The sequence below is a fragment of the Streptomyces sp. NBC_01260 genome (assembly GCF_036226405.1).
Lineage (GTDB): Bacteria > Actinomycetota > Actinomycetes > Streptomycetales > Streptomycetaceae > Streptomyces > Streptomyces laculatispora.
The window spans coordinates 8815457-8873127 of record NZ_CP108464.1; the positions used below are offsets into that span (position 1 = coordinate 8815457).

Annotated in this window: 33 protein-coding genes and 6 pseudogenes (2 of these 39 running past the window's edge); 22 read left to right on the forward strand and 17 right to left on the reverse strand. The window is 70.1% G+C overall.

Annotation, left to right across the window (positions count from 1 at the left end; all coding sequences use genetic code 11):
- Positions 1 to 3034 carry the 3' portion of a CARDB domain-containing protein gene (locus OG322_RS39275; protein ID WP_123465740.1) on the forward strand. 365 nt of this gene lie to the left of the window's left edge, so 3034 of the gene's 3399 nt are visible here — the last part of the coding sequence; its start codon lies beyond the left edge, outside the window; the stop codon is at positions 3032 to 3034.
- A gap of 129 nt (positions 3035 to 3163) precedes the next feature.
- On the opposite strand, the gene OG322_RS39280 is transcribed toward OG322_RS39275, so the two are convergent.
- From OG322_RS39280 to OG322_RS39295, 4 genes and pseudogenes are all read right to left on the reverse strand, one after another.
- Positions 3164 to 3859, reverse strand: coding sequence for a VWA domain-containing protein (locus OG322_RS39280; protein WP_443066582.1), 696 nt, complete (start codon positions 3857 to 3859; stop codon positions 3164 to 3166).
- A 137-nt stretch (positions 3860 to 3996) separates the two neighbouring features.
- The gene (locus tag OG322_RS39285) at positions 3997 to 4833 is read right to left on the reverse strand and encodes an alpha/beta fold hydrolase (protein WP_329307652.1); all 837 of its coding nucleotides are present in this window, start codon (positions 4831 to 4833) and stop codon (positions 3997 to 3999) included.
- Positions 4830 to 5423, reverse strand: a complete 594-nt coding sequence (locus OG322_RS39290; RefSeq protein ID WP_123465744.1) for a TetR/AcrR family transcriptional regulator — start codon at positions 5421 to 5423, stop codon at positions 4830 to 4832. The genes OG322_RS39285 and OG322_RS39290 overlap by 4 nt, the downstream gene beginning before the upstream one ends.
- Before the next feature lie 186 nt (positions 5424 to 5609).
- Positions 5610 to 6106, reverse strand: a pseudogene (locus tag OG322_RS39295) (LysE family translocator).
- Positions 6107 to 6767: 661 nt separating this feature from the next.
- On the opposite strand from OG322_RS39295, the gene OG322_RS39300 reads away from it, so the two are divergent.
- From OG322_RS39300 to OG322_RS39325, 6 genes are all read left to right on the forward strand, one after another.
- The gene (locus tag OG322_RS39300) at positions 6768 to 7661 is read left to right on the forward strand and encodes a sterol desaturase family protein (protein ID WP_260147245.1); all 894 of its coding nucleotides are present in this window, start codon (positions 6768 to 6770) and stop codon (positions 7659 to 7661) included.
- Positions 7662 to 7741: 80 nt separating this feature from the next.
- Positions 7742 to 17173: a non-ribosomal peptide synthetase/type I polyketide synthase gene (locus tag OG322_RS39305; RefSeq protein WP_329307653.1), complete on the forward strand. Its 9432-nt coding sequence runs from the start codon at positions 7742 to 7744 to the stop codon at positions 17171 to 17173.
- Positions 17163 to 18839, forward strand: a complete 1677-nt coding sequence (locus OG322_RS39310; RefSeq protein WP_124286009.1) for a phytoene desaturase family protein — start codon at positions 17163 to 17165, stop codon at positions 18837 to 18839. The genes OG322_RS39305 and OG322_RS39310 overlap by 11 nt, the downstream gene beginning before the upstream one ends.
- A gap of 50 nt (positions 18840 to 18889) precedes the next feature.
- The gene (locus OG322_RS39315) at positions 18890 to 20587 is read left to right on the forward strand and encodes a phytoene desaturase family protein (protein WP_329307654.1); all 1698 of its coding nucleotides are present in this window, start codon (positions 18890 to 18892) and stop codon (positions 20585 to 20587) included.
- Positions 20584 to 21639 carry an MDR family NADP-dependent oxidoreductase gene (locus OG322_RS39320; RefSeq protein ID WP_123465752.1) on the forward strand — a complete coding sequence of 352 codons (1056 nt, stop codon included), beginning with the start codon at positions 20584 to 20586 and terminating at the stop codon, positions 21637 to 21639. Before OG322_RS39315 ends, OG322_RS39320 begins: the two co-directional genes overlap by 4 nt.
- Before the next feature lie 211 nt (positions 21640 to 21850).
- Complete coding sequence (locus tag OG322_RS39325) at positions 21851 to 23083, forward strand: cytochrome P450 (RefSeq protein ID WP_123465754.1); 1233 nt, start codon at positions 21851 to 21853, stop codon at positions 23081 to 23083.
- Here the strand turns inward: OG322_RS39325 and OG322_RS39330 are convergent.
- Positions 23058 to 23975, reverse strand: a complete 918-nt coding sequence (locus tag OG322_RS39330) for a hypothetical protein (RefSeq protein WP_329307655.1) — start codon at positions 23973 to 23975, stop codon at positions 23058 to 23060. The genes OG322_RS39325 and OG322_RS39330 overlap by 26 nt on opposite strands.
- Before the next feature lie 277 nt (positions 23976 to 24252).
- Here OG322_RS39330 and OG322_RS39335 point away from each other — a divergent pair, with 277 nt between their 5' ends.
- Entirely contained in the window at positions 24253 to 32538 is an 8286-nt protein-coding gene (locus tag OG322_RS39335; RefSeq protein WP_329307656.1) for a type I polyketide synthase, read from the forward strand.
- Between the two features lie 57 nt (positions 32539 to 32595).
- Here the strand turns inward: OG322_RS39335 and OG322_RS39340 are convergent, their stop codons facing one another.
- Both OG322_RS39340 and OG322_RS39345 read right to left on the reverse strand, forming a co-directional pair.
- Entirely contained in the window at positions 32596 to 33210 is a 615-nt protein-coding gene (locus OG322_RS39340; protein ID WP_123465756.1) for an IS3 family transposase, read from the reverse strand.
- Entirely contained in the window at positions 33207 to 33518 is a 312-nt protein-coding gene (locus OG322_RS39345; protein ID WP_123465758.1) for a transposase, read from the reverse strand. The genes OG322_RS39340 and OG322_RS39345 overlap by 4 nt, the downstream gene beginning before the upstream one ends.
- A gap of 292 nt (positions 33519 to 33810) precedes the next feature.
- Between OG322_RS39345 and OG322_RS39350 the strand changes: the two genes are divergently transcribed.
- The 10 genes from OG322_RS39350 (at position 33811) to OG322_RS39395 (ending at position 44211) form a co-directional block, all read left to right on the forward strand.
- Entirely contained in the window at positions 33811 to 34362 is a 552-nt protein-coding gene (locus OG322_RS39350) for a methylated-DNA--[protein]-cysteine S-methyltransferase (RefSeq protein WP_123465760.1), read from the forward strand.
- A gap of 39 nt (positions 34363 to 34401) precedes the next feature.
- The gene (locus OG322_RS39355) at positions 34402 to 35211 is read left to right on the forward strand and encodes a 2OG-Fe(II) oxygenase (RefSeq protein WP_311316983.1); all 810 of its coding nucleotides are present in this window, start codon (positions 34402 to 34404) and stop codon (positions 35209 to 35211) included.
- 354 nt (positions 35212 to 35565) lie between these two features.
- The gene (locus OG322_RS39360) at positions 35566 to 36648 is read left to right on the forward strand and encodes a 50S ribosomal protein L11 methyltransferase (protein ID WP_123466526.1); all 1083 of its coding nucleotides are present in this window, start codon (positions 35566 to 35568) and stop codon (positions 36646 to 36648) included.
- Between the two features lie 61 nt (positions 36649 to 36709).
- Positions 36710 to 38125: an iron-containing redox enzyme family protein gene (locus OG322_RS39365; protein ID WP_123465762.1), complete on the forward strand. Its 1416-nt coding sequence runs from the start codon at positions 36710 to 36712 to the stop codon at positions 38123 to 38125.
- The gene (locus OG322_RS39370) at positions 38116 to 38478 is read left to right on the forward strand and encodes a Rieske 2Fe-2S domain-containing protein (protein ID WP_123465764.1); all 363 of its coding nucleotides are present in this window, start codon (positions 38116 to 38118) and stop codon (positions 38476 to 38478) included. Before OG322_RS39365 ends, OG322_RS39370 begins: the two co-directional genes overlap by 10 nt.
- A 157-nt stretch (positions 38479 to 38635) precedes the next feature.
- Entirely contained in the window at positions 38636 to 39886 is a 1251-nt protein-coding gene (locus OG322_RS39375) for an ATP-grasp domain-containing protein (protein ID WP_329307657.1), read from the forward strand.
- Complete coding sequence (locus OG322_RS39380) at positions 39883 to 41211, forward strand: MDR family MFS transporter (RefSeq protein WP_123465768.1); 1329 nt, start codon at positions 39883 to 39885, stop codon at positions 41209 to 41211. The genes OG322_RS39375 and OG322_RS39380 overlap by 4 nt, the downstream gene beginning before the upstream one ends.
- Positions 41212 to 41292: 81 nt before the next feature.
- Positions 41293 to 42249, forward strand: coding sequence for an alpha/beta hydrolase (locus tag OG322_RS39385; RefSeq protein ID WP_123465770.1), 957 nt, complete (start codon positions 41293 to 41295; stop codon positions 42247 to 42249).
- Complete coding sequence (locus tag OG322_RS39390; RefSeq protein ID WP_123465772.1) at positions 42236 to 43510, forward strand: ATP-grasp domain-containing protein; 1275 nt, start codon at positions 42236 to 42238, stop codon at positions 43508 to 43510. The genes OG322_RS39385 and OG322_RS39390 overlap by 14 nt, the downstream gene beginning before the upstream one ends.
- A gap of 44 nt (positions 43511 to 43554) precedes the next feature.
- Positions 43555 to 44211 (forward strand): LysE family translocator, encoded by a 657-nt coding sequence (locus OG322_RS39395; protein ID WP_123465774.1) that lies wholly within the window; start codon positions 43555 to 43557, stop codon positions 44209 to 44211.
- An 80-nt stretch (positions 44212 to 44291) separates the two neighbouring features.
- On the opposite strand, the gene OG322_RS39400 is transcribed toward OG322_RS39395, so the two are convergent.
- Positions 44292 to 46472 (reverse strand): BTAD domain-containing putative transcriptional regulator, encoded by a 2181-nt coding sequence (locus OG322_RS39400; protein ID WP_329307658.1) that lies wholly within the window; start codon positions 46470 to 46472, stop codon positions 44292 to 44294.
- Between the two features lie 731 nt (positions 46473 to 47203).
- On the opposite strand from OG322_RS39400, the gene OG322_RS39405 reads away from it, so the two are divergent.
- Together OG322_RS39405 and OG322_RS39410 are read left to right on the forward strand one after the other, a co-directional pair.
- A complete protein-coding gene (locus OG322_RS39405; RefSeq protein ID WP_329307659.1) occupies positions 47204 to 47845 on the forward strand; it encodes an RNA polymerase sigma factor in 642 nt (213 codons plus the stop codon).
- The gene (locus OG322_RS39410; protein ID WP_329307660.1) at positions 47842 to 48618 is read left to right on the forward strand and encodes an Ada metal-binding domain-containing protein; all 777 of its coding nucleotides are present in this window, start codon (positions 47842 to 47844) and stop codon (positions 48616 to 48618) included. Before OG322_RS39405 ends, OG322_RS39410 begins: the two co-directional genes overlap by 4 nt.
- Positions 48619 to 48988: 370 nt before the next feature.
- On the opposite strand, the pseudogene OG322_RS39415 reads toward OG322_RS39410, so the two are convergent.
- The 4 genes and pseudogenes from OG322_RS39415 to OG322_RS41830 form a co-directional block, all read right to left on the reverse strand.
- Positions 48989 to 49282: pseudogene (locus OG322_RS39415) on the reverse strand (NF041680 family putative transposase); the annotation flags it as partial.
- 358 nt (positions 49283 to 49640) lie between these two features.
- Positions 49641 to 50240 (reverse strand): hypothetical protein, encoded by a 600-nt coding sequence (locus OG322_RS39420; RefSeq protein ID WP_329307661.1) that lies wholly within the window; start codon positions 50238 to 50240, stop codon positions 49641 to 49643.
- A 237-nt stretch (positions 50241 to 50477) separates the two neighbouring features.
- A pseudogene (locus OG322_RS41825) lies at positions 50478 to 51431 on the reverse strand (ISAzo13-like element transposase-related protein); the annotation flags it as partial.
- 260 nt (positions 51432 to 51691) lie between these two features.
- A pseudogene (locus OG322_RS41830) lies at positions 51692 to 51841 on the reverse strand (TnsA-like heteromeric transposase endonuclease subunit); the annotation flags it as partial.
- A gap of 128 nt (positions 51842 to 51969) precedes the next feature.
- Here OG322_RS41830 and OG322_RS39435 point away from each other — a divergent pair.
- Complete coding sequence (locus OG322_RS39435; RefSeq protein WP_329307662.1) at positions 51970 to 53463, forward strand: hypothetical protein; 1494 nt, start codon at positions 51970 to 51972, stop codon at positions 53461 to 53463.
- Here the strand turns inward: OG322_RS39435 and OG322_RS39440 are convergent.
- The 4 genes and pseudogenes from OG322_RS39440 to OG322_RS39455 all read right to left on the reverse strand — a co-directional run bounded on the left by OG322_RS39440 (position 53460) and on the right by OG322_RS39455 (position 56813).
- Positions 53460 to 54918, reverse strand: a pseudogene (locus tag OG322_RS39440) (IS701 family transposase). The gene OG322_RS39435 and the pseudogene OG322_RS39440 sit on opposite strands and share 4 nt — an antisense overlap.
- Positions 54919 to 54997: 79 nt before the next feature.
- Positions 54998 to 55633 (reverse strand): annotated as a pseudogene (locus OG322_RS39445) (IS5 family transposase); the annotation flags it as partial.
- A complete protein-coding gene (locus OG322_RS39450) occupies positions 55632 to 56156 on the reverse strand; it encodes a cupin domain-containing protein (RefSeq protein ID WP_123465784.1) in 525 nt (174 codons plus the stop codon). The pseudogene OG322_RS39445 and the gene OG322_RS39450, both read right to left, overlap by 2 nt.
- 219 nt (positions 56157 to 56375) lie before the next feature.
- A complete protein-coding gene (locus tag OG322_RS39455) occupies positions 56376 to 56813 on the reverse strand; it encodes a RidA family protein (protein WP_206432443.1) in 438 nt (145 codons plus the stop codon).
- Between the two features lie 93 nt (positions 56814 to 56906).
- Between OG322_RS39455 and OG322_RS39460 the strand changes: the two genes are divergently transcribed.
- Positions 56907 to 57584 (forward strand): FadR/GntR family transcriptional regulator, encoded by a 678-nt coding sequence (locus tag OG322_RS39460; protein ID WP_329307663.1) that lies wholly within the window; start codon positions 56907 to 56909, stop codon positions 57582 to 57584.
- A gap of 18 nt (positions 57585 to 57602) precedes the next feature.
- Here the strand turns inward: OG322_RS39460 and OG322_RS41835 are convergent, their stop codons facing one another.
- On the reverse strand, positions 57603 to 57671 hold the 3' end of the coding sequence (locus tag OG322_RS41835) for an integrase core domain-containing protein (protein WP_443066583.1). Its footprint extends 87 nt past the window's final position; 69 of the gene's 156 nt are visible here — the last part of the coding sequence; its start codon lies off the right edge, out of view; it ends in the stop codon at positions 57603 to 57605.

A 57671-nucleotide genomic window follows, 5' to 3' on the forward strand; every position in this document is an offset into this window, starting at 1 on the left:
AGCCGCACGGGTGTTCACACCGTCGGCGGGCAACACCGTCACCGTCGGCCTCACCGCGAAGCAGACGCGGTACATCCGGGTGCAGGTGACGGCCAACACCGGCTGGAACGCCGCACAGCTCTCCCAGGTGGAGGTGTACGGACAGAACGGCGGGGACGATCCAGGCCCGCCGGCGGCCGTCGGCTCGAACCTCGCACTGAACAAGCCGATCGAGGCTTCCTCGTACACGCAGAACTTCGTGGCGGCCAACGCCAATGACGACAAGCCCGGCACGTACTGGGAGTCGAACGGCTACCCCTCGACACTTACGGTGAAGCTCGGCGCCGACGCCGACATCGAGGCCGTCGTCGTCAAACTCTCCCCGGACCAGGTTTGGGCGGCCCGGACCCAGGGTCTCCAGGTCCTCGGCCGTCCTCAGTCCGCCACCGGATTCACCTCGCTGAAGGACCGGGCCGACTACGCGTTCAGCCCCACCGGAAACCAGAACACGGTGACCATCCCGGTGACAGGGCGGTACGCGGACATCCAGCTCAAGTTCTTCTCCAACACCGGTGCTCCCGGTGCCCAGGTCGCCGAGATCCAGGTCGTCGGGACCGCCGCTCCCAACCCGGACCTGACGGTCTCCGAACTGACGTGGTCGCCCGCGTCGCCGTCCGAGCAGGACGATGTCACCGTGAGTGCCACCGTACGCAACACGGGTACGGCGCCGGCCGCCGCGACGACGGTCGATGTAAGCCTGGAAGGCGTGGTCGCCGGCAGCGCGCCGGTGAGCGGCCTTGCCGCCGGCGCCTCGGCCACCGTGCGGGTCGACGTCGGCAAGCGGCCGATGGGCACGTACAGCGTCTCGGCGGTGGTCGACCCGACCGACACGGTCATCGAGCAGGACAACAGCAACAACAGCCGCACCGCGTCATCGAAGCTCGTGGTCGCTCAGAGCCCCGGCCCCGACCTGGAGGTGCTCGGCATCACCTCCAGCCCGACGAATCCCGCAGTGGGATCCGCCGTCTCCTTCACCGTGTCCGTGCACAACCGCGGTACCACTGAGGTGAGTTCACAGACGGTCACCCGTCTCCTCGTGGAGAGCACCACGCTGAACGGAACGACCGGCGCGATTCCCGCCGGAGGCACGGTCAGCGTACCCATCAGTGGGAGCTGGACCGCGAAGAGCGGTGGTGCCAACCTGACGGCCACCGCGGACGCGACCGGTGTCGTCGCCGAGACGAACGAGAACAACAACGTCTTCTCCCGCGCCATCGTCGTCGGCCGCGGGGCCGCGGTCCCGTACACCGAGTACGAGGCGGAAAAGGGTCACTACCAGGGCACGTTGCTGACGTCCGACAAGAAGCGCACCTTCGGACACACCAACTTCGCCACCGAGTCCTCGGGCCGCCAGTCCGTGCGGCTGGAATCCACCGGCCAGTACGTCGAAATCACCTCGACCGTTCCGTCCAACTCGATCGTGGTCCGCAACTCCATCCCCGACGCCCCGGCCGGCGGTGGGGCGGAGGCCACGATCAGCCTGTACGTCAACGACACCTTCGCCCGCAAGCTGACCCTCTCCTCCAAGCACAGCTGGTTGTACGGCGACACGGACAGTCCCGAGGGCCTGACCAACAGGCCGGGGGGTGACGCCCGCAGGCTGTTCGACGAGTCCAACGCACTGCTGGGCCAGACCTATCCCGCCGGTACGAAGTTCCGCCTCCAGCGCGACGCTGGCGACTCGGCCTCCTTCTACATCATCGACCTCGTCGATCTGGAGCAGGTGGCACCGGCGGCCGCCCAGCCGGCCGGATGCACCTCGATCACCAGCTACGGAGCGGTCCCGAACGACGGGATCGACGACACGGACGCCATCCAGCGGGCTGTGACGGCGAATCAGAACGGTGACATCGGCTGTGTGTGGATTCCGCCGGGGCAGTGGCGTCAGGAGCAGAAGATCCTGACCGACGACCCGCTGAACCGGGGCCAGTACAACCAGGTCGGCATCAGGGACGTCACGATCCGCGGCGCCGGCATGTGGCACTCCCAGCTGTACACCCTCACCCCGCCGCAGGACGCCGGTGGCATCAACCATCCGCACGAGGGAAACTTCGGCTTCGACATCGACGACAACACCAAGATCTCGGACCTGGCCGTCTTCGGCTCGGGCACCATCCGCGGCGGGGACGGAAACGCCGAGGGCGGAGTGGGCCTGAACGGGCGCTTCGGCAAGGACACCAAGATCACCAATGTCTGGCTGGAGCACGCGAACGTCGGCGTGTGGGTCGGCCGCGACTACGACAACATTCCGGACCTCTGGGGACCGGGTGACGGAGTCGAGTTCACCGGCATGAGGATTCGCAACACCTACGCGGACGGCATCAACTTCGCCAACGGCACGCGCAGTTCAACGGTGTTCAACTCCTCGTTCAGGAACACCGGTGACGACTCGCTGGCCGTGTGGTCGAGCAAGTACGTGAAGAATCCGTCGGTGGACGTCGGCCATGACAACCACTTCCGCAACAACACGATTCAGATGCCCTGGCGGGCCAACGGCATCGCGATCTACGGCGGGTACGGAAACACGGTCGAGAACAACATCATCTCCGACACCATGAACTACCCCGGCATCATGCTGGCGACGGACCACGATCCGCTGCCGTTCTCCGGGCAGACACTGATCGCCAACAACGAGCTCTACCGCACGGGCGGGGCGTTCTGGGGCGAGGCCCAGGAGTTCGGTGCCATCACGCTGTTCGCGGCCGGGCAGAACATCCCCGGCGTCACGATCCGGGACACCGATATCCATGACTCGACCTACGACGGGATCCAGTTCAAATCGGGCGGTGGATCCGTTCCCGGAGCGCAGATCTCGAACGTCCGCATCGAGAATTCCGTCAACGGGTCGGGAATCCTGGCCCATGGAGGTGCACGGGGCAGCGCGACCCTGACCGATGTGACCATCACCGGTTCCGCCGACGGCGATGTCGTGGTCGAACCCGGATCGCAGTTCGTCATCAACGGCAGCGCCGGTAAAGCGTCCGCCGAGAAGTAGCTCCGGTCCTCGCACCGGACACGACCCGGCCCCCGGCCGGCACGCCATCGGAGCGCGCCGGCTGGGGGGAGCGGTGTCGCCGCCGAGCGAATCGTGCGCGACGGCCCGCCGCCGCGACCCGGAAGTCGTTCACCGCACGACGCGGGCGGTGCGGGCGGCGGTCAGCCACTCGGGAAACTCCTGCAGAAGCCGGTCGAAGAGCTGGTGGTCGGTGGTGGCACGCGGGTTGCGGCCGGCATGGAAGAATCCGGCGTTGTCCACGATGCGGCGGGCCGGGACGGCGAGAGGGTCCAGTTTGCGCAGGAACGCGAACTCGTTGTCGTCCGGGTCGCCGAAGCCGACGAACTGCCAGAACAACGGCAGCCGGGCTGCTTTGCACAGGAATCGCTCGGCGGCGAGTCTGCTGGTGGGACCCCCGTCGGTCTGGAAGACCACCAGGGCGGGAGCGCTGCTGCCGGAGCTCAAGTAGTGGTCGATGACCTCGTCCATGGCCCAGTGGTAGTTCGTGCGCCCCATATGGCCGAGGTTCTCGTGCAACTTGTCTATCCGGGTGCGATGCCGGCCGAGCGTCAGATCGGTGGATCCGTCGACGTCCGTGGAGAAGAACACCACCGGCACGATGCCGTCGTCATCGAGATGAGCCGACAGCGACAGCACCTGTTCCGCCAGGTGCTGCATGGTGCCGTCCCGGTAGTAGGACCGCATCGACCCGGAGCGGTCCAGCACCAGGTACACCGCGGCCCTCACCCCCTCCAGCCCCTGCCTGCGGAGGCTGTCGCCCGCCGCTTCGTACAGGGGCACCAGATCAGGTGCGTGTTCTTGCACCTTGGAAAGGCTGATGGCTGAGGCACGTCCAGTGCTGCTGTTCGTCGCGATCACGCCTTCATGGTGAGGCCTTTCTCCTGGCCGGGTGCGACACTTCACCACACCGGCCTGCCCGGCCACAGCCCGCCCCCACCGTCTCAGGCGCGGAGAACCTTGCGGAGGAATTCCCCGAACTCGGTGGGATGCGTGGTCAGGCCGGTGTGCCCGCCGGGGAAGTGCTGGAGTTCCGTTCCGAGGTGCTCGGCCAGGAATGCGGCCGGCCGGTAGGGCAGCTCACCGCGTGAGTCCTGGCCGCAGGCGAGCACGAGCCGGTCCGACAGCGCTTCGAGCCGGTGGATGTCCGGGGCGTAGGACATGAAGCCGGGCACGATGCGACCGACGAAATACGGCAGATTGGCCATCGTCTGCTCGGCCCGCGCCGCTGCCTGCGGCGGAAGCCTGATCTCGGCCTGCGGCTCGGTGGCGTCCCCGTCCTTCTTCAGCCCGGTGGCGAACACCGTCATCGCCGGGACGAGCCCCTCCCTGTGGAACGTGTCGGTCACCCGTGCGATGAGCGCGCGATGCCCGGGGGCGTCCGGAAGGACCTCCACCATCGGCGGCTCGTGCGCCACGACGCGTTCGACGCGTCCCGGATGGGCGGTGAGCAGGTGCACGGCGACGATCGCGCCCGAACTGGCGCCGAAGACGCGGGCGGGCTCACCGGGCGAGAGCAGTTCCAGTATTTGGAGGGCGTCATCGGCATGCTCGGCCACTCGTTGCTCGGCCTCGGGGTCGTCAAGCGTGCTGCGGGACATGCCGCGCGGGTCATAGGTCGCGACGGTGTATTCGGCGGCCAGGTCGTCGGCGACCGGGTCGTAGGACGCCGCACCGCCCGTCCCTCCGGGGATCAGCAGCAGAAGCGGACCGTGACCGCGCACCTCGTAGTGCAGGGTCGCACCGTGCACGGGAAGACTGCCGGTGGTCGGTTCCGTCATGCGGAGTCCCCTTCCCGGGACGGCGGCCAGTGTTCCAACAGGGTGTGCAGGGCGTCGAGGGCCCGAACCCAGGAGCGCTGAGGCGAACGTGCATGCGCGAACCCGCCCGCGGCCTCCAGGGCGACGAACCCGTGGAACGTGCTGCGCAGCAACCGGACCGCGTCGGTGAGGTCGGGCTCGGTCAGTCCGTAGCCGCGCAGCATGCCGTAGGTCAACTCGACCGCGCGCCGCGGTCCGGGAGCCTGCGCGGCCAGTTCAGGATCGATCTTCATGGGGGTCTGCGTCGCCGTGTAGCGGCCCGGATGCTCGTGGGCATACTCCCGCCAGGCATCCGCGAACGCGACCAGCGCGTCCCTGCCCGCCCGCCCGGCGGTCGCCTCGGCGATACGCATGGTCTTCTCGTCCGCCGCGAGCAGCGCGATCCGCCCGCGCAGATCCTCCAGGCCGCGGACGTGCGTGTAGAGGCTCGCGTCCTTGACCCCGAGCCGCCGTGCCACCTGAGACATGGTCACCCGGTCGAGCCCGACCTCATCCGCCAGTTCGGCGCCCGCGATCGTCACCCGTTCGACTGTCAGGCCAGCCCGCACCATGCATCCTCCCCAAGATCCTAGGAGGTCTAGATATAACCTAGGAGTCCTAGGAATGGCAACCGGGAGAGGGGCCTTCGCCCTTGGTGGGGCACGCCGAGTGCGCGACCGTTTGAACGATTGCCCCAGGGCCCCAGCCCTCAACGCCCCCATGCCGGATGGGTCCCCCACAGTCCTGTGCGGCGGGCTTCAGTCCTTGCGGCCTGTCGCGGCGAGGTGACGCCGAGGCCGATCATGGCGAGTCCGCCGGCGCCGCCGACCAGGGCGAGGCGCTGCGGGGAGCGGGCGAACCGGCTTCGCGTAGTGGCCGCGATCAGTCCCCACACGCTGTCGGAAGCCACCGCGATGACATTGAAGACCAGGCCGAGCCACAGCATCTGCACCGCTACGTGCCCCAGCCCCTGGTCGACGAACTGCGGCAGTACTGCGGCGAAGAACACGATGGTCTTGGGGTTGGCCACGCCGACCGCGAACCCCTCCCACAACGTACGCAGGCCGCCGTGGGCGGGGCCGTCACGGGTGAAGCACTAGGCTCCGAGTGTGTTCCCCACGACGGTGGTCAGTGCGGCACGACGCCCCTGCGCCAGCGCCGCCCGCCCGATCACGAACAGCACGCTGGGCCCGGGAATCACGATCAGCAGGAACGGCATGGGCGCGAATGCCGGCAGTCGGTCGGTGGACACCATGGAACTCATGTAAGCCTGTCGGCCGTTGACGCCCGCAGCCCTTTTCCAGTGCGGGCTGCGAAGAGCGCGCTGCAAGCCCTGCTCCGCCGCCATCGCGCGAACCTCGGACCGTATGCGGGAGGCCGCAGACGCGTGCGCAAGCCCGCCTTGGCCGGTGCTCCGCTCTTTCCGCATATGTCAGCGACTGTGCTGGAAACCTCTGGTGCCGCGGGCGCGGTGTCGGTCCACCGGGAAGAGAGAAAGAAACGAAAAGAATACTAAGTAACCCACATCGGCGACAGCGGGGCCTCTCCCTATTTCTTCCGGCCCGAACGTCGGGTTCAATGACTACGAGGTCAGTCACGACGTTCGGGGGAATCTCATCAAGTCGCAGGTCGAGGATTGAAGCCGCTGAAAGCGGAAAAGAATGTATCGGGCCCGTACGGAACACCTCGTGCGAGTGCACCGAATCGAATCAGCTCCACTCCTCGCGTACTCGCATTCACCCTCAAGGGTGCGTGAGTACTTGGCATCCATTTTCCGTACGCCTCCAGGGCTTTCGGCTTCCGTGTGAAGTCGACGGGCCCTGTTTCCCCTTCCAGCGACACAGGCGGCGCGGCCGGTCAGCATTTCCACGGAGGTGTTTCGGGTGTACGAATACGAACGACGCGCCGACGGCCGCATTCGCCCCGAGCGGCGATTATTGGCGAGGTGCCATTACCAGAGAATTCTCTGTAACCTCGCATATCCTCTGCTCCTCGCATCCACCTTCGTGGTGGCTGCCGGTTCGCTGATTCTGCACTGGGATCCCGGTCGGGTCAGCCCGCTCTTCCTGGTGGGCACTCTGCTTTACCTGACCGCCCTCGAGAGGCTGATCCCGCACCGGCGCGACTGGCACCCCAGCAGGACGGAGTGGCGCTGGTACGGCGTCTACTTCCTCCTCACCATGGCCGGCAGCGCCTTGGCGCAGCTCGGGGTGACGACCGCGGTCGGGAGGATCTCGCCGGCGGATCCGGTGCTCCCACTATGGGCCGAGATCCCGGCCGCCCTGCTGAGCGGTTCGCTGGCCAGCTACCTGGTACACCGGCTGGGCCACACCAACCCGCTGCTGTGGCGGCTGCACGGTGTGCACCACGTACCGCAGAAGGTCAACGTCGCGAACAACGGCGTCAACCATGTCCTGGACATCGCCCTCGCCCAGGGCGCCGTCCAACTCACCCTGGCTCTCGCCGGATTCTCGCGTGAGTCCGTGCTCGCCACGGGGCTGTTCGTGGCCGCGCAGGGCTACTTCGTCCACGCCAACATCGACGTACGCATCGGCCGGCTCAACCACGTCCTGGCGAGCCCCGAGCAGCACCGCCTGCACCACAGCACGGATCTGTCCGAGGCAGGCCACTACGGCTCCGACCTTTCGTGCTGGGACCACCTCTTCGGAAGTTTCACCTGGCGGTCGGGCCGTGAGCCGGCCGCGGTCGGTCTCGGCGATCCCACTTCCTTTCCCGGAACCGGCGAGATCCTCGGGAGCCTTCTCCACCCGTGGCGCCGTGCGAAGAGGCCCGGAGGCGAAAGCGTCTGACCCCGGGCCCCTGGCCCTGCACCACTGACTTCGGCGCTGCCCTCCCGGCAGCGCGACCACCTGATGAGGAGTGTGCGAACTTGGCTGACGCGATCAATGACGCTTCTACGGGCAAAGTCGCGATCATCGGTATCGGCTGCCGCTTTCCCGGCGAAGCATCGGACCACCGGGCCTTCTGGCAGAACCTGCTGGACGGCAAGGACTGCGTCACCCCCACGCCCGCGGACCGCTACGACGTCACCACCCTCAAGAGCCGCTACCGGGACAAGCCCGGTCGCCTGGCTGGCGGCAGGGGCGGCTACATCGACGGTTTCGACGAGTTCGAACCGGCCTTCTTCGGCATCAGCCCCCGCGAGGCCGACCACATGGACCCCCAGCAGCGCAAGCTCCTGGAAGTGGCCTGGGAGGCGCTGGAGGACGGCGGTCAACGGCCCGCCGAGCTGGCAGGCAGCGACACCGCCGTCTACGTCGGTGCGTTCACGCTCGACTACAAGATCCTGCAGTTCGCCGATCTCGGCTTCGGGACGCTCGCCGCTCACACCGCGACCGGCACGATGATGACGATGGTGTCGAACCGGATCTCGCACTCCTTCGACTTCCGCGGCCCCAGCCTCTCGGTCGACACCGCGTGCAGTTCGTCCCTGGTGGCTGTCCATCTGGCGTGCCAGAGCCTGAACAGGGGAGAGAGCGGTCTCGCACTCGCGGGCGGGGTGCTGCTGCACATGGCACCGCAGTACACCATCGCGGAGACGAAGGGCGGATTCCTGTCGCCCGAGGGGCGTTCCCGCACATTCGACGCCTCGGCCGACGGCTACGTGCGTGCCGAGGGGGTCGGCCTGGTCGTGCTCAAGCGGCTGGAGGACGCACTGCGGGACGGGGATCCGATCCATGCGGTGATCGTCGGCAGCGGGGTCAACCAGGACGGCCGGACCAACGGCATAACCGTCCCCAACGGGGAGGCCCAGGTCTCACTCGTGCGACGGGTCTGCGCCGAGGCCGGCATCACCCCCGGTGATCTGCAGTACATGGAGGCCCACGGCACCTCGACGCCCGTGGGTGACCCGATCGAGGCCAACGCCCTGTCCCGTGCACTCGCCATCGGGCGCGCCCCCGGCGCCGCCTGCTACGTCGGCTCGGTGAAGGCGAACATCGGGCACACGGAATCGGCTGCCGGGATCGCCGGGCTGATCAAGACCGCCCTGGCCCTGAAGCACCGCCGGATCCCGCCCCACATCAACCTCGAAAGGATCAACCCCGCCATCGACCGCGGTACCTCGCCGTACGACATCCCCACCCGGGTGACGGACTGGCCCGAGCACGAGGGGCCGGCGCGCGCCGGGGTGAACGCCTTCGGCTTCGGCGGCACCAACGCCCATGCAGTCCTGGAGGAGGCACCCGCGCGCACGGCGCACACGGCGTCCTCCCCGCACCCCCAGCACTTCCGGCCGCAGGAGCGGAGCTGGAGCATTCTTCCCCTGACCACGCGTCACCCGGACGCCCTCCCGCAGATGGCGGAAGGCATCAGGCGCGAGCTCGCCGCAGGGCACGGACCCGCGGTCGCCCTGGACGACCTCGGTCACACGCTCGCCCACCGGCGTCAGCACCTCGAATCGCGTCTCTCCGTCGTCTACTCCTCCAAGGAGTCCCTGGACGAGGCGCTGGACACGTATCTGCGGGGCGAACCGCATCCCCGGGTGGTGCAGGGGCGACAGCTGGACGCCCCGGACCGGCGACTGGTCTGGGTGTTCACCGGCATGGGCCCGCAATGGTGGGCCATGGGGCGCGGGCTGCTGGCGAGCGAACCCGTCTTCCGGGACGCGGTCACCGCGTGCGACCGGGAGATCCGGAAGATCGTGGGATGGTCGCTCATGGACGAGATGGCGGCCGACGAGAGCCGGTCGCGGATGGCGGAGACCTGGCTCGCGCAGCCGGCCAACTTCGCTGTGCAGATCGGTCTGGCGGCGCTGTGGCGTTCGTACGGCATCCGCCCCGACGCAGTGGTGGGGCACAGCACCGGAGAGATCGCCGCCTTCTACGAGGCAGGCGTCTACTCGCTGGAGGACGCCGTCAGGATCGCCGTCCACCGCAGCCGCCTCCAGCACACCCTGTCCGGAACGGGCACCATGCTCGCCGTCGGCCTGCCCGAGGACGAGGCCGATCGCCGGGTCCGCCCCTACGGGGACCGGATCTCGGTGGCGGCCGTCAACAGCCCCACCTCGGTCACCCTGGCCGGGGACGGAACGGCGCTGGCCGCGCTGGCCGACGAGTTACGTAGCGAACAGGTCTTCGCCAAGTTCCTTGCGGTGGAGGTCCCTTACCACAGCGCGGCGATGGATCACATCAAGGACGAGCTGCTCACCGCGCTGGCAGACATCGATCCCCGTCCGGCGACGGTTCCGGTCCACCTCACGGGCCAGGAGGGCGTCGCCGAGCACGTCGAGCTGGACGCCGGTTACTGGTGGAAGAACGTCCGCGACCGGGTGCGCTTCCAGGCGGCCGTGGACCGGCTCGCCGACGACGGCCACCGGCTGTTCCTCGAGATCGGCCCCCACCCGGTCCTCGGACACGCCATCCGCGAATGCCTGGAGGCCAAGGGGCGCACGGGCGTCTCCGTGCCGTCGGTGCGTCGCGAGGAGGACGAACCCGAGCGCTTCGCCGTGTCCCTGGCGACACTGAACACCCTCGGGCTCGGCGTCGCATGGGACGTACTCCAACCCGTCGGTGAGACGGTCCCGCTGCCCCGCTACCCCTGGCGTCGCGACCGCCACTGGACGGAGCCGGGGGCCGTCGCACAGATCCGTCTCGGTCTGCTCGACCACCCCCTGCTGGGCCGCCGCACGGACCACACCGAACCGACCTGGCAGGCCCGGCTCGACACCGAGAGGCTGCCCTACCTCGCCGATCACCGCATTCAGGAATCCGTCGTGTTTCCCGCGGCCGGCTACCTGGAGATGGCCGCACAGGCCGTGCGGGAGCTGACCGGGGGCACGGACGTCGTGCTGGCCGACATCGATCTGCGCAAGGCGCTCTTCCTGGCCGAGGACGACGTCCGCACCGTCCACCTCTCCGTGTCGCTGGAGGACGGCGGCTTCGTCGTCGCGTCCGCGGCGGCCGGGCCCGAGGCGGAGCGGGTCGTGCACGCGAGCGGGGTGGTCCGTACCGCGCAGCGCCGCTCCGCCGGGCCGGCGCTGAACGCCGGCCCGATCAGGGAACGGAGTCGGCGCCGGCTGGACAACCAGGAGTGCTACGCCGTACTGGCCGCCCTGGGCTACCAGTACGGCCCGGCCTTCCAGGCCATCGAGGAGGTCTGGATCGGCACCGACGAGGTCCTGGCGCGGATCAGCCCGCCCGCGGTGATCGGGGACGGGGCGGCAGGCCACCACCTCCACCCGGTGCTGCTGGACGCCTGCTTCCAGGCTCTGCTGACGCCGCAGATCCTGGCCGGGGAGACGTCGTCACCGGGCACCGGCATCCGGTTGCCGCTGTCGCTGGAGGAGATGAGCGTTTCCCCCGTCGGCAACCAGCCCTTGTGGGTGCACGGCACGGTACGCCGCCACGACGGGGACGAACTGGTCGGCGACCTCGCACTGTACGCCGAGGACGGGGCGGCGCTGGGCCACATGCGCGGTTTCCGGGCGGCGGACGTGGAGAAGGCCTCGGGGGCCGTCTCCCGGAGCACCGTTGACTCCTGGCTCGCGGAACCCGTCTGGATCGACCGCCCGTGGGCGGCGGCCGCAGAGGGAGGGGCGCAGGGTCCCGGCGCGAAAGAGCCGCAGGAGTGGCTGGTCCTGGCGGACAACGGGGGAGTCGGGGACGCGTTCGCCGAGCTGGTGACCGCGCGCGGTGATCGCTGCCGCACCGTAAGAGTGGACGACCACGACGACCCCGAGGATTCCGGTGACCGGGCGGCTGGGGCCGGGAAGTTATCCGGCGCACCGGACTGCGCCGCCCGGCTGGAACAGCTCTTCGCCGAGCTGGACCGGGACGGCGCGGCCTTCTGCGGGACCGTCGTGCATCTGTGGAACCTCGACCTGCCCGACATCGCCGGCTGCGAGCGGAAGGACCTGGCGCGGGCCGCGGACAGCGGCTCCTATTCTCTCGTCGCCCTCTCCAGGATCCTCCTCGCCCGGCAGACCGGCGGCCGCCTGCACGTGGTCACCCGCGGCGCCCAGCCCGTGTCACCGGGGGAAGGGGCCGAACCGCTCGGGGCGCCCGCCTGGGGTGTGACGCGGGTTCTCCGGCACCAGGAACTGGCCGGTCACCGCGGCAAACTGGTCGACCTCGACCCCGCACAGGAGCCAGGCGCAGCCGGAATCCGCGCGGATGCCCAGGCACTGCTGCGCGAGTTCCTGAGCGACGACGAGGAGGAGATCGGGCTGCGCGGGGGCCGCCGTGCGACCAGCCGCCTCCAGCCGGCCGAGGGGCTGACGAGGCCGCTGCCGCTGCGCCTGCGGGCGGACGGAAGCTATCTCGTCACCGGGGCGTTCGGGGCACTGGGCCGGCTGCTGTGCCGGACCCTGGTGAAGCGCGGGGCCCGTCGGCTCATCCTGATGAGCCGGACCCCCGTACCGGGGCGCGACACATGGCGGGCAACCGATCCGGCGACGGCGCAGGGCCGGGCCGTCGCCCTCCTCAGGGAGCTGGAGGCCGCCGGCGCACAGACGGTCCTGGCGCCGGTCGACGTAACGGACGAGCACGCGCTGACCGCCTGGCTCGACGAGTACCGGCGGGCCGGAGCGCCGCCCGTGCGCGGGGTGTTCCACCTGGCCGGCCAGGTGCGGGACAGGCTGGTCGCCGACATGGACCGCCCCACGTTCGACGCGGTGCTCGACCCGAAGGCTGTGGGGGCGTACCTGCTGGACAGGCACCTGCGGGACGAGCCACTCGAACACTTCGTGCTCTTCGCCTCGATCGCCTCGCTGCTGACGACCGCGGGCCAGACCAACTACGCCGCGGGCAACGCCTTTCTGGACGCGCTGGCCCACCGGCGGCGCGCGCAGGGCCTGCCGGCGCTGAGTCTTGACTGGGGCCCCTGGGCGACGGGAATGATCGAGGAACTGGGCCTGGTCGACCACTACCTCCACAGCCGGGGAATGAGCTCGCTGTCCCCGGAAGCCGGGATGACCGTCCTGGAACGCGTCATCGGACAGGACCGGGCGCAGCTGCTGGTCGCCACGGTCGTCGACTGGCAGACCTTCCTTGCCTGGTACGACTCCCCGCCGCCGCTGGTCACCGAATTGGCCGCGGCCGCTCAGGAACACACCGTGGAGGAGGGCGGCGGATTCCTTGACGCCTTCCGCGATGCCGGGGAGACGGAACGCCGTCGCCTGGTGACCGACCGGTTCACGGCGCTCACCGCCACGGTTCTCCGTACCGCGGCGCACGAGATCGACCCCGCGGCCGGGCTCACCGGGCTGGGGCTCGACTCGCTGCTCGCGATGGAGCTGCGCGCCAGGACGCAGGCCGATCTCGGAATCGCCCTGCCCGTGGTCGCCCTGCTGAGCGGCACCTCCGTCGGCGAACTGGCCGGCCGGCTGTACGACGGTCTGGCCGAACGGGTGGCAGCAGGCAGCGCGGGGGAGAGCGACTCGACGGCCGTCGAGGTGTTCACCGACGAGCTGAACCACCCCCTGACGCAGAACCAGAAGGCGCTCTGGTTCCTCAAACAGCTCAATCCCGACGGCTACGCGTACAACATCGGCGGCGCCGTGGAGGTGCGCGCCGAACTCGAACCCGACCTCATGTTCGAGGCGGTGCGCAGACTCATCGCGCGCCATCCAGCGCTGCGTGCCAACTTCCATCTGGAGGACGGCCTGCCGGTGCAGCGCACGACCTCCGGGACGGAGCCCGATCTCGGCCTGTTCGACGTCCAGGGACAGGGCTGGCAGGACATCCAGCGAACGATCATCCGCGAGTACCGCAAGCCGTACGACCTCGAACACGACCGGCTGGTGCGGTTCCGGCTGTTCAAACGCGGGCAGAGCCGCTGGATCATCATGAAGGCCGTCCACCACATCGTCTCGGACGCGATCTCGACGTTCACCTTCATCGAGGAACTGCTCGCCGTGTACGAGGCACTGAAGCAGGGCCGGGAACCCTCGCTGCCGCCGGTGGGCGCCAGGTACCTGGACTTCCTCAACCAGCAGAACCGGTTCCTGGCAGGCCGCGAGGCCGGCGGAATGCTCGAGTACTGGCGCTCCCACCTGCCCGCCGAGGTCCCGCTCCTGGACCTGCCGACCGACCGGCCGCGTCCAGCCGTGCAGACGCACAACGGCGCCTCGGAGTTCTTCGTCCTCGATGCCGAGCTCAGCGCCCGGGTCCACACGCTGGCGCAGGAACACGGCGTGACGCCGTTCATGGTGCTGCTGAGCGCCTACTACGTCCTGCTGCACCGCTACTCCGGCCAGGACCACGTCATCGTCGGCAGCCCGGTGACCGGCCGTACCCACCAGGAGTTCGCCCCGGTCTACGGCTACTTCGTCAATCCGCTGCCGCTGCACGCCGACCTGTCCACGGGCCCCACGGTCGCGGAGTTGTTGGAGCAGGTCCGCAGGACAGTCCTGAACGGCCTGGACAACCAGGAGTACCCGTTCGTCCTGCTGGTCGAGGAGCTGGGCCTCCAGCACGATCCCAGCCGCTCGGCCGTGTTCCAGGCGATGTTCATCCTGCTCACCCACAAGGTGGCCACCGAACAGTACGGATACCGGCTGGAGTACATCGAACTCCCCGAAGAGGAAGGGCAGTTCGACATCACACTGTCGGTCTACGAGGACGAGGCGGAGGGGCGCTTTCACTGCGTCCTCAAGTACAACACCGACCTCTTCCTGCCCCGGACCGTCCGCCGCATGGCCACGCACTACGTCCACCTGCTCGACAGCATGACGAGGGCGCCCGCGGAACTGCCCACCCCGAGGCTGGAGATGCTCGGTACCCAGGAGCGCGAGCAGCTGGTCACCGAGTGGAGTGGAGCCTCCCGGTTGCCGGCCGTAGCCGGGCGGCAACCGGGCCGGGACCGGCCGGTCCACCACCTGATCGGAGACATCGCCGCCGCATACCCCCAGGCCGTCGCCGTCTCCGTGCCGGCCCTGTGGGGCGCCACGGCACACCTGACGTACGGAGAGCTCGACCGCAGGGCGAACGCCAGGGCCAGGCGGCTGCGCGAGCTGGGGGTGATGCCGGGTTCCGTCGTGGGGGTGTGCCTCGACAAGTCGCCGGAACTGGTCGTCACCCTCCTCGCGGTGCTCAGGGCGGGAGGCGCCTACCTGCCGGTGCACCCCGATCAGCCCGCCGACCGCGTCGCCCACGTACTGGGCATCGCTGAGGCCGCCCTCGTCGTCGTCGACGACACACGTGCCGCGTGGGCCGAGGGCCTGCCGGCCACGGTGGTGACCCCGGCCGGGCTGCGCCCGGCGGAGACTGCGGGGCCGGCCCCGCAGGGTACGACCGACCTCGACTCACCCGCCTACGTCATCAACACCTCGGGATCCACCGGCCGCCCCAAGGCCGTACGGATCAGCCACCGCAGCCTCGCCTCCGCGTACCGGGCCTGGTTCGAGGAGTACCGCCTGGCGGACCGGGCACGTGTCCACCTCCAGATGGCGGAGCCCTCGTTCGACGTGTTCACCGGCGACCTGGTGCGCGCCCTGTGCTCGGGCGGCCGCCTGGTGCTGGCCGACCGGGACCTGATCTTCGACACAGCCCGGCTGTACCGCACGATGCGGACGGAACGGGTCGACTGCGCGGAGTTCGTACCCGCTGTCGTACGCGGTCTGATGGACCACTGCGAGCGTGAGGGCGAACGGCTCGACTTCATGAGCCTGCTGGTGGTCGGTTCCGATGCCTGGAAGGTGGCGGAGTACGAGCGGCTGCGCGGCCTGTGCGGTGCGGGCACCCGGGTGATCAACTCCTACGGCGTCACCGAGGCCACCATCGACAGCGCCTTCTTCGAGGGGCCGGCGGACGGCCTGGAACCCGGCATGATGGTGCCGATCGGCCGGCCGCTGGGGAACAGCACGCTCCATATCCTCGACGAGCACGGCGAACCGGTCCCGCCCGGCGTGCCGGGCGACCTGTGGATCGGCGGCGAGGGCGTCGCGATCGGGTACGCCGGGGACCCGGAGCAGACGGCGCAACGCTTCGTGACGTGGAACCTGAGCCGCGATCCGGGCGCCGCTCCGGTAAGGCTGTACCGGAGCGGTGACGTGGCGCGCTGGGACACGCACGGCCGGATGCACCTCCTCGGACGCAGCGACCACCAGGTCAAGCTGCGCGGTCACCGGATCGAGATCGCGGAGATCGAGTCGCATCTGACGGGCTGGCCGGGCCTCGCCCGCGCGGTGGTGGCCGTCCGCCCCGACGCCGCCGGGGACGCGACCCTCTGCGCCTACTGCGTGACGGAGCCGGGGGAGACGCTGGACCGGCGAGCCCTGCGCCGCCATCTCGCGGGAGCGGTGCCGGCCTTCATGGTGCCCTCCCATGTCGTCGAGCTGCCCGGGCTGCCGCTCACCCCGCACGGAAAGGTCGATGTCGCTGCGCTCCCGGTGCCGGCCGGCGCGGACCGGCAGCAGTCGTACGAAGCACCGGTGACCCTCTACGAACTCAGCATGGCCCGGTACTGGGAAGCGCTGCTCGGGATGGACAGGGTGGGACTCGGGGACGACTTCTTCGAATCCGGCGGAAGCTCGATCAAGCTGATCGAACTCCTCCACCACCTGCGGACGGAGTTCGGCATCGGCGTCCCCGTCAGCCGTCTGTACCAGGCCACGACCCTGCACGGCATGGCCGCGGCCGTGGAGGACCTCGTCAACAGCACGACGTCCGAGGAACTTCCCTACCTGACCTTCAACCCCGGGCCGGGGCAGCCCGTCTTCTGCTTCCCCCCGGCGGGTGGCCACGCGCTCGTCTACCGCGGTTTCGCGGCGCAGCTCAGCCAGTACCGGATCGTCGCGTTCAACTATGTGCCGGGTGATGACAAGGTGGCCCGCTACGCGGACCTGGTGGAGTCCGCCTGGTCCGAGGGCCCGTGCCGGCTGCTCGGATACTCGCTGGGTGGCAACCTCGCGTTCGAGGTGGCCAAGGAACTCGAATCACGTGGGCGCGAGGTATCTCACGTCGTGGTGCTGGACTCCCGCCGCATCCTGGAGACGTACGAGCCGGGCGAGGAGGGCGTCAGGACCTTCGAGGCGGAGCTGGGCCGTCATCTGTACCAGCACACCGGTTCCGAGATCGTCGCCAAGACGGTACTCGAACACGCGGCCGAGTATCTGGGATTCTGCGGCAGAACCCCCAACACCGGGACGGTGGCGGCCTCGGTCGGCGTCGTGACCGACGAGGAGAAAGCAGGTCTCTACGCCGTCGGCGCCCCGGGCGCCTGGCACGGCAGCTCCACCGGCGGCACCCACGTTTTGCGGGGCTCCGGCACCCACGCCGACATGCTCGACCCCAAACACCTCCCGCGCAACGCCGCCCTGGTACGCGCCCTTCTCACGGGGGAGGCGGACCATGCCGGATGAGGACGTCTGGGACAGCCGGCACCGGGCGCCCGGCAGCACGCCCCGCGTCATCGTCATCGGCGCGGGCATCGCCGGCCTGTCCACCGGCTGCTACGCGCAGATGAGCGGGATGCGGACCCGCATCTTCGAGAAGCACGTACTGCCCGGCGGATGCTGTACCGCCTGGTCCCGCGACGGCTATCTCTTCGACTACTGCATCGAGTGGCTGATCGGCACCGCCGCGGGCAACGACGCCAACCAGGTCTGGCGTGAACTGGGCGCGCTCGACGGCAAGACGGTCAGGAACTTCGACCTGTTCAACAAGGTCGTCGACGAGGGCGGCCGCTCGGTGACCTTCTGGAACGATCCGGCACGCCTGGAGGAACACCTGCTGCGCGTCTCGCCCGCCGACGCACGGCTGATCCGTTCCTTCTGCCGTGACCTGAGGCGGTTCACGGAGATCGAGCTCTATCCGTTCCTGACCGCGCCCGCCCTGCGGACCCTACGGGAGAGGGCGGCCACGCTGCGCACCGTACTGCCGGCGTTCCGCCTGTTCTGGCGCACCGCGGCCACACCGATGCACCGGTTCGCGGACCGGTTCGAGGACCCGCTGCTGCGCAGAGCCTTCCGGAACATCTTCTTCCAGGATCCCGAAGGCTTCCCCCTGCTCCCGTACCTGTTCAACATGGCCAGCGCCTACCACGGCAACGCGGGCTTCCCGCAGGGCGGTTCGCTCGGCCTGGCCCGGTCGGTCGAGGAGCGGTACACCGGACTCGGCGGGACGGTGACCTACCGCGCCCGCACCGAGAAGGTACTGGTGGACAACGGCCGGGCCATCGGCATCGAGCTCCGCAACGGCAGGAGGTACTACGCCGAGCACATCGTGTCGGCCTGCGACGGGCACACCACGATCTACGAGCTGCTGGGAGGCAGATACACCGGCGCGAGGGTCGACAAGCTCTACACCGACCTGCTGGAACGTCCCGGAACGCTGTTTCCCGCCGTGGTCTCCGCCTTCGTCGGCGTCCAGGGCGGTCTTCCCGCCGAGGACGCCCACAGCACCACGTATCTGCTCCCGCCGGCCGCGGCCGCCGAACTGCCCGGTGCGCTCCAGAGCAGCCTGGTGGTCCAGCTGCGCTCGCGCTACTCGGACGGCTTCGCCCCGCCCGGAAAGTCGGTGGTCCACTGCACCTACTTCAGCGACTACACCTACTGGAAGGCGCTGCGCCACAGCGACCGCAAGGCCTACTGGGCACGGAAGCGCGAGGTGGCCGCCTTCGTACGGCGGTTCCTGGAGCGGCTCTGGCCGGGCACGGCCGAGCGGATCGACCTGGTGGACGTGGCCTCGCCGGCGACGACCCGGCGCTACACCGGGAACCACAACGGCTCGATCCTGGCGTGGAAGGCGTTCTCCGACGCCGACGACGTGTCCGCCGACCTGGTCGGCAAGGACCGGATGCGGCTGCCCGGACTCAGCGGGTTCTCCATGGCCGGCCAATGGGTCGGCATGGGCGGTCTGATCCGCGCCGCGTCCACCGGCCGCTTCGCCACCCAGTACCTGTGCGAAGAGCTGGGCCTCCCGTTCAGGGCATGGGAGAGCGGCGGCACCACTCCCTGGCACCCGGGCAGACTGGGGCAGCTGCCTCAGCTCGACCGATGGTCCTCCAGGGAGGGAACCGGCACGTGACGACAGAGAGGAGCAGCCCCGTGGCGCGGGCGCCGCGCGACAGGCAAACCATGATCATTATCGGCGCCGGGCTCGGCGGTCTCTCCACCGGCTGCTACGCGCAGATGAACGGCTACCGGTCCCAGGTGCTCGAGATGCACGAGATCCCGGGAGGCTGCTGCACCGCATGGGAACGCGGCGACTTCACCCTGGACGCCTGTGTCAGCTGGATGCTCGGCAGCGGCCCCGGCAACGAGATGCACCAGATCTGGCTGGAGCTCGGCGCGTTGCAGGGCAAGGAGGTACGCCACTTCGACGTGTTCAACATCGTGCGGGGACAGGACGGCAGAGCGGTCTACTTCTACTCCGACCCGGACCGGCTGCAGGACCATCTCACCGAGCTCTCACCCGCGGACGCGAAACAGATCAGGGAGTTCTGCCGCCAACTGCGCTCCTTCCGCAAGGCGCTGGCGGTCTACCCCTTCCTCAAACCCGTGGGGCTGATGGGGCGTGTGGAGCGATGGCGCATGCTGGCGTCGTTCATCCCGTACTTCAACGCGGTGCGCAAGTCGATCTCGGTGCTGATGTCGGACTACTCGGCCCGGTTCAAGGACCCGCTGCTGCGTGAGGCGTTCAACTTCGTCCTCTACGAGAAACACCCGGCGTTCCCCGTACTGCCGACCCACTTCCAGCTCGCCTCGCACGCCAACCTGTCGGCGGGTGTCCCCGAAGGCGGGTCGCTCGGTCTCGCCGAGTCGATCGAGCAGCGCTACCGGCGGCTCGGTGGCCAGGTCACGTACAACACCAAGGTCGAGGAGGTCCTCATCGAGGACGACCGGGCGGTCGGCGTCCGCCTCAGCGACGGCCGGGAACTGCGCGCGGACATCATCGTGTCCGCCTGCGACGGTCCCACCACGATGATGAAGCTGCTGGGAGGCCGCTATCTCAACGACGCCTACCGGCGGCTGTACACCGAGACCATCAACGAACCGGGCATGGTGTTCCCCGGCTACTTCACTCTCTTCCTGGGACTCAAGCGGCCCTTCCCCGAGGGCGCCCCGTGCACGACGCATCTGCTGAGCGAGGCTCAGGCGGCCGAACTGACCGGCATCCGCCATCGGAGCATCAACGTCCAGTTCCGCAGCCGCCACTATCCGGAGCTCTCGCCCAGCGGGACGACCATCGTCTACGCCACCTATTTCTGCGACATCGCCCCCTGGCGCGCCCTGGACGAAGGCCCGGAGCGGATCACCCGGAGCCGCGGTGGCCAGGAGCTCCACACGCTTCCCGTGCGGCACGGCCGCGGCTACTACGCGGCCAAACGGCGGGCGCGCACGGCGCTCGTGGAGTTCCTGGAGGAGCGATATCCGGGCCTTGAGGACGCCATCGCGGTACGCGACGTGTCGAGCCCGCTCACCCAGGTCCGGTACACGGGCAACCACGACGGGACGGTCCTGGGGTGGCAGCCGTTCGTGGAGAGTGGCGAAACCCTGGAGGAACTCGTCAAGAAGCACGGCCCCGGGCTCCCGGGCCTGGAGAACTTCTACCTGTCCGGCGTCTGGGCGACGACGGGCGGTCTGATCCGCGCGGCCGCGGCGGGCCGGCACGTCGTGCAGTTCGTCTGCCGTGACGACGGCAGGGCGTTCACCGCTTCCCTCGACGAGACCGGTCCGCCGCCGACCCATCGCGTCATTCCGGTCGGGGGGCGCCCCCCGGGCTCCGCCACGGCCCCGTTCGGCCTCACCGGTACGGAACAGGAGCAGAAGTGAAGATCAAGGAGTGGGTCGTCCGTGAGCATGTCGAGGGCGCTCCCGACGTCGACCGGATCTACGAGAAGATCGTCCGCGACATCGACGTGGACCTCGCACCGGACGAGATGCTGCTGAAGACGCTGTACGTCTCGGTCGATCCCTACCTCCAGGGCATCGCGCTGGACACCCCGCTGGGCCGGCACATGGGCGCCGACTCGGTCATGGAAGTGCTGGAGGCGGGCCCGAGGGCCGCGCACCGGCCGGGCGATCTGGTGCAGGGGTTCGGCGGCTGGCGCTCCCACCTGGTCAGCGCGGGCGAGGAATCGCTGTGGCAGACGGGAACCTTCCCGATGGTGTTCCCCGCCTTCCGCCGTCTCGACCCGTGCTGGTACGACGACGCGCTGCCCCTGGCGACGGCGCTGAGCGCGATGGGGGGTCCGGGCATGACCGCCTGGGGCACGCTCTCCACGTTCCTCGCCGCCGGGCCGGGGGACACCCTGGTGATCAGCGGTGCCTCCGGCGCGGTGGGGACACTGGTCGGCCAGCTGGCCCGGCTCGCGGGTGCCCGCGTGGTCGGCACGACGTCGAGTCCGCAGAAGGCGGAGTACCTGTCGCGGCTGGGGTTCGACGAGGTCGTCGTCTACCGGCAGGGCGACAGCGCCGAGAGCGTGCGCGAGGCGCTCACCCGGGCGGCTCCCGACGGCGTCGACCGCTACTTCGACAACCTCGGCGGTGCCGTGACCGACGTGGTCTTCTCCCTGCTCAATGTCGGCAGCCAGGTAGCGGTGTGCTGGCAGTGGGCGACCCAGGTCGGCCAGGACGTGGTGGGACCCCGGCTGCTGCCGTACATCATGTTCCCGCGCGCCACCGTGCGCGGGATCTTCTCACTGGAGTGGTTCACCGACGAGAACTGGCAGGCGCTCCATACCGAGCTCGGCGGCAGGGTCCGGCGGGGGGAGGTCGTCTGCGACCACACCCTCCACCACGGCTTCGACAGCATTCCCGCGGCCTACGGGAGCCTCTACCACGACCGGGGGACCAACCTGGGCAAGGTGCTGGTCGAGTTGTGAGGGGCGGGAAGGGGCCGGCCCGCCGAGCGGTTCCGGGCGCCCCGGCCCCAGCTCGCACGTGCCCGCAGGCCCTCTTTCCCCCTGCCCCGGCCCGGCCGTTTGCCCCGTCCGCTGTCCTGTCGAACGTGCACAGCCAGGAGGTACCGTGTCCCGTTCAGTCAGCACCGGCAACAGTGCTGGTCCCGAACCGCTGTTGGCCCCGCTCCACAGTATGGAGTTCGCCGCTCCGGGCCCGCCGCGGCTCACCGAGCTCACGGACGGGTCTCCGGCCTGGCTGGTCAGCCGGTATCCCGATGTCAGGCAGGTGCTCAGCGACAGCCGGTTCGGCCGCGCCGAGCTGTACGCGCCGGACGGGCCGTCCGTGTCCCAGGTGCCGGGGCTGGTCAACGACCCGGACCTGATGTTCAACCAGGACGGCCCCGGTCACCTGCGACTGCGCCGCACCATGCGTCGCGCGTTCACTCCGAGAGCCGTCGCCCGGTGGCAACCCTGGATCGCGGCGATCGTGGAGCAGCTGCTGGACGGACTGGCCGACAGCAACAGCGACGGCGACGGGCCGGTGGACATCGTCGCTGAGTTCACACTGCCGCTGCCGGTGGCCGTGATCAGCCGGCTGATGGGACTGGACGCGTCCGCGCGTGAGCGGATGCGTCACTGGAGCGATCATGCCTTCACGGACGGCTCCCGCTGCGGTGACGAGGTGGGCGCGGCCATGGCCGAGTTCTCCGCGTTCGGCGCGGAACTACTGGCCGCACGGCGACGCGAGCCCGGGGACGATCTGGTGAGCGGCCTGGTCCGGGCGGCCGACGAGGAGGGGGGCATCCCCGAGGCACAACTGGTCAGCCTGGTCTGCGGACTGGTGGTGGGGGGACACGACAGCACGATGACGATGCTCGGCAACTCGCTCCTCTACCTGCTCGCCGAGAGGCAGGAGGCCTGGCCGCGCCTCGCAGCCGCGGGGGAGTCGGCCGGAGCGGTGGCCGACCGGCTGCTCCACCTGATCCCTCTGGGCGACGACCGCGGGAGCACACGTCGCGCGACCGAGGGCGTCGAGGTCGGGGGTGTTCTGATCCCGGCCGGAGCGGTGGTCCTGGCGGACTGCGGCATGGCCAACCGCGACCCCGCCGTCTTCCCGGCAAGCACGGCGGACGACCTGTTCGCACCGCTGGAGGCCCCCACCCTGTCCTTCGGTGCCGGACCGCACTACTGCCTGGGCGCATGGCTGGCCCGGGTGGAACTCCAGCTGGCCCTGCACCGTCTGGCGGCCAGGTTCCCGGGGCTCCGGCTGGCACAGCCGCCGGACTCCGTCCACTGGCGGGTGGGGACCACCTCACGCAGCCCGGAGCGCCTTCTGGTGACCTGGCCCCGGAGGGAACCGGACCCGGTGGGCCCCGCGCCTTCCGGGAGCCTGAGCGGGGTCAGGCCGGGTGGACGAGGCCGGTGAGCGGGTGCGAAACGGTGTCCTGGGCGGGGCGGGACAGCTGGACAGCGGTGTGGAAATGGCCGTCCGTCTCCTTCCCGCGAGGGTCCTCGCCGGCCGCGGTCACCGATTCGATGGCGAACTGCCGCTCCTCGGGACTGGTGAAGCGGCGCTGGACGAAAGTGAGGGGGGCCGCATTCTCCGTGATCAGTCCGAAGGAGTCCAGGCACTCCGTGATGGGCTGATAGGAGCTGGTGCGCAGCACCAACGCCGCTACCCACACGGGAGCTTCGGCCGATTCGAGAAGTGGCCGGAAGGTGCGCGACGACAAGAAGCTGGCCCCGCCGGTGACAGTGATCAGACGGATGCGCCGCGCCGCGCGCAGGAGGGCGGCGGACGGCGGCGCAACCTCCAGATTCTCGCCGAAGGCCTCGTCCAGCAGGCCCACCCGGCGTGCGTAGGCGACGGCGTTGGGTGCCGCGTCGAGGCCGAACACGGGGACCGCGTCCGGGCGGCGTCGGGACCGGTAGAAGTCGCGGTCCCAGGAGGCCAGTTCGCTGGTGGTCATGGCTGATGCCCTGGGCGAGGTGTAGTGGTCGTACAGGTCGTCCAGCGTCAGATCGTGGTTCAGCAGGGCCGCGTTGATGCCGTAGGAGCAACAGAGGTCCAGCACCGCTCCGGCCTCAGCCGCGCACACACCGGTCGCGATCAGCCGGCGGTGGATTTGCTGGGCATGGTGCGGGGTCCGGTAGCCCAGTTGCTGGAAGGTGCGGAAGAAGGCCCGGGGATCGGGCCGGTCGTAGATCTCGTCGAAGGGCGTCATCGACTCCTGGGCCTCGGCCGCCGCATTTCCCGGCTCGGCGCCTGCCCCCTTCTCGTGATCGTCGCCCGCTTCGCCCGATGTCTGAACCGTCACACGCACTCCTCTGTCGGCCTGCCCTGCCCGCCGTCGTCCCGGTCAGCATCGGTCCGAACCAGAAGGAACGGAACAGGCACGGACAGGAACCGGCCAGCCGCCGGGCGATCAGGCTTGTGTCCCGGCGCAGACGGCGCAGAGTCGGCCCCGACGGCCGGACATGCCGGACGTGCTGGACGTCAACACGCCTGCTCCGGGAGGGATGACGGGCTCGCCCGTCTGCGGATCCATACTGTGTCAACATCAACTCCTGCCCGTAGAGGATGTGTTCGTCCCGGTGACATCACGTGTAGCCCCGATCCGGCCATTGCCCGAGCTGCTCCGGGAACATGCGCGGCGCCTCCGCTCCAAGGTCGCGTTCCAGGACTCCACGTCGCGTGTGACCTATGAGGAGTTGGAACTGCGGACCGGCCGGCTGGCCGGCCATCTGGCCGGACTCGGGCTGCGGCACGGTGAGCGGGTGGCGGTCCTTCTCGGTAATCGCGTCGAAGCGGTGGAGAGCGTTCTCGCTGTCACCAGAGCGGGCGCGGTCGGTGTGCCGATGGACTCACGGAGCACGCGTGCGGAGCTGGCTCACATGCTGGACGACAGCGGAGCCCGGGTCGTCATCACCGACCGTTCTCATCTGGGCCTGCTGCGGCTGCTCCTGCCGGAGCGCCCGTACCTGACTGTGGTGCTCGTCGAGGCGGGGGGCGGTGACGCCGACGTCCTGGCGGATACGGCCGGCACGTTCTCTTATGAGGACATGGCCGCTACCGAGCCGCCGGTGCCCGCTCCGGACGACCTCGGGCTCGATGAGGTGGCATGGCTGCTCTACACCTCCGGTTCGACCGGTAAGCCCAAGGGTGTGCTGTCCACACAGCGCAACCGTTTGTCGTCGGTGGCTTCCGGTTTCGTCGCCGTCCTTGGTATGTCGGCCGGCGACCGGCTGCTCTGGCCGCTGCCCCTGCACCACGCGATGGGCCAGATCCTGTGTGTCGTCGGGGTGGCCGCGACCGGAGCGTCTGCTGTGATCCTGCCGCGGTTCTCCGTGGCGGACGTGCTGGGTGAACTGCGCCGGACGGACGACCCGTTCACTTTGCTGGCCGGTGTGCCGACGACGTACGGCAAGCTCCTTGACGCCGTGGGTGCCGAGCGGCTGGGGGCTCCCGCGCTCCGTGGCTGTGTCAGTGGGGGTGCGGCTGCCGGGTCTGTTTTCCGGGGGGTCTTCGAGGAGACCTGTCGGGTTCCGTTTTTTGAGCATTACGGGAGTACCGAAGCGGGGGCCGTCACGATGCCGGTACCGGGTGAGGCCCGGCCGGGGGGTTCGTGTGGCCGTGTGCTGCCTGGCACCCGGGTGCGTATCGGCGACGGCAGCGCGAGCGGCGGTGAAGCGTCGGGTGAGGGTGAGGGTGAGTTGTGGGTTGGGGGGCCCGGTGTCATGGCCGGATATCACGGCCGGCCCGATGACACTGCCGAGGTCCTGCGTGACGGGTGGTACCGCACCGGTGACCTCGCCCGGATCGATGCCGGCGGTGAGCTCACCATCACGGGCCGGGTCAGTGAGCTGATCATTCGTGCCGGTGAGAACGTCCACCCCGGTGAGGTGGAGGGGGTACTGCTGTCGCTGGCGGGCATCAAGGACGCTGCTGTGACCGGCCGACCTGATGAGGTACTCGGTGAGGTGCCGGTCGCCTACCTGGTCCCGGTGAAGGCCGGTGCACTCGACAGGAGGGCGGTCCTCGCTGCTTGCCGGGAGCAGTTGTCGCCGTTCAAGGTCCCTGCCGCCCTCTATGAGGTGGACGGGATCCCGCGTACCGCCTCGGGGAAGGCCAAGCGGTACGTGCTCGCCGACCTGCCGGCGAGGCTCCTGGAAGCCGAAGCCGAAGCCGAAGCCGAAGCCGAAGCCGAAGCCGAAGCCGAAGCCGAAGCCGAAGCCGAAGCCGAAGCCGAAGCCGAAGCCGAAGCCGAAGCCGAAGCCGAAGCCGAAGCCGCCTCGCCCGCAGGGCTGGGCTCGGTGGATCTGCCGGCTCTGGTGCGGGGTGAGGTCGCCGCCGTACTGGGGTGCGCCGTCGATGAGGTGGAGCCGGGGACCGCGTTCCGTGATCTGGGTCTTGACTCGTTGACGTCGACCGTACTGTCCAACCGTCTGTCGGCGGTAACCGGTCTCTCTCTGTCCGAGGCCGCCGCCTTCGATTTTCCCACCACGACGGAGATGGCCGCCCACCTCCGGGCGCGGCTCACCGGCGAGCCGGCCGGTGAGGCGTCCACCCGCCCGGACGGAGCCGGCATGGATGACGACCCCGTGGTGATCGTCGGGATGGCGTGCCGTTTCCCTGGCGGTGTGGAGTCCCCGGAGGATCTGTGGCGGCTGGTCGATGAGGGTGTCGATGCCATCACGCCGTTCCCTGCCGACCGGGGATGGGACATCGACGGGCTGTTCGACCCGGATCCTGGACGGGCGGGCCGGACGTACGTACGCGAGGGCGGCTTCCTGTCCGGGGTGGACCGCTTCGATCCGGCGTTCTTCGGTATCTCGCCCCGCGAGGCTTTGGCGATGGATCCGCAGCACCGGCTGCTCCTCGAAGTCGCCTGGGAGGCCTTCGAGCATGCCGGAATCGACCCCGGCACGGTGCGCGGGACACGTACAGGTGTCTATGCCGGGCTCATGTACAGCGATTACGCCGGCCGGTTCGCCCGTACTCCGGAGCAGGTCGAGGGTTATCTCGGTATCGGGAACGCGGGCAGTGTCGCTTCCGGCCGTATCGCTTACACCCTGGGCCTGGAAGGGCCGGCGATCACTGTGGACACGGCGTGTTCGTCGTCGTTGGTGGCCCTGCACCTGGCGGCTCAGGCGCTGCGCAGGGGTGAGTGTTCGCTCGCGCTGGCCGGTGGTGTCACGGTGATGTCGGGGCCCAACTCTTTTGTGGAGTTCAGCAGGCAGCGCGCGCTGGCGCCCGACGGCCGCTGCAAGGCGTTCGCCGCGTCGGCGGACGGCACCGGGTGGGCCGAGGGTGCGGGAATGCTGCTGGTGACCCGGCTGTCCGAGGCGCGGCTGGCCGGGTACCGGGTGCTGGCTGTGGTGCGTGGTTCCGCGGTGAATCAGGACGGTGCGAGCAATGGCCTGACCGCGCCGCACGGGCCGGCGCAGCAGCGGGTGATCCGTCAGGCTCTGTCCGACGCGCGGCTGGAGCCCGGGGAGATCGACGCGGTGGAGGCGCATGGCACGGGCACCCGGCTCGGTGACGTCATCGAGGCGGAGGCATTCCTGGCGGCCTACGGGCGGGCCGGGGAGCGGGAGAGCCCGTTGTGGCTGGGCTCGGTCAAGTCGAACTTCGGGCATACGCAGGCCGCGGCGGGTATGGCCGGTGTGATGAAGATGGTCCAGGCGATGGAGCACGGTGTGCTGCCCCGTACGCTGCACGCCGATGAGCCGACGCCGAGGGTGGACTGGTCCTCGGGTGCGGTGTCGCTGCTGACCCGGGCGGTGCCGTGGCCCCGGACCGGCCGGCCCAGGCGGGCGGGTGTGTCGTCCTTCGGGATCAGCGGGACCAATGCGCATGTGGTATTGGAGCAGGCGCCCGGGGCGGACCGGTGTGCCCCGGGCGGCCGCTCCACGGTGGTGGGGGAGGCCGTGACGGCAGCAACAGCCGTGGCGTTCCCGGTGTCGGCCAGGAGCGCCGCGGGGCTTCGGGCACAGGCCCGACGGCTGCACGACGAAGTGGGTGCGCGCCCTGGAACGAGCCTGCTGGATTTCGGGTTCTCGCTGGCCACGACCCGCGCGGCCTTCGAGTACCGCGCGGGGGTGGTGGCCGGTGACCGGGAGGAGTTGCTCGCTTGCCTCGATGCGGTGGCCGAAGGGCAGCAGCGGCCGGGGGTGAGTACGAGCGGTCCCCGCCCGGCGGGCCCGGTCGTCTTCCTGTTCACCGGCCAGGGCAGCCAGCGTGCCGGTATGGGCCGGGAACTGTATGAGACGTATCCCGTCTACGCCCGTTCCTTTGACGAGACCTGCGCGCTGCTGGATCCGCTCCTGCCGAAGCCGCTGCGGGAGGTGGTGTTCGCGGACGCGGGAGCCGAGGGACCGGAGGAGAGCGGGCTTCTGCATTCGACGCGGTTCGCGCAGCCCGCGCTCTTCGCCCTGGAAGTGGCCCTGTTCCGGCTGCTGGAGTCCTGGGGTGTACGCCCGGACATGGTGGCGGGGCATTCCGTCGGCGAGGTTGCGGCGGCACACGCCGCCGGGGTGCTGTCCCTCGCCGACGCCTGCGCGCTGGTGGCGGCACGGGGCCGTCTGATGGACGAACTTCCTTCGGGCGGGGCGATGGCCGCCGTACAGGCCGACGAGAACGAGATCGCCGCGTTCCTCGCCGGCAGGGAGCAGGAGGTGGACATCGCGGCCCTGAACGGCCGCTCGGTCGTCGTCTCGGGTGACGAACCGGCGGTGCTGGAGGCCATGGCGTACTGGCGCGGACAGGGCCGCGGGACCACGCGGCTGAGGGTGAGTCACGCGTTCCACTCCGCGCGCATGGAACCCATGCTCGACGCGTTCGCCGCGGTGGCGCGGGGGATCACCTACTCCCCGCCCCTGCTTCCCCTGGTGAGCGCGGTGGCGGACCGGTCGGCCACGGACGCGGAGCTGTGCTCGCCCGGCCACTGGGTGGACCACGTACGTCGCCCGGTCCGCTTCGCCGACTCGGTGCGGTTTCTGCGGGAGCGCGGCGCGACCCACTATGTGGAGCTCGGCCCGGACGGTGTGCTCTCGGGCATGGCACGGGACTGCCTGTCCGGCGCGCACGCGCCTGCGCCGGTGACGGACGGTGCCGCGCCTGCGCCCCTGGTCGTCCCGACGCTGCGCGGGACCCGGCCGGAAGCCGAGGCGCTGCTCACCGCCGTCGCCGCACTGCACGCCCACGGTGTGAGCATCGACTGGCGTGCCGTCTTCGCGGGACGTGGTGCACGGCGTACGGAACTGCCCAGGTATGCGTTCCAGCGTGGGCGGTACTGGCTGGAGGCGGACCGGCTGGAGGCGGACCGGCCGCAAGCCGTGGCGGAGCCGGATGCGGTGCCTCATCCGTTTTTGCGCTCTGCCACGTCGACGGCGGACGACGGCGGTCTGCTGCTGAGCGGTCTGCTGTCACTGCGTGACCATCCCTGGCTGGCCGACCACGCGGTGCTGGGCGCCGTGCTGCTGCCCGCGACGGCATTCGTCGACATGGCGGTGCACGCGGGAGGCCGGGTGGGGGCCGCTGTGCTGGAGGAACTCACTCTGACGGCGCCGCTGTCGTTGTCGTGGGAGGAAACGGTCGAGTTGCAGGTGAAGGTGGCGCGGGCGGAGGCGGGTGGGCGGCGGTCCGTGGTCTTTTACGCGCGGCCGCGCACTTCCGGGCAGGAGGGGTCCTGGAGCCGCCACGCGTCCGGGATCCTCGCGTCCCAGGAGCCGGCGGAGCCCGTGGTCGTGTCCGGTCCGTGGCCGCCTTCGGGCGCCGTCCCGCTGGCGCTCGACGCCGGGCCCGGCGCAGGTTTCTATGACCTGCTTGCTGGGGCCGGGCTCGGTTACGGCCCGGCTTTCCAGGGGCTGCGGGCCGCCTGGCGTCTGGGCGACGACATCCTCGCGGAAGTCTCGCTCCCGCCCGAGGAGCAGGGCAACGCCGGGCGGTTCACGCTGCATCCGGCTCTGCTGGACGCGGCGCTGCACACCATGACGCTCGGGGCAGTCACACCGGCGCCGGACGACAGTCACAGCAGCGGCAGCGGCATTGACAGTGGTGGTGGGGTGTCTTTGCCGTTCGCCTGGAGTGGTGTGCGGCTTCACGCATCCGGTGCCGGCCGGCTGCGGGTGCGTGTCTCGCCGACGGCGCAGAGCGGAGCACGGCTGGAGCTGACCGACGGGTCCGGAGCCCTCGTGGCCACGGTGCGCTCGCTGGTCCTGCGGCCGCTTCCCCGCGAGCAGTTGAAGGAGGTCCGGGCGCACGACGACGGCCTGTTCCGTCTGGACTGGACGCGCCTGCCCGATTCGCCCGCCTCGGTGACGGCGCCGCGTACGTGGGGTGTTCTGGGCGAGCCCGGTCCGCGGTTGCGCGACGCGCTCCTCAGGTCGGGTGTCCGGCTGGAGGCGTACGCGGATCCGGCTTCGGCGGGCGCGGACGCACCGGACGTCGTGGTCGCGTGTCCGCCGCTGACGGGGACGGACGGGCCGGACCGTGCGTCGGCCGCACACCGTACGGCTGGATGGGCGCTGCGGCTGGTGCAGGACTGGCTCGCGGAGGAACGCCTGGCCAACTCCCGTCTGGTCGTCCTCACGTCGGGCGCTGTCGTGACCGGGGCGGAGACAGACGCCGTCACCGCGAAGGGCGACGCTGCTCTCGTCTGCGCGCCGGTGTGGGGTCTGCTCCGCTCGGCGCAGACGGAGAACCCGGGCCGTTTCGCACTGGTCGATGTCGACGGCAGCCCCGCGTCCGAAGGTGCCCTGGCCCAGGTCCTGGCGGGCCCGGAGCCGCAGACGGCCGTGCGGGAGGGGGCCGCGTACGTGCCGGGACTGGTTCGCGCCTCGCGTGCGCCGGCGGACGAGGGTGCACCGCGCCGGCTGGATCCCGGGGGGACCGTCCTGATCACCGGGGGATCGGGCTCCCTGGGCGTCTCTTTTGCCCGCCACCTCGTGCTCACGCACGGAGTACGCCACCTGCTGCTCGTCGGACGGCGCGGAGCCGGCGCGCCCGGAACCGTCGAGCTGTGCGCGGAGCTGGCCGGGCTGGGTGCCGAGGTGACGGTCGCCGCGTGCGACGTCGCCGACCGTACCGCGCTGACCGCGCTCCTGGCGGCTGTGCCGCGGGAGCACCCGCTGACCGGCGTGATCCACACCGCGGGTGTGCTGGATGACGGTGTGATCGGCGCGCTCACACCGGAGCGCCTGGACCGGGTGCTGCGGCCGAAGGTGGACGCGGCGCTCGCGCTGCACGAGTTGACCCGGGACAGTGATCTGGCGGTCTTCGCCCTGTTCTCGTCGGTGGCCGGTGTGCTCGGATCCGGCGGTCAGGGCAACTACGCGGCGGCGAACTCGTTCCTGGACGCTCTGGCGCAGCACCGCAGGAGTACCGGCCTGCCGGGCACCTCTCTTGTCTGGGGGCCCTGGCAGCAGAGCGGCGGTATGACCGCCGATCTCGCAAGCGCGGATCTGCACCGGATGGCCCGCTCCGGCCTCATCCCGCTGCGCACCGATGAGGGCCTCGCACTCTTCGACACCGCCGTCCAGAGCCGGGACGCGGTCCTGGTCGCAGCTCGTCTGGACCCGGAAGTGCGCGGGGCAACCGGCGCAGCCTTCTCCCGGGTGCCGGGCCGCGGTCCCGCCCGCCGGGCACCCGCGGAGCCCGGGGCCGGCGATCTTCTGCAGCACCGGCTGGCGAACACACCCTCCGGCGAACACGGCGCACTGCTCCTGTCGGAAGTACGGACGGAGGCGGCCGCGGCGCTCGGATACACCGCAGGGCCGTCCGCGGTCGAGGCGGACCGCCCGCTGGCGGAGCTGGGTCTCGACTCACTGGCCGCGGTCGAGCTGCGCAACCGGCTCGCGACGGTGACGGGGCTTGCCCTGCCGGCCACGCTCCTGTTCGATCACCCCACCCCGCGTGCGGTCGCCGCCCACCTGGAGGAACACTTTTCGCGGACTGCGCCGGAATCCCCGAAATCCCCGGTGTCATCCCCGGCCCCGCAGGTGACGCCGGGGGGAGCGATGGGCGGAGCCCTGGAAGGGACTTCGGTGCCCGGTGGCGCCGCGACCGATTCCCTGTCCGCTCTGTTCCGTACGGCGTGTGCTCTGGGCAAGGCGTGGGAGGGGATGGCACTTCTGACGATCGCCTCCCGCTTCCGTGAGGTCTTCGACAGCGCGGAGGCCCTGGGCACCCCACCCGCAGCCGTCACCGTCGCGACCGGGGCCGCCCGCCCCCGGCTGATCTGTTTCCCGGCTCTCAGCGCGCTCTCGGGCCCTCATGAGTACGCCCGCTTCGGGTTGTCCCTTCAGGGCCGGCGGGACGTTTCGGTGCTGCCGAATCCGGGGTTCCTGCCGCGCGAGGCCCTGCCCGCGACGCTGGACGCCTTCGTGTCGGCGCAGGCCGCCGCCGTTCTCGCGTGTTCGGGCGACGAGCCGTTCGTGCTGCTGGGCCGTTCGGCGGGGGGCTGGGTGGCGCACGCTGTGGCCGGGTACCTCGAACGCACGGGCGTGCGTCCGTCCGCCGTGGTCCTGGTCGACACCTTTCCCGGCGACAGCGTCAGCCGGGCCGGCGAGGGGCCCGCGCTTTCTGCCATGACCGTGGGGATGCTCGACAAGGCCGCTCAGTTCGCCTCGGCGGAAACCGACCGGCTCACGGCGATGGCCGGCTACCTGGAACGGTTCTCCGGCTGGGAACCGTCGGAGCTCTCAGCACCCACACTTTTCGTCCGCGCCAGGGACGGTCTGCCCGGCATCGAGGCAGCGGAGCCGTGGCGCCTGCCCCACGGGGAAGTCACCGTGCCGGGCGACCACTTCACCATGCTGGAGGAACATGCCCGTACGACCGCTCTCGCTGTCCACGCGTGGCTCTCCGAGCGTTTTTGACCCTGGACCTGGACCTGGCCCGGTCCTGGACCGGGCCCTGCAAGAGGTGGTGCCGGATCAGCCCGGTGGCAGGCTGGGTACGTCGGCGGGGAAGATCACGGGACGGGTGGGGCGGCGCTGCCGGCAGGCGGCTGTCAGCGCATCGGCCACCAGCTCGGTCCGCAGGTGATCAGCGGTTGCCCAGCCGACCACGCGCCGGGAGGCGATGTCGATGACCGTGGCCAGATAGAGCCAGCCCTCCTCGGTCGGGACATACGTGATGTCGCCGCACCAGCGGGCATCGAGCCCGGTGCGGCCGGGCTGGAAGTCCCGGACGATGAGGTCGGGTCGGAGGGCAGCCCCGGGATCGGGAGTCGTGGTCACGTGCCGTCGGCGGCGGTGCCGGCCCTGCAGCCCAGCAGCCCGCATCAGCCGCGCGACACGACGGCGGCCGCACCCGGCGCCTTCGCGCTTGAGCTCGGCGTGCACGCGCGGCGCCCCGTAGGTCCCGCGCGATTTCATATGAACCTCGGTGATCTGCACGGTCAGCTCGGCATCCCGCACCGCACGGAGTCCGGGCGGACCGGAGCGACGGGCATAGTAGGCGGTGCGGGAGACCTTCATCAGCTCACACGCCCGTTTGACGCTGTGACCTTCCTGCTTCTCCGCCTCGATGAACGGGTGCACCGTCACCGGGTCTCCTTCGTGAAGAAAGCTGTGGCCCGCTTGAGGACATCGACATCCTCACGCAGACGGCGGTTCTCCCGCCGCAACGCGGCCAACTCCTCACGCTCGCCACTGGTCAGCCCGTTGCGTTCGCCCGCGTCGACCTCTGCCTGCCTTACCCAGTCCCGCACCGCGGTATCGGCCACCTCGAAGTCCTTGGCGACGTGCCCGACCGAGCGTTCGCCTCGTCGGCACAGCCCGACGATCTCGGCCTTGAACTCCGGCGTGAACGAACGGCGAGGGCGGCGAGGCTTCTTCTTCCCCATGCTCTCCATGATGGACATCCTCCCGGGGCAGAACCCCAGATCTCGAATGTCCGTCAAAGCGGATCAAACCCACTTCGGCGCTACCCCCGGAAGGCGTGCCCGGGGGCGGGCCCCGGGTGCTGCGGCGCCCCCGTCGGGGCGATGCCCGTCCACCGGGACGCGTGCTGCCCTGCCCGGTGCAACTCTTCGTGCCGCAATGGTGTTCACACCCTCGACGCATGCGTATGCCGAGCGGGCGTCACGGCCGTCACTCCGGCGGCGTGGCCCGTTCATCATGAACATGAAGTAGAGGAGTTCGACCATGGTGACCCTCAGCACTGTCGGCGACGCCGCCACGGTGGTGATGCACACCACGCCCCTGGGCCCGCTCGCGCTCGCTGCGACGGACGATGCGCTCGTCCTGTGCTGCTACGGCACGGCCGCGACCGCCGCCCAGCGCCTGAGCCGGGGCGGCCTGCACCCGGTGGGACCACAGGACGAGCGTGCCCCGGGACTCGAGGTGCTGGAAGAGGCCCGCGAGCAGATCGACGCGTATCTGAACGGGACGCGCCGCGAGTTCACCGTGCCGGTGGACATGCGGCTGGCCACCCCGTTCAGCCGGGACACCAACCTCATGCTGGCCGAGTTCGTGCCGTACGGGCGGACCGCGACGTACGCGCAGCTCGCCGGGGCGCTCGACCGGCCCGGCGCGGCCCGTGCCGTCGGCACGGCGCTCGGCGCGAACCCGCTGTGTGTGGTGCTGCCCTGCCACCGGATCCTCCCCGCCGCGGGCGGTCTCGGCGGATACGCGGGAGGGCCGCAGGCCAAGCGGCACCTGCTCGCCGTCGAGGCGCCGGCCACGGCGAGCGTCTGAGAACCCGCCCGCCCACCGCAGAAAGCAGAGGCAGAGCACGTGAACGCGTACGAACCACCGCACATTCCGGGCCTCGAACTGCCCGGCCCGACCTTCGCCGTACCCGCGCCCCCACCCGTACCCGCGCCCGAGGCGGCGGTGGCGACCGACGGGACCCCGGGGCCCGGCGGACTCGACTGGCGGGCGCTGGCGGCCGAACTCGACCGGGAGGGAGTGGCGTTGACCCCGCCCCTGCTGTCGCCCGAGCACTGCGCGGCCCTGCGGGATCTCTTCGACGACCCCGCCGCCTTCCGCAGCACGGTGACCATGGCCCGGCACCGTTTCGGGGAGGGCCTCTACCGCTACTTCTCCTACCCGCTGCCAGCCCTGGTCCAGGAGCTGCGAGAGCAGCTGTACCCACCTCTCGCGCAGATCGCCAACGACTGGGCGCGGCGTCTGGGACAGCCGCCGTTCGCACCGAGTCTCGACGGGATGCTCGCGCAGTGCTCGGCCGCCGGACAGCTTCGCCCGACGCCGCTCGTCCTGCGCTACGAGCAGGGCGGGTACAACTGCCTGCACCAGGACGTCTACGGCGACCTGACCTTCCCGCTCCAGGTGGCGGTCATGCTCGACCGGCCGGACGAGGACTTCACCGGCGGCGAGAGTGTGTTCGTCGAGCAGCGCCCGCGCGCCCAGTCCCGACCGGTCGTCAAGCGGCCCGTGCAGGGGCAGGGAATGATCTTCACGGTGAACCACCGCCCGGTGCGCTCAGCACGTGGCTGGAGCCGGGTGGCTCTGCGGCACGGTGTGAGCGCTGTGCACAGCGGGCAGCGCCATGTGCTCGGCGTCATCTTCCACGACGCCCGGTAGCTCCCGAAGCCTCGTCGCCCGCCGTACGGAGTCCCCGTGCGGCGGGCGACGCCGTCCCTGCCCCGGCCTCACACCCCCCGGTCCGCCGCACGCGCGGAAGCGGCGCAATCAACCGGTCCGGGGCCCCGGTTTCTGCCGCCTCCTTCCAGCGGACGGGCGGCGCCGGAGTTCTCCCAGGCCGGAGTCCTGGAGCGAGAGCCCCCACCCGGCAGAACCGCCACGGGGACTGGAGCGCTGCTGAAGTTCCGCAACACCGGGCTTCCATACGGTCGCCATGCGACGGAGCACTGACCTCGACGGCCCGTCGCACACCAAGGCCGGTCCGGCGATTCGATGTAAGGAGCGGTGGCGAACATGCAGCAGGTCCAGGGCGCACAGGTCACGACAGCAGGGCATGATCCGGGACCCGACGGCCCGAACCTGTCGCTCGACAACGCACAGCACCGTCTGATCACGGCGTCGCTGAAGTCGCTGGCACAGGAGATGAACAACATCGCGGAGCAGGCGTCCGCACTGCTCACGGCGCCGGTGGGCGGCGCCACCGACTCCGACGTCTTCGCGCGGATCGCGCGCGGCGCCGTCCCCCGATGGCATTTCGCGATGCTGAACGACACCGAGCGCAACGACGCCCTCGTCGGAGCCCTGACGCGCGGCATACCGGCCGGGGCGACGGTCCTGGACATCGGCTCGGGGAGCGGACTGCTCGCCATGGCCGCCGCACGGGCCGGCGCGGCGCGGGTGATCACCTGTGAGATGAACCCGCTGCTCGCGGAGGTCGCCCGCCAGACGGTCGACACGCACGGGTTCAGCGAGATCATCACCGTGATCGGCAAGCCGTCCAACCTGCTGGAGATCGGCCGCGACCTCGACGCCCCGGTGGACGTGCTCGTCTCGGAGATCGTCGACTGCGGGCTCATCGGGGAGGGCCTCCTGCCGTCGATCAGACATGCACGCCGGCACCTGCTCAAGCCCGGCGGCATCATGCTCCCCTCGGTAGCCCGGGTGCAGGGCCGGCTCGTCAGCAGCGAGGACATCCTGCGGCTCAACCAGGTCACGACGGCGTCCGGGTTCGACGTCTCGCTCATGAACACGCTGTCCACCCGCAGCCACTTCCCGGTGCGGCTCAGCACCTGGCCCCACCGCTATCTGTCCGACACCGTCCGGGTCATGGAGTTCGACCTCGCCGAGGACGCCCTGGAGCCGGGCGAGCGTCCGGTCGACTTCGTCGCGAGCGCCGACGGGGAGGCGCACGCCCTGGCCGTCTGGTTCGAACTGGACATGGGGCACGGAACCACGCTGTGCAACTCTCCGGAGAACACCGGTTCGCACTGGATGCAGGGGTGGGTCCCGCTGGAGAAGCCCGTGCCGGTGAAGGCGGGTGAGCCGGTCTCCCTGCGGATCCGCTGGAGCGACTTCACCCTCAACGTCCACGCCTGACCGTCCCGGCGGGCCGCCCCTTCCGCGCCGGCCGCACCTCCTTCTCTTCAAGGAGCACGCAATGAGCCATGTACCGCAGCACGTCCCGTTCGAACTCAGTGGCGCCGAACTGCGCGATGCCATCGTGCAGTTCGCCACGAACCCGATCTACCTGGACAACCTGTCCTGGCAGAACGAGGACAACCCCTACCGCCGCCAGCTGCGGCCACAGGTGCTCCCGCACCTCGACTTCGACAAGGTCCCGGGCAGGGAGAACATCCTCGACTACACGAGCCTGGCCGTGCAGCGTCTGCTCACCACCGTCTACGAGGCGGACCTGGTGTTCTTCCCCCAGTCCGGACTGGAGGGCAAGGAGGAGGACTTCCGGGCGTTCTACAGCCCGGCGAACCGGGCGCTCGGCGAGCGGATACGCCCGGCCCTGGAGCGGTACGCCTTCGGCTTCCTCGACGACGAGGTGGAGACCTCGGGCACGTGGACCAGGGCGAGCCTCGACAGCTACCTCGACTCGCTCGACATGGGCGGCGGCCAGGAGCCGTCACCGGTGGAGGCGGCCGTCACCGGTTCCACCGACCCCGTGCGCGCCGCCCGGATGTGGCTGGTGCAGTTTGCCCCCGACTTCCTCTCCGAGGCGTCACCCATGATGCGCAACCTCCTCGGCTACTACGGACCCACCCAGTCGGAGTGGTTCAAGGTCGTCATCGACGAGTACGGCTACGGCGTGCACGACACCAAGCACAGCACCCTGTTCGAGCGGACGCTGGAGTCCGTCGGCCTGCGGACCGACCTCCACCGGTACTGGCAGTACTACCTCAACAGCAGCCTGCTGCTGAACAACTACTTCCACTACCTGGGCAAGAACCACGAACTGTTCTTCCGGTACGTGGGCGCGCTGTTCTACACGGAGAGTTCCCTGGTCGACTTCTGCCGACGCGCCGACCGGCTGCTCCACGGTGTCTTCGGCGAGTCCGTCGACACCAAGTACTTCACCGAGCACATCCACATCGACCAGCACCACGGCCGAATGGCCCGCGAGAAGATCATCGCACCGCTGATCGACGCCCACGGCGAGGGCATCATCCCCGAGATCGTCCGGGGCATCGAGGAGTACCGGGTGCTCCTGGGCATCGCCGACAAGGACCTGAGCGCGCAGATCGCCTGGATGGACGACCAGCCCGAACTGAAGAAGCTGCACGGTCCCGTCTACGAGGCGATCCGGGAGGGGCGAGTGGTGGCGCCGGTGGCGCACCTGGTCGAGCCCTTCAATGAACTGTCCAACACCCACTGCCACGAAGGCGACGAGCTCTGCCACATCGTGTCGGGCACCATGCGCTTCGAGAGCGGCCTCGACTCCTCGCTGACCCTCGAGGCGGGCGAGGGCGTCGTCATCCGGCGCAACCGGCTGCACGGGGCCGACATCCTGTCGGACGAGTGCGTCTACGAGATCCACTCGGTGGGGGACTACCGCAAATGCCTGTAGTGAACTTCGCCGTCACCGGACGGGAGAACTGTGTGGTCGTCGCTGGCATCGCCTACGTGTACGCCACGGTCGGCGGGCGCGGCTTCGTGATGAGCGCCCAGTGCCCCCACCGCGGGGGCCCGCTGCACCTGGCGGGTGTGACGCCGGACGCCTCCCGGCTCATCTGCCCCTGGCACGACCGCAAGACGTCCACGGCGCGGCTGCGCGCCGAGGTCCCCGCCGTGCGCTCCGGGGCCCGGGTCACGGCCGTCTTCTCCGAGAGCCGGCCGCGCACCGCCCCCCGATGCGCTGTGACGACCCGTGAGCACCGGCCCCTGTCGTCCGCGCTCGCCCGGCCCGGCCCGGCGGTCTGACCCGGCCGGTCCGTCCGGTCGCAGCCGCGGGCCGCGGACTGCAACGACCTGGGAGTCGCCGGTGTTCTACCCATTGCGACGGCTCCGCCGCGGCGCCGGGGACGGCGCCGCGGCGCGCACCCGCCCGAGCACGACGACGAACGAGGAGACACGAACCATGGCGTGGGACGGTGAGAAGCCGCTTTTGCTCCTGATCGGGAGCAGCGGCCGGCGCAGCAGGGAGTTCATCCTGCGAACGGTGAGCCAGCGCTACGCGCTATGGCTCCTCCAGCCCGCGGCGGTGACCTGGGAGGACCCGTACGTCGTGGGCGGCACGGCCGTCGACAACACCGACGCCGAGGCTCTCGTCGAGGCGGCCCTCCAAGTGGCCGCCGCGCACCGAGTGACCGGCGTGTTCTGCTACGACGAGGGGCTCGTCACGCCCGCCGCCCATGTGGCACGGGCGCTGGGACTGCCCGGCAACTCCCCGGAGGCGGTCGTCGCCTGCCGGGACAAGAACGCCACCCGCATCGCGCTGGAGGCCGCCCGGGTTCCCCAGCCCGCGTCGATCGGCGTCCGCTCCCTGGACGAGGCACGCACCGCGGCGAAGAAGATCGGCTTCCCCGTCGTGGTGAAACCGCGCGGCCTGGCCGGCGGGATGGGCGTACGCAGGGCCGACGGTCCCGACGACGTGGAGAGCGCCTACGAGGCCGCCTCGGACGCCTCCTACCCCGGCGTGCCCGTCTTCGACGTGCCGGTCCTCGTGGAGGAGTACGCGGACGGCCCGGAGATCAGCGTCGACGCGGTCTTCTTCGACGGCGAGTGCGTTCCGCTCGCCGTGGCCCGCAAGCAGGTGGGCCTCGCGCCCTTCTTCGAGGAGACGGGCCACGAGGTCGACGGGTCCGACCCGCTGCTCACCGACACCGGGCTGCTCGAGGCGTTGCGGGCCGCGCACGCCGCGCTCGGCTTCCACACCGGGGTCAGCCACACCGAGTTCCGCATCACCGCCGACGGCCTTCGTCTGATGGAGGTCAACGCCCGCCTCGGCGGCGACATGATCCCCTACCTCGGGGAGCTGGCCACCGGCGTCGACATCGCGATGGCCGCGGCCGACACCGCTGCCGGCCGGCGCCCGGACACCACGGTGCGCCACCGGAGGGCCGCCGCGATCAGGTTCCTCTACCCGGAGCACGACGTCGAGATCGACTCCGTGACCGTCCACGAGGACCGCTTCGTATCCGGCGTCCACAGCGCCGACGTGATGGTCGACCCCGGCGCGGTGCTGCGCCTGCCGCCGCGCGGCTACATCTCCCGCTACGCCCGGGTGATCGCCCTGTCCGACTCCGCCGAGCAGGCGCGCGCCGCCCTGCTGAGCGCCGCGGAGATCGTCGAAGTCGTCTCCCGCCCGGCGGGGGTCCCCGCACCGTGACCGACACCGACGAGGGCTCCACGGAGAGCCCGAAGGCCGCCCGGCCGTCCGTCATGCAGACCCTGCGAGGGATCCCCGGCCCGATCTGGCTGGTCCTGGTCGGCATGCTGATCAACAGGCTCGGCAATTTCCTCCAGATCTACCTGGTGCTCTACCTCACCGACAAGGGCTTCAGCACCTCCGCCGCCGCCTTCGCGCTCGGCGCCTACGGTGTGGGCTCGGTCGTCGGCGTCCTGGTGGGCGGCTCGATCTCGGACCGGATCGGCTACGCGTGGACCATCGTGGGCTCCATGGCGCTGGCCGGCCTGTTCACGCTCAGCCTGGTCCACATCGAGAGCCTGCCGGTGGTGATCGCGGTCGCCGCGCTGATCGGCGTGCTGGCGCAGGCGTACCGGCCCGCATCCTCGGCACTGCTGGTGGAGGCCACTCCGGAGGAACACCATGTGATGGTGTTCGCCGTCTACCGCATGGCGTTCAACCTCGGCACCACCGCGGGGCCGCTGCTGGGGGCACTGCTCATCAGCATCTCCTACGACCTGATGTTCTACGTCGACGCGGTCACGTCGGTGGGCTTCGCACTCTTCGCGCTGATCCTGGTGCGGGCGGACGCGGCCGCCAAATCCGGCCCACGGGAACCGGAGACCGACGGCCGGTCGTATCTGGCCGTGCTCCGCGACAGGCGCTATCTGCTGTTCCTGGTGGCGCTGTTCCTCAACGCCGTCGTCTACATCCAGCACACCTCCGCACTCCCGCTCCAGCTCAGGGCGGACGGCCACGGCGCGACCTTCTACTCGGCCCTGCTGTCGCTGAACGCGGTGATGGTCATCTGCCTGGAGCTGTTGTTCACGAAGTACGTGCAACACCTTCCGGCGCGGTTCGCCGTCGCGCTGGGCGTCGGTCTGGTGGGTGTCGGCATGAACCTGTACGTGGCCGGCCCCGGCATGGCGATGTTCGTCGTCGCGACGGTGGTGTGGACGGTCGGCGAGATGATCGGCACCCCGACCGCCTCCGCCTGGCCCGGCCGGGTCGCCCCCGCCCACCTGCGAGGCCGGTACATCGCGGCCTCCGCCTTCCCCATGCAGATCGGCTACGCGGTCGGCCCGGTGATCGGAATCGCGGCCTGGCAGGCGTCGGCGGCCTCCGTCTGGTGGCTGTGCGGCGTGCTGACCGCGGTGGCGGTCGTCGCGACCCTCATGGGCATGGTCGAACCGTCGGCCGACGAAGCGGAACGGGCCGCGGACCCCGACCCGACCGACGTCGTTCCGGGGGAGCCCGCCGGGGCCGCCCCCCGCCCGGTCTCGCCCACCCCCGCCGAGACCACCTGAGCCCCCGTCCACCCCGACTCGTGCCCAGCCCGTGCCGCGGTTCTCCGGCACGACCCGATCCGGAAGTGAGCGAAGCTGCCCATGGCCTACGCAGACGGCATCGAGAAGTTCGTGGAGACGGTCGACGGCGCCCTGCCGCCCGACTTCTACACCTACCCCGTCGAACGACAGCGCGTCCTCTACGACGCCCTGACCGAAGTGCTTCCCATCCCCGTGCCCGAAGGCGTCCGCCACCGGGACGCGACGGTCACCCACGGCGGTCGCACAGCCCGCATCCGCGTCTACGAGCCGGCCCGGCGCACGGGCGACGCCGTGCTGTTCTACATACGCGGCGGCGGCTTCGTCATAGGCTCTCTCCACAGCCACCACAGCCTGGTCGCCGAACTCGCCGACCGCACCGGCCTGGTGGCGATCGCCCTAGACTTCGGCATGGCCCCGGAGAACGCGCACCCCGGCCCGCTGGAGGACTGCTACGCCGGGCTGTGCGGCACCCTTGCCGACCTGCCCGGCCTCGGGCTCGACGGCATCGACCCCCACGGCGCGGTGCTCTGCGGGGAGAGCTCCGGCGCCAACATGGCCGTGATCCTGTCGATGATGTCCCGCGACCGCGGCGGCCCCCGGCTGCGCGGCCAGGCCGTGATCAGCCCCGTCCTCGACTTCACCCGGTGGCGGCACGGTGGCGAGGACGCCCCCCTGCTCTCCGGCGGTGAGATGGAGTTCTACACCGCCTGCTACTGCCCGTTGCCCGAACAGGCGGAGCACCCGTACGTCTCGCCGCTGCTCACCGGCAGCTTCCACGATCTGCCGCCCGCCTACGTCGTGGGCTGCGAGATGGACTCCCTACGCATCGACGCCGAGAAGTACACCGCCAGGCTGCGGCAGAACGGGACACCGGTGACGTACGTCATGGAGGAGGGCATGGTGCACGCCCCGGTGCGAGCCCGCCGTATCAGCGAACCCGCCGGAGAGTTCTTCGCGCGCTACTGCGACGCGGTGGCCGAGCTGGCCCGGAAGGCGGCCGACCGTGCCGAACGCTGAACGGGACCCGGCGGCCCCGTGGGCCGGCCCCTGCGTGATCGTCGATCCCTACTCCTCCGGCGCGCTCTTCCCCGAAGCCCTGGCCGAACACTCCGTGCCCGTGGTCGCGGTGGTCACCGGGCCCCGCGCGCCGGAGGCCTACGCGTCCTCCTACCGGCCGCAGGACTTCGCCGAGATCATCGTCTACGAGGGGGACCTGGAACCGGTGGTGCGTCGGTTGCGTGAGCTGGACCCGCGATGTGTGCTGGCCGGCTGCGAGTCCGGGGTGGAACTGGCCGAACGCCTCGCCCCGCGGGTGCTGCCCGAACGCTGCAACGTGCCGGAACTCGCGGCGGCCCGGCGTGACAAGAGCAGCATGGCGGACGCCGTCGCGGCCGCCGGCCTGCCGGTCATCCCGCAGCTCTGCACCGCCGACGCCGACGAGGTGGCGGCCTGGCTGGAACGGGAGGGCCTGACGGGGGCGGACCTCGTCGTCAAACCGCCGAAGAGCGCCAGCACCGACGGCGTGATCAAACTGGCGGGCGGCGCGGACTGGCGCGGAGTGTTCACACGCCAGCTCGGCCGGGTCAACCAGTTCGGGGAGATCGACGACCGGCTCCTCGTCCAGAAGTTCGTCACCGGCACCGAGTACGTGATCGACACCTTCAGCCACGAAGGCAAGCATGCGCTGGTCGACGTGTGCGCCTACCGCAAGATCGACAACGGTCCGCACATGGCCGTCTACGACACCATGCGATGGCTCCCCCCGGACGATCCGGCCCTTTCCGAACTGGCGGAATACGTCTTCGGGGTCCTGGACGCCGTGGGGATGCGCTTCGGCGCGGCCCATGTCGAGGTGATGGGCACCGCGGAGGGGCCGCTGCTCATCGAGCTCGGAGCCCGCCCCCACGGCGGGGGCCAGCCGCGCTTCAACCGCAACGCCACCGGCGACAGCCAGATCGACCAGACCGTGCGCTGGCTGACGGGAGGTGAACTGCCGCAGAGCTACGAACTGCTCGTCCACCAGATGTGCGTCTTCCACATCGCCCCCCGCTCCGGCACTGTCCGCGGCACGTCCGCCCTGGACGGCATCCGGGCTCTGCCCAGTCATCACTTCTCGATCCAGAACCTGGCCGACGGCGACCGCGTCCCCGCCACCCGGGACCTGGTCGACAGCCTCAATTTCGGATTCGTGATCCTCGCCCACCCCGACGAGGAGCAGATCCTGCGGGACTACGAAGCGGTTCGAGCCGGGGAACGCCGACTGTCCATCGAGGAGTAGCGATCAACACCGTCGCGTTCCTGGCGAGTTCGCTGGTCGTCATCATGGCGCCCGGTCCCGACCTGGTACTGATCACCGGCCTGGTCCTGAACGGGTCCCTGCGGGTGGCCACCGGCGCCGCGCTCGGCATGATCATGGCCGGGGCCGTCCAGGCAGGGCTCGGTGCGGCCGGGCTGGCCGCACTTCTGGCGGCGCGGCCGGACCTCTTCGCGGCCTTCCGGTGGACCGGTGCGGTCGTCCTGCTCGGCTGGGCGTCGCTGGCCCTGCGCCGGGCGGTCAGCGGGGACGGCGCCGAGGCCCGGGCCCCGTCCCGCCCCCCGGCCGAGGTCGCCGCGCACGCACCGCACGCACCGCCCTGCGAGCCGTCCTCACCCGCGGCGGCGCCGACGGAAAGCACCGGCCCCTCGGTACGCCAGGCCTTCGGGCAGGGGCTGCTGTGCACCGGGTCCAACCCCAAGGTGGGCATCTTCCTGATGGCGTTCCTGCCCCAGTTCGTTCCCCCGGGCATGTCCCCGGCGGCTGGCGTCCCCCTGCTGGCAGCCTGTTACCTGTCCCTGGGACTGATCTGGCTGCTCACCTGGATGCGACTGGTCCACCGCCTCGCCCGGCACCTGCGGTCCCCGCGGATGCTGCGGATCGCCGACGGTCTCACCGCAGCCGTGTTCGGTGTCTTCGCGGTCCGCCTGGTGCTGAGTGGTTGAGGGGCCCTTTCACTCCGTCCGTCCGGGGAACGCGCCCGGTCGGACGTTCATGGGAAAGGACCCCTGAGGCCCCCACGGCGTCACACCCTCCGCAGCCGCTGCTCCACGTCCTCCTGCCACGCCAGCCTGCGCGCATAGCTCAACAGTGGGGCGGGCAGGGAGAACCGGCCCGGCGCGTACTCCCGCAGCAGACTCGCCCCGACCAGGCGGCGCAGCGCGCGTGACGCCTCCAGCGGGGTCGTCCCCGCCAGGTCCGCCACGGTGTACACGCTGACGAGCCGCCCCCCGGTACGGGCGAACAACCGGAAGCAGTCGCGCACGGGTTCCGGCAGGGACAAGTAGGAGAGTTCGAACGCCGCGTGGACCGCGGCGAACAGGTCGTCGGCCTCGACCGGCAGGTCCCGGTGCGCCGCGGCCTCCTTGAACTCCACGCACAGCTGGGTCAGCGCCACCCCGGGACGCTCCCCGAGGCGTGCCGCGAGAAGGCGGACCGCCAACGGCAGGCCGCCGCACAAGCGGTTCAGCGCCATCGCGGCGAGCGGCTCGGCTCCCACCCGCCCTTTTCCCAGAAGCCGGGCCAGCAGCGTGAGGGCCTCGTCCTCGCCGAGCACGTCGAGGTCGAGGCGCGGCACACCGCCCTGGGCCACCAGTCCCGGCAGGCTGCCGCGGCTCGTCACAAGGACCGCGCATCCCGCCGTCCCCGGCACGAGCGGACGGACCTGACTCTCCTCGCACGCGTTGTCCAGCATGATCAGCACCCGCCTGCCCGACAGGAGGGTGCGGTACAGGTTCGCGGCCTCGTCGAGGGCGTCAGGGATCTCCGCGGCAGAAACTCCCAACGCGCGGAGGAACGAGGCGAGGACCTCCCTGGGGTGCAGGGGCCGCCGGTCGGCGTAACCGTACAGATCGGCGTACAGCTGTCCGTCCGGAAAGCGTTCGCGCACCCGGTGTGCCCAGCGCACGGCCAGGGAGGTCTTGCCCACGCCGGGGAAGCCGGTGAGCAGTGCGGCCGGGACCTGGCCGCTGTGCTCACCGGTGCTGAGCAGCAGCCGGTCCAGCCGTTTCAGCTCGGTGCCGCGGCCGACGAAGACCGTACTCGCCGCCGGAATCTGGAACGGCCGCAGCCTGGGCGCCGCCACGGCCGGTCCCCGGGGGGGCGGAGCCGTGCCGGCCGCGGACTGCTCGGGCACCGGTCCCGTCCGAGGCCAGGGGAGCTCATGGTGCAGAATCCGCAGTTGGGCGCGCCGCAGCTCGTCGCCCGGCTGGACCCCCAGCTCCCGGTCGAGGCCCCGGGCCACCTCAGAGAAGATCCCTAACGCCTCCCGCTGCTCCCCGCAGCTCGCCAGCGCCAGCATCAGCCGCGCCTGCAGACCCTCGTGCAGCGGCTCCTCCTCGGTGGCGCCGCGCAGCGCCCGCAGCACCTGCTCGGGCCGCCGCAGTTGCAGGGACAGATCCGCGTACAGCAGCAGACTCTCCACCCGCTGCCGGGCGGCCGCGGTGGCGGCGGGGTGGTGATGCGGCAGCAGCGATTCACCCGCCAGCAGCGGTCCGCGCCAGCAGCTGTAGGCACGTCTGGCCAGCTCGTGGGCCGCTTCGGCGTCCCCGGCCCTGTGCGCCTGCCGCACCCGCGCCGACAGATCCTGGAACCGGGTCAGGTCGACCTGGTCGCGCTCCAGTGCCAGGGCGTACCCGGTGTGCGTACGAGCCAGGAAGGAAACCGCCGGTGCGCCTTCCTCGCAGCCGGGAGCGAGCAGCACCCGGCGTGCCTGGCTGACGTAGGTGTGGACCAGACTCTGGTACGACCGGGGTGGGTTCTCCGGCCACAGGGCGTGAGTGATCTCCCCCAGGCCGGCCGGCTCCGGGTGCTGCAGGGCCAGCAGGGAGAGCAGACTTCGTACTTTGGCCGCGTGGACGTGCACCTCGACACCGCGGTGCCGGACGGACAGCGGCCCGAGGATGCCGATGTGGAGTCGCTCGGAGCCCTGGCGTGCGGCGTCGCGCACGGGCGGGGACAACTGCCGCGCCGTGTTCGCGTCGAGGCCTAGCACATCCGCCAGCAGCCGTACGGTCCGCGTCTGCGGGCGGTTCACCCGGCCGTGTTCGATGTCCCGGAGGACCCGCACGCTCACTCCCGCACGTTCCGCCAGCTCGCGTTGCGTCAGTCCCGAGCGATAGCGGAACGAGCGAAGCCGCTCACCGAACGACCAGGCGCCCGCTAAGTCGTCGTCCGCGGCATACCTGCTGCTTACGCGGTTCTCCATGATGTCCCCTGGTGGCAGAGTTGCAGCGCGGTTGCCTCATCGGTGGCTGCGAGCGGAAGATGCGCGGCAGGGCCTGCCGAACGCGCGAGAGCCGTCGGGGCAGGGCGACCGGGGCCGTCCAGAGCGTCGCGGGTAGCCGTGGGCGGGTGCGACAGAACAGGGCGGGGGAGAACAATTCCTGGAGGAGCGTTTCGCCAATGCCCTGAACGGAACGGTCGACACCGCGCCTCCTCGAGGCCACGCAAGATCCCGAATAAATGGACGCATGGGGAGTGTGGTTCGGCTCCTCGGTCCGGGCGCAACTTTAGCTTTCCGGTGTGACCACCGGTCAAGAGGGTCGGTGTGTCTGACGCGAACCGGGCCGCACCGCCCGCTTTTCGGTTTCCGAAACCTGCTGTGCATCAGCCAGATGGCGGGAAACCGCATCTTGCGGCCCGGGGGGAATGCGGCGAATCCCTGGCCCCGGTAGGGAGATGCTTGGAAAGCGGCCGGATGGCACAGCCCTTCTGAGCACCGGTAAATCCAAAAAGGCGTTTCGCAACGCGGTGCTGTCCCACTGTTCCGACGCCGCCCGCTCCGCCGGCCGGGAAACGCGCCCGGCGCCCGCTATGCCAGAGGTCGACCACGGGCACGCCGCCCCCGGCCCGTGCGCGGTCCGCGCCCCGAAGCGTCCCCAAGGCGTACGGGACCCATGAGAAGGTTCCCGGGTTGCAACGTTCCTGCCCGGCCCGGTGTTCACGAAGACGATGGACGAGATAGCTCTCCCGCTGACGGAACTGCTCGCGGCCGACCTGGACGACGGGTTCACCGAACTCGTGCGCACCCAGGCCGGTGCCGTGCGCTCCGTCCTGCTCCGGCTCTCAGGGTCCGCGCGGGACGCCGACGATCTGGGGCAGGAGACGTTCCTGCGCGCGTACTCGGCTCTGCGCGAGTACTCCGCCGAGCGCCGCAGACAACTCCAGCCGCGTGCCTGGCTGCTCACCATCGCGGCGAACGTGTGGCGCAACCACATCCGCACCCTGTGCCGCCGGCCCGGCATCGCCGACTCGGTGGAGGTGTCGGCCGTCGAGCTTCTGGACGACTCCCGGGGGCCGGAGCAGCTCGCGATCGACGGGGCGCGCCGGGCCCGGCTGGTGACGGCGCTGTCCGGGCTGCCCGATCACCACCGGTTACCCGTCGTCCTGCGGTACATCGGTGAGCTGAGCTATCAGGAGATGGCCACCGTCCTGGACTGTCCGGCCAGCACGGTGAGGGCCCAGGTCTCACGCGGACTCGCCGCTCTGCGGACGCAGTCCGTCCTGGCTGTGGACCGGTCCGGGCACGGATCGGCCCCGGGACCGACGGGCGAGAATCGGAAGGAGACGACGGGATGAGACTGCCGGACGAGCTGAACACATTGCACGAAGCCGCGCCCGAGGGATTCGCGGTACGCGTGCTGGACCGCGCCAGCGTCCCTGCACATCGCTACGACTGCTACGTACGGGCCGACTCTCCGGTGGGCCACCTCTACATCGCCCACGGGCGAGGTGCGGTGACCGGCGCCGCCGCCACGAGCTGGTACGCCGACGGGCGGGCGTTCGAAGACGCCTACCGGGCCAGGACGCACCGGTCCGTCCTCTCCGGGCTCAAGCCCCCGCCGGGCCTCGCGCGGGCCCTGCGCGGCCGGGACCGGACCCTGCGCTACGACTTCGGTCCGCTCGCTGACGAACAGGCCACCGTCCTGCTGGCCACCCGGACCATCCCGTTCGGACAGTTGCGCCCGGCGGCCTGGCTGGCCTGTGAGGCCGGGCTGCCGGACCTCGCACCCGACGTGGTGCTGGCGGCGGTCCGGGCCAACCCCGTCCCCGTACTGGTACCGGCGCACCGGCTCTGCCAGGACGACGGGTTGCCGGTGGCCTGCGGGCTGCCCGCCGGGTTCGAGCAGGCGCTGCGCGCCTGGGAAGGCGTGGACGACGAGCGGGTGGATCGTTTCGTACGGGCGGGCGCGCGATTCCTGGGCAGCGGGACCACCCGGATCTTCTGCTACCCGACGTGTGCGCACGCGCGTCGCATCACCGCCCGCCACGAGGTCCCGTTCATCTCGGCCAGCGAGGCCGCCGCCGCGGGCTTCCGGGGTTGCCTCAGCTGCCGGCCGACGACTGCCTGACCGGCAGCCGGACCGGCTCCGCCTGCCGGGCTCCAGTTCGTCCCTGCCGATGAGGCCGCTTCCGTCGGTGTCGAACCTGTCGAAGGTCTCGCGCAGGTTCCGGTCCGTGGAAATGCTTTCGCTCGTGGCGTGGCCCGCTCTCGCCCGGTGGCGCCGAACGAACCACCCCGAGTGAACTCGGCACCGACTTCGACTCGTTGCGACCCCAACAAGGGTGCGGTGCCGCATGGACCACCGGAGCCATGTCTACCAGCACTCGGATCGGCAGCGCGAAATTTCCCCCGATCCACGCCGGTATGTCGGCAACGGGGTGCAGAAGCGCAACGGGCCACGTACGCAGGGGGCCGGGACCTCTCCGTGAGCTTGATCCTTAACGTCGGGCCTGATCGCGTTCGGTCGGTGCCGCCGGGTGTTTGACGGTTTTGCCCACATCATGACGGGTGGTGGGGTGCCGGTTCTTCGATCCCGGTGGCCGTCCTGGGCCGGGCCGGGAGGGTTTGGGCACACGGGCCGGGTTGGCCAAGTGGGGCCGGAGGTGTCGGAACCCGCGCCGGACCCTGGTCGGCGTCAGGATCGCTCCTGACCGGGAGGCCTTCTCCTAGGGCTTCCGCCGGTCGACGGTGAGCGGGGCCGCGAGGCGGAGCTGGGTATGGACGATGATGACCGCCCTTGCTGCCGGATCCACGTCAGTGGCTTCGAGTCGTAGCACTGTCCGGGGGCGGCCGCTCTGCCTGCCGGCTTCGACGGGAGCCCCCGGACCCCGCCCCGGTACGAGTCGAGACGGAGGACGCCACTATGACATCCGACCTGCGCCCAGCAGGACCGGATCGGGCGCCGCTTCCTCTTGCCGCGGCGACCTGTGGGGGCTGCGTCCGCCTTGAATGGCACCGGAGTTCGGCGGGTGGCTTCGTCAAGGTGAATGTGTGCGTTCCGCTATCGGGTGATCTTGGGGTCTTTCGGTGTGGCGACGCGAGTCATCGCACACGGTCACTAAAACCATCCGGCCTGTCACGCACTGCAATTCAATGGAAGAGGTGGTCGTAATGGACAGCACCATGCGAGGACGGTTGGCGGTGCTGATGACGGCGACGACGGTCGCGGTCGGTATCGCCGGAGGATTTGCTGCGCAGGCGCAGGCGCAGGCGGCGGCCGGTGGCCCCGCGGCTTCGTACTGTGGGCAGGGCTCCGAGAAGGCGTGCGCATCCGGCGGGGCGCACCACAAGTCCCAGGGCGGGAAGCGGCCGTGCTGCGGCGGCGACACGGTCATTGCGAACAACGGGCCCAAAGACGGTTGTCACCAACAACCAGGCGTTCCTGCCGATCCTGGACTTCATCCTGCAGGGGTCACCCGGCGGCGGAATCGACGAGCCGACGCCGGAGCCGGGGCCGACGATGAAGCCGACGCCCAGTCCGATTGCCGAAGGAATCTGCGCGTCCTGCCCGCGCTCCGCGGCCAGGTGCTCAAGCTGCGCCCGGCAGGCGTCGTCAAGCAGACGGTCAGCGGCAGTGGCCCCGAGGAAGTCCTCGAACCTGCACACCGGCGTAGCAAGCGTCACCGCCGGCACTCCGGCATGCGACACCGCACCCGTGTCCGCCGGGGACTGCGCCATCGTTTCCATCACGTTCGAACTCCACCCACTGCGCGAGGGCCGCCAGACCCCGCTGGAACGCCTGCTGCGCCTTCCCCGGCCCCCTTTGTTGCACGGGTAGCCGCCGGAGCGGAAGACGGGACCACAGCGGCCTTGATGCCCAGCGCAGTCAGCCGCTCCCGCTGCTCGGGAAGGAGCTGCGCCCAGGTGCCCGGCGCTCAGCAGGTAGGGCAGCGTCCGGCAGATGCGGTGAGGGCGGTGTTTCGAGGGTCAGGACGGAATCTGGCGGCGGCGAAGGCGCAGCAGTATCCCGCCCACCGCCAGTGTCGCCACGGCGCCCGACGCGATACCGATGGCCAATCCGCCACCGAAGCCAGGCCCTTCGTTCGATGCCGCGGTCTCGTCCTGACCCGATACCGTCACTTTCGAGCGCAGGACGATCGGGGGGTAGTCGCACACGTAGTCGCGGTCCTTTTCCGTCACGCAGTCGGCGCTCTTGTGTCGAAGCGTGAATGTCACCGGATACGTTCCGGGCTTCACCGTCTTCTTGATCCGGCCCGCGCCCACCCAGGCTCTCTTGGTGTCACCGAGGGCGGTGTCGTCGGTCAGCGCCGGGCTTGAGACCTCAACTGCCGTCGGGTGCGGGTTGCCGGGACGTTCCTTGACCGTGAGGTCCACCACCCCGCCAGGCGCCGCGGGGCCACCGACGGAGCCGTACCCCTGCTTGGGGAAGGGGAGCTGATCGGCGTGGGCCGCTCCTGCCTGCCCGAGCAACACCGAGGGCAAGGCAATCGCGGCAAGTCCGCAGCGGATGGACGAACGTGTGAAGTCGATCATATGCGCTTCCCCGTGCCAGTAGCTGGTCAGCGGCTGCCCGCGCAGGCTGTGGGTGATCCGGGAGAACAGCCGGTGTTCCATTTTGTTCCATTTTGAAGTACCCGGCGGGAAGTGCATGAAGGTGATGCTCAGCCCGCACTCGTCGGCGAAGTCGGCCAGGCCCATCTTGAACAGGCGGGAGTCCGCCGAGTTAGCGCCTCCAGAATCGGCGGTGACCAGCAAGCGGTCGGTGCTGGGGTAGTCGAGGCGCCCTTGGACCTTCCACCAGCGGCGCAGGGACTCTACCGCGAAGGCAGCGGTGTTGCGGTCGGTGCCCACGTTCACCCAGCCGCTGTCGCGGCCCAGGTCGTAGATGCCGTACGGAGTGTCCGGGCCGAAGAAGTCGTGATCGAGAGACGCTCAAGGGCCGGAAGGGCTGGTCGAACGAGCGCGAGGCGCGACTCGACGCGTTCCGCTGGCTGCACCGCTACAACACCCGGCGCCGGCATTCCCGGCTCGGTCAGCGATCTCCGATCGCCTTCGAGAACACCTTCCGATCAACATCACCTGCCCTGGCCCGAGCCGCATAGACGTGTTCAAGATCCAGGGTCAAGGCCCGTTCTGAAGCGGCTCACCTCGGTGTACGAACCCGGGGTCCGTGCCCGCTCATGCCGCCGCGACCGGACACCGTCATGCCAGTGCAGCCAGAACGGCTGCGAGGCGATTCCCACCACCTGCGGATCGCGGTCCATCAAGATCAGATGGTCCCGCTCCAGCCACGACTCGTAGCCGACGTGGTCCCGAGCCGTCGCGCAGTACTACCAGCCACGCGACTGCCCAGCCCCCGCTCCAGGGGAGCGGGGCAGTTTCCGTCCCCCGCGTCGAGCCTCTACCTTGAACTCCGACGGGAATCACAAGTGGCGTCAAGTGCAAGGGGGTTGGGTCAATGGCGACAGATCCGGCGGATACGGCGTCCGTCAGCGGGGTCGGGTTCGGGGACTACTACCGGGCGCATGCGGGGCCGCTCGTCGCCCTGTCGCTGCTGCGGGGCGCGGACCTGGTGGAGGCGGCGCGGCTCGCCCAGGACTCGATGACAGTGGCCTGGCGGTGGATGGACCTGCTGGGCGCGAACGCGGCCGGGGCCGCGAAGGACACCAGGACCCCCGTGGTTACCACGCAGGCGCTGCGGGCCTGGACGTGCCGGATGGCCGTCGGCGGCGGCTGCGGAGCGCTGCGCCCAGCGCACGGGACGGTGCCCGCCCTCCTGGGGAAGGGCAGCACCGACGCCCTGGCGCAGGCCCGGACGGTGGTGGCGCTCGCCCCGCTGAGTGAGTTGAACGAGCGCCAACTCAACGTCACCGCCTTTCGGCTGGCTGGCTGTGCGCCGGGAGCGATCGGGTACGAGCTGGGCCTGTCGATGCCGAAGGTGCACCGCACCCTGCGCTACGTCGGCAAACTGCTCGGAGCGGAGACGGGGGCACGGCAGGCCAGAGGTGCCGAGGCGCCGGGGGAGGCCGAGGGGTCCGGGGCGGCCGAGGGGTCCGTGGAGGCAGACGTCAGGTTCGCGGAACTGCTTGGCGAGCTGGCCGCCGCGTTGGATCCCGTACTCGACCTGCGGTCCGGGCTGGACGAGGTGAGCGGCTCCATTGGTGCGGACGGGACCACCGCTCGACGCGCCCCCGTACCGACGCTGTGGAACCTCGGCCCCTCGCTCCCCGTGCCGCCCTTCGGCGCACCCGTGCTGCACTCGTTCGCCGAGCCCGCGCCGTCCGGGGTACGGGCGTACGCGGCTGGCCTCGCCCGGTGCGACGCGCAGGGCCGCGAGGCCGCGCTCGGCGGGTTTCCCGCGGCCGAGCTGGCGGCCGTACGGCTCGGAGCGGTGTTCGCCCTTCAGGTGGAGCGGTTCCGGCGGGAGGCCGAGAGGTCCGGGACACGGGCCACCAGGGGCGAGTTCCGGAGGGAGGACGCCCGGGCGTTCGCGGTCGCACTGGCTCAGGACGCCGCGCTCGCCGCGCCGATGTTCGACGCGGTGAAGGACCTCGACGTCCCGCGCCGCGTCGGCTTCCTGGCGTCGGGCCTCGCCGATGACGACCCCTGGACGAACGAGGTCTCCTACGACGGGATCGAAGCGTCCCTCGCCTTGGCCCAGTTCCGGCGCGCGGCGGTGCGGGCGGCGCTGCGCGCGTCGCACCGGCCTGGTGCGGACACCTCCCCTCAGTCCGGCGGCCCGCTCGCCGAGGCCCTTACGCAGTCCCTGAGCGACACCCACCGGATGATCCACCAGCTCGACGAACTGAACAGCGACCTCTCGCGTGCCGAGTCGACGCTGCCGGAAGGCTACTACGTCGACATGACCCGGGACTTCGACCTCCACCAGAGCTTCCACGCGGACCTGGCGCTCGGCATCGACGCCGTCCGGGAGGTCCTGTCGCAGACCTAGCGGTGGTTTGTTAGACCGGGGAGTAGAGATCGAGTGGGTGGCCTGCGCCGACGGCGTTGATCAGGGCTTGAAGTTCGGGTGGCGGGGGTGCGTTGCTCCAGGCTCGCCAGCAGCGTTGGAGAGTGGTCCAGGGGTCGAGCCAGGCCCGGACGGCGCGGATTGCCTGCGGCCAGCTGGCCGGTTGGGGCTGGTGGGTTCTGCTTGGGCCCCCTCTCAGCCGGCCCCACCGCTGTGACAGTCGGCGGGGCCGTGGGGACGACGGCGGGCTCCCGGTCCGGAGGTTGAGCGAACCAGGTGTCCCAGCAGAACGAGAACGCGCAGGTGACCAGGGTCTGGTGGCGGCGGATGGCGGTATCGGAGCGGACCTGGAAGTCGGCCCAGCCCAGTTCGTCCTTGACCTGCTTGTAGCTCTGCTCGATCCAGTGCCTGATGCCGTAGATCCGGACGACTTCATGCAGGTCGGCGGCCGGTTCAGGGTTGTCGGCCTCGCGGGGTCCGCCGGGGCGGGGCAGGTCGGTGGCCAGATACCAGGTGGCTTGCGGGGGAAGGGTGGCCGGGTCGGTGGTGGCCACGACGAGACGGACGTTCCCGTCGGGTCCCCACCAGCCAAGGGTCGCGTCGGCGGCCCACCAGGTCTCGGTGTGTCCGTCGCGGAAGGTGCGCTCGACGGAGGTCCAGCCACCCGGGTGCTCGGGGTCCGTCCAGGTCAAGGCGTGGGCGGCATGGACGGGGGTGTAGGCATCCTTGCCGTAGGCCCAGGTGCCGTGGCTCGGTTTGAGAGCCATGACGAACGGCAGTCCTGCCGAGGCGAGTTGTCTGCGGAAGCCGTCCTGGTCGCCGTAGGCGCAGTCGGCGGCCACGGCGCGGAAGGCCACCCCGGCAGCCTTCGCGGTGTGGGCCAGTTCTGCGGCGATCTGCAGCTTCGTGCGGAAGCCGGTGTCGCTCTTGCCCTTGGGGAAGTGATGGGCGGGGCTGTAGGGCACGGCGTGCAGCGGGTAGTAGAGGTTCTCGTCGGCCCAGCAGGTGGTCACGGTGACGATGCCGTTGTCGGTCTTGCCCAGCCGGCCCAGCCACTGGCGGCCGATGTGCGCGGTCGCCTTGCCGTCCTTGCGGTCGCCCGAGTCGTCGATCACCAGCACCCCGCCTGGGTGCGGGGCGGTCGCGGGATCGGTCAGCAGCAGTTCCAGTCGGCGGGCGTTGACCTGCTCGTGGTCCCAGGACGACTCGGACAGGAAGAACTGCAGCCGCTGTACCGAGGCGCGCTGGGGCCCCGACGACGGGTTCGGCGCCGGCCAGGCAGCTCAGGGTCTTGTTCCGGTCCCGCGGCAGCAGCAGTCCCGCGAGGTACTCGCGGAACCCGCGGCGCTGTGCCAACGTCGAGAGCAGGTCATCGAAGCGCGCGGCGTAGGCTTCCAGCGGGCCCGGAGCGGGCGGACACGGCAGACGGCGAGTCATCACAAGCCCCCAGGCGGCGAGGCGACGTTCCTCTGCTACCGGCCTACTACGGCCCTGACCCGCCGTCAACAAACCACCGCTAGATCCTGTCTCTCTGGTCAGCGTCGGTCCAGATAAGGATGCCGGCGAGGTGGAGTGCGGCCTGGTTGGCGATGGCGAGTTTGTCCGTTCGTGTGGCCAGACCGCGCCACTGCGCAAGGCGGTTGACGCACCGCTCGACGGTGTTCCGCTGCCTGTAGGCCTCGCGGTCGAAGCCCGGCGGGCGCCCGCCGTGACGGCCTCGCCGTTGGCCGTGGCCATCACGGTCTCGAAGGCAGGTGCGTCACTGGCGGCCTGGTCTGCGGTGGCGGTGAAGGCCAGGGGCCGAGCTCGGCCGTCGGCCGCCAGGTGGATTTTGGTACTCAGGCCTCCGCAGGAGCGTCCGAGTGCGTGATCGACGGGCTCTTGGCGTCCCGCCGCCCCCTCCGAGTGCTCCGGCGGCGTACTGATGGGCTCGGACGACGGTCGAATCGACCGACACCGTCCAGCCGATGTCGTCGACAGCGTCCGCCGCGGCCAGAACGGAAGCCAGGATCCGTTCCCAGGTGCCGTCGACAGCCCATCTGAGCAGCCGGTTGTGAGCGGTCTGGAACGGACCGAGTTCATCTGGCAGGTCACGCCAGGGCGAGTTGGTGCGGTACTTCCAGGCGATGGCCTCAAGGGTGCGGCGGTGGTTACGGGCATTGTTGCGCTGAGCATTGCTGTTCGCGTGCGGCGTTCCAGACAGGACTCGTTCCGAAATAGGAGTCGTAGAGTTCCTGAACGTCGAGGAGGCTTTCCGGCGGCACTTTGCCATAGCGGATGCGCTCAAGGTGGCGGAAGTACTCGAAGCGCTCCACCCCGGGCGTGATGATGACCAGCATGTCCGCAATCTCGCCGGGTGCGGCGGCGAAGGCATGCTGTGTACCGGGCGGCACGACGACAACATCCCCGCGCTCCGCGGTGACCACTTGATCGCCGGACAGTAGCTGGGCGGTGCCGTCGAGGACGTAGAACATCTCGGCGGACTTGCCGTGGTGGTGAGGACGGGCGCCATCGGCACCCGTGCCGAGGGTGACACGCATGCTGGAGAGCGCCCCGCCCGTGGCGGAGCTGTCGACGAGCAACTGGTTGGTTACCAGGCCGCCCTTGCCTATCAATTCGGCGTCAGCAGAGCGCACAACGACGGTTCCGTCGAAATCGGGGATGAAAAGAGACATTACTTGCTCCTGAAATATTGATTTCGCTGAGAGACAGGAACTACTGAGCTGGCCGGTGGAGAATCTGCAGATCTGGCCGGCCGAGGATGCTGATGTAGAGAGATCGGAGTGTTGTCGCGCCTGTTGCTTGAGGTTGCCTGCCGGCTGCCCGCACTGGCGTCGACGGGGCGAATGGCGCGCCCTGATCCGGCGACGCGCCATTGCCGGGGCCACGCACTGTCAGCCAAGGACCGCTACGGCCTCGATCTCGATCTTCAGCTCAGGGCCGACCAGACGGTTGACGCCGATATGGCTGCGTGCCGGTCTGTGCTCACCGAAGAACTCCGCGTAGACCTGGTTGACCTCGTTCTGGGCGTCCATGTCGGTGTTGAAAATGGTGACCTTGACGATGTCCTGGACGTCGCCGCCGGCCGCCTTCAACGCGATGAGCAGGTTCTCCAGGCAGGCCCGGGTCTGCTCCGCGATTCCCTCGGGCACTGTGAGCTCGGCCTCGTCATGGGGGTGCTGATGTACGAGCGGGTAGGCGGTGGCGCCCGAGAGCCACACAGTGTCGCCGCGCGTGACGACCGCCGGGGCGAACGGCATGGCGTCTGCCCCGGTGTCCTCGCGCAGCTGTGCGGCCCAGGCCAAGGAATCGGGTGCGATGAAGTGCTTCACCGTAGCTCCAGATTTGTATGATGACTGATGAATGACGGCAGGTGATCAGGATACTGTGGGGCCGGAAGATTGCAACCGGCGAAGGAGCCCCCTATGCGCATGATCGGCCGCAGGTCCTCGGTCGACGAGGTCGTTGGCCAGCTCAACGAAGCTCTGACGCAAGGCGCTTGGGCGATCGGGGATCGACTGCCGACCGAGCAGCGGCTCACCGAGGAGCTGGGAGTGAGCCGTACCGTGATCCGAGAGGCGGTACGGGCCCTGGTGCACTTGGGCGTACTGGAGACCCGACAGGGCGCCGGTACCTACGTGGTCTCCACCATCGACCCCGCCCCCATGCTGCGCCGGTTCGGGACTGCCGACGTGCGCGAAGTGTTCGAGGTCCAGCTCGGCTTCGACGTGCAGGCGGCCCAGCTCGCCGCCATGCGTCGCACCGATGCCGACCTGCTGAGGCTGCGCGGCTTGCTCGCTGCCCGAAATCGCGCCACCGTGCCGGAGGAGTTCGCCCGTGCTGACGCAGACTTCCACCTGGCCGTGGTGGAAGCGGCGGGAAACAGCGTGCTGCTGGAGTGCTACCGCTTCTTCGTCGGCCGACTCCATGACAGCCTGCACGCGCTGCGTAGCCAGGACGTGATCCAGGAGAGCGGCGCCGAACCCCACAACGCACTGCTGGCGGCGATCGAGGCCGGAGATGAAGCCGGTGCCGCCGCCGCGGCCGCGGCCGCGATCCGCCCGAGCCTCAATGCGCTCACTGAGCAGTTCCGCGTTCCGTAGCGTCTGGTTTGTGTGGTTTCAGGCAGCGTTTGCGGTTGCCGGGGATCGGTAGTGCCGGGCCTCGAATTCCTCGGGCGGGAGGTGGTC

Coding starts and splice junctions, on each gene's coding strand:
- OG322_RS39285 (WP_329307652.1), bottom strand. CDS start 4,833: ATGACGGAACCGACCACCGGCAGTCTTCCCGTGCACGGTGCGACCCTG.
- OG322_RS39290 (WP_123465744.1), bottom strand. CDS start 5,423: ATGGTGCGGGCTGGCCTGACAGTCGAACGGGTGACGATCGCGGGCGCC.
- OG322_RS39310 (WP_124286009.1), top strand. CDS start 17,163: ATGCCGGATGAGGACGTCTGGGACAGCCGGCACCGGGCGCCCGGCAGC.
- OG322_RS39315 (WP_329307654.1), top strand. CDS start 18,890: ATGATCATTATCGGCGCCGGGCTCGGCGGTCTCTCCACCGGCTGCTAC.
- OG322_RS39325 (WP_123465754.1), top strand. CDS start 21,851: ATGGAGTTCGCCGCTCCGGGCCCGCCGCGGCTCACCGAGCTCACGGAC.
- OG322_RS39345 (WP_123465758.1), bottom strand. CDS start 33,518: ATGGAGAGCATGGGGAAGAAGAAGCCTCGCCGCCCTCGCCGTTCGTTC.
- OG322_RS39350 (WP_123465760.1), top strand. CDS start 33,811: ATGGTGACCCTCAGCACTGTCGGCGACGCCGCCACGGTGGTGATGCAC.
- OG322_RS39360 (WP_123466526.1), top strand. CDS start 35,566: ATGCAGCAGGTCCAGGGCGCACAGGTCACGACAGCAGGGCATGATCCG.
- OG322_RS39365 (WP_123465762.1), top strand. CDS start 36,710: ATGAGCCATGTACCGCAGCACGTCCCGTTCGAACTCAGTGGCGCCGAA.
- OG322_RS39370 (WP_123465764.1), top strand. CDS start 38,116: ATGCCTGTAGTGAACTTCGCCGTCACCGGACGGGAGAACTGTGTGGTC.
- OG322_RS39375 (WP_329307657.1), top strand. CDS start 38,636: ATGGCGTGGGACGGTGAGAAGCCGCTTTTGCTCCTGATCGGGAGCAGC.
- OG322_RS39385 (WP_123465770.1), top strand. CDS start 41,293: ATGGCCTACGCAGACGGCATCGAGAAGTTCGTGGAGACGGTCGACGGC.
- OG322_RS39395 (WP_123465774.1), top strand. CDS start 43,555: ATGGCGCCCGGTCCCGACCTGGTACTGATCACCGGCCTGGTCCTGAAC.
- OG322_RS39400 (WP_329307658.1), bottom strand. CDS start 46,472: ATGGAGAACCGCGTAAGCAGCAGGTATGCCGCGGACGACGACTTAGCG.
- OG322_RS39410 (WP_329307660.1), top strand. CDS start 47,842: ATGAGACTGCCGGACGAGCTGAACACATTGCACGAAGCCGCGCCCGAG.
- OG322_RS39435 (WP_329307662.1), top strand. CDS start 51,970: ATGGCGACAGATCCGGCGGATACGGCGTCCGTCAGCGGGGTCGGGTTC.
- OG322_RS39450 (WP_123465784.1), bottom strand. CDS start 56,156: ATGTCTCTTTTCATCCCCGATTTCGACGGAACCGTCGTTGTGCGCTCT.
- OG322_RS39460 (WP_329307663.1), top strand. CDS start 56,907: ATGCGCATGATCGGCCGCAGGTCCTCGGTCGACGAGGTCGTTGGCCAG.